Annotated in this window: 54 protein-coding genes (1 of these 54 running past the window's edge); 30 read left to right on the forward strand and 24 right to left on the reverse strand. The window is 71.9% G+C overall.

Translation table 11 applies throughout. The annotated features are described in order from the left end of the window. Positions 1–115: 115 nt before the first annotated feature. Genes J1M64_RS14410 through sdhC form a run of 4 tightly spaced genes read right to left on the reverse strand, consistent with a single transcriptional unit; the run spans position 116 to position 3587 of the window. Positions 116–907 carry a succinate dehydrogenase iron-sulfur subunit gene (locus tag J1M64_RS14410; RefSeq protein WP_067712166.1) on the reverse strand — a complete coding sequence of 264 codons (792 nt, stop codon included), beginning with the start codon at positions 905–907 and terminating at the stop codon, positions 116–118. Continuing rightward, a complete protein-coding gene (sdhA, locus tag J1M64_RS14415) occupies positions 907–2676 on the reverse strand; it encodes a succinate dehydrogenase flavoprotein subunit (RefSeq protein WP_067712170.1) in 1770 nt (589 codons plus the stop codon). Before sdhA ends, J1M64_RS14410 begins: the two co-directional genes overlap by 1 nt. A 57-nt stretch (positions 2677–2733) precedes the next feature. Beyond that, entirely contained in the window at positions 2734–3165 is a 432-nt protein-coding gene (locus tag J1M64_RS14420; protein ID WP_067712174.1) for a succinate dehydrogenase hydrophobic membrane anchor subunit, read from the reverse strand. A gap of 14 nt (positions 3166–3179) precedes the next feature. Next, a complete protein-coding gene (gene sdhC, locus J1M64_RS14425) occupies positions 3180–3587 on the reverse strand; it encodes a succinate dehydrogenase, cytochrome b556 subunit (protein ID WP_083249443.1) in 408 nt (135 codons plus the stop codon). Positions 3588–3776: 189 nt separating this feature from the next. On the opposite strand from sdhC, the gene J1M64_RS14430 reads away from it, so the two are divergent. Further along, entirely contained in the window at positions 3777–4229 is a 453-nt protein-coding gene (locus tag J1M64_RS14430; RefSeq protein ID WP_067712178.1) for a cytidine deaminase, read from the forward strand. An 11-nt stretch (positions 4230–4240) separates the two neighbouring features. Then, positions 4241–5539: a thymidine phosphorylase gene (locus J1M64_RS14435; protein WP_096905903.1), complete on the forward strand. Its 1299-nt coding sequence runs from the start codon at positions 4241–4243 to the stop codon at positions 5537–5539. A 38-nt stretch (positions 5540–5577) separates the two neighbouring features. On the opposite strand, the gene J1M64_RS14440 is transcribed toward J1M64_RS14435, so the two are convergent. The 5 genes from J1M64_RS14440 to J1M64_RS14460 are packed head-to-tail and all read right to left on the reverse strand — an operon-like array spanning position 5578 to position 9032. Beyond that, positions 5578–6798 carry a hypothetical protein gene (locus tag J1M64_RS14440; protein WP_173674777.1) on the reverse strand — a complete coding sequence of 407 codons (1221 nt, stop codon included), beginning with the start codon at positions 6796–6798 and terminating at the stop codon, positions 5578–5580. Between the two features lie 24 nt (positions 6799–6822). Further along, complete coding sequence (locus J1M64_RS14445; RefSeq protein WP_067712187.1) at positions 6823–7203, reverse strand: YbaB/EbfC family nucleoid-associated protein; 381 nt, start codon at positions 7201–7203, stop codon at positions 6823–6825. Then, complete coding sequence (locus J1M64_RS14450; protein WP_069388393.1) at positions 7200–7466, reverse strand: hypothetical protein; 267 nt, start codon at positions 7464–7466, stop codon at positions 7200–7202. The genes J1M64_RS14445 and J1M64_RS14450 overlap by 4 nt, the downstream gene beginning before the upstream one ends. Further along, positions 7466–8662, reverse strand: coding sequence for a C40 family peptidase (locus J1M64_RS14455; protein ID WP_206474542.1), 1197 nt, complete (start codon positions 8660–8662; stop codon positions 7466–7468). The genes J1M64_RS14450 and J1M64_RS14455 overlap by 1 nt, the downstream gene beginning before the upstream one ends. A gap of 4 nt (positions 8663–8666) precedes the next feature. Continuing rightward, a complete protein-coding gene (locus J1M64_RS14460; protein WP_119191958.1) occupies positions 8667–9032 on the reverse strand; it encodes a type VII secretion target in 366 nt (121 codons plus the stop codon). 112 nt (positions 9033–9144) lie between these two features. Between J1M64_RS14460 and upp the strand changes: the two genes are divergently transcribed. Next, the gene (gene upp, locus J1M64_RS14465; RefSeq protein ID WP_067712199.1) at positions 9145–9768 is read left to right on the forward strand and encodes a uracil phosphoribosyltransferase; all 624 of its coding nucleotides are present in this window, start codon (positions 9145–9147) and stop codon (positions 9766–9768) included. 38 nt (positions 9769–9806) lie between these two features. On the opposite strand, the gene J1M64_RS14470 is transcribed toward upp, so the two are convergent. The 3 genes from J1M64_RS14470 to J1M64_RS14480 are packed head-to-tail and all read right to left on the reverse strand — an operon-like array spanning position 9807 to position 12699. Further along, positions 9807–11315, reverse strand: a complete 1509-nt coding sequence (locus J1M64_RS14470) for a phospho-sugar mutase (RefSeq protein ID WP_307872451.1) — start codon at positions 11313–11315, stop codon at positions 9807–9809. A gap of 11 nt (positions 11316–11326) precedes the next feature. Beyond that, complete coding sequence (locus J1M64_RS14475; RefSeq protein ID WP_206474543.1) at positions 11327–12160, reverse strand: purine-nucleoside phosphorylase; 834 nt, start codon at positions 12158–12160, stop codon at positions 11327–11329. A gap of 5 nt (positions 12161–12165) precedes the next feature. After that, the gene (locus J1M64_RS14480) at positions 12166–12699 is read right to left on the reverse strand and encodes a gamma-glutamylcyclotransferase family protein (protein ID WP_206474544.1); all 534 of its coding nucleotides are present in this window, start codon (positions 12697–12699) and stop codon (positions 12166–12168) included. Between the two features lie 150 nt (positions 12700–12849). Between J1M64_RS14480 and J1M64_RS14485 the strand changes: the two genes are divergently transcribed. From J1M64_RS14485 to J1M64_RS14500, 4 genes are all read left to right on the forward strand, one after another. Further along, positions 12850–14256 carry an NAD(P)H-quinone dehydrogenase gene (locus J1M64_RS14485; protein WP_067712206.1) on the forward strand — a complete coding sequence of 469 codons (1407 nt, stop codon included), beginning with the start codon at positions 12850–12852 and terminating at the stop codon, positions 14254–14256. Between the two features lie 138 nt (positions 14257–14394). Beyond that, positions 14395–15414 (forward strand): iron ABC transporter substrate-binding protein, encoded by a 1020-nt coding sequence (locus tag J1M64_RS14490; RefSeq protein ID WP_069389278.1) that lies wholly within the window; start codon positions 14395–14397, stop codon positions 15412–15414. 64 nt (positions 15415–15478) lie between these two features. Continuing rightward, positions 15479–17026, forward strand: a complete 1548-nt coding sequence (locus J1M64_RS14495; protein WP_241504356.1) for an iron ABC transporter permease — start codon at positions 15479–15481, stop codon at positions 17024–17026. Then, positions 17023–18141, forward strand: a complete 1119-nt coding sequence (locus J1M64_RS14500) for an ABC transporter ATP-binding protein (protein WP_206474546.1) — start codon at positions 17023–17025, stop codon at positions 18139–18141. The genes J1M64_RS14495 and J1M64_RS14500 overlap by 4 nt, the downstream gene beginning before the upstream one ends. 70 nt (positions 18142–18211) lie before the next feature. Here the strand turns inward: J1M64_RS14500 and glpK are convergent, their stop codons facing one another. Further along, positions 18212–19771, reverse strand: coding sequence for a glycerol kinase GlpK (gene glpK, locus J1M64_RS14505; RefSeq protein ID WP_206474548.1), 1560 nt, complete (start codon positions 19769–19771; stop codon positions 18212–18214). Positions 19772–19872: 101 nt separating this feature from the next. Here glpK and J1M64_RS14510 point away from each other — a divergent pair, with 101 nt between their 5' ends. Then, positions 19873–21648, forward strand: a complete 1776-nt coding sequence (locus J1M64_RS14510) for a glycerol-3-phosphate dehydrogenase/oxidase (RefSeq protein ID WP_206474550.1) — start codon at positions 19873–19875, stop codon at positions 21646–21648. Positions 21649–21936: 288 nt separating this feature from the next. Here the strand turns inward: J1M64_RS14510 and J1M64_RS14515 are convergent, their stop codons facing one another. The 5 genes from J1M64_RS14515 to J1M64_RS14535 all read right to left on the reverse strand — a co-directional run bounded on the left by J1M64_RS14515 (position 21937) and on the right by J1M64_RS14535 (position 27163). Then, the gene (locus tag J1M64_RS14515; protein ID WP_067712221.1) at positions 21937–23724 is read right to left on the reverse strand and encodes an acetyl/propionyl/methylcrotonyl-CoA carboxylase subunit alpha; all 1788 of its coding nucleotides are present in this window, start codon (positions 23722–23724) and stop codon (positions 21937–21939) included. 208 nt (positions 23725–23932) lie between these two features. Continuing rightward, on the reverse strand, positions 23933–24613 hold the full coding sequence (locus tag J1M64_RS14520) for a nucleoside triphosphate pyrophosphatase (RefSeq protein WP_096905895.1): 681 nt from the start codon (positions 24611–24613) through the stop codon (positions 23933–23935). 22 nt (positions 24614–24635) lie between these two features. Next, positions 24636–25088, reverse strand: a complete 453-nt coding sequence (locus tag J1M64_RS14525; protein WP_241261572.1) for a cupin domain-containing protein — start codon at positions 25086–25088, stop codon at positions 24636–24638. Positions 25089–25268: 180 nt separating this feature from the next. After that, a complete protein-coding gene (locus J1M64_RS14530; RefSeq protein WP_206474552.1) occupies positions 25269–25517 on the reverse strand; it encodes an acyl-CoA carboxylase subunit epsilon in 249 nt (82 codons plus the stop codon). Next, positions 25514–27163 carry an acyl-CoA carboxylase subunit beta gene (locus J1M64_RS14535; protein WP_119191963.1) on the reverse strand — a complete coding sequence of 550 codons (1650 nt, stop codon included), beginning with the start codon at positions 27161–27163 and terminating at the stop codon, positions 25514–25516. Before J1M64_RS14535 ends, J1M64_RS14530 begins: the two co-directional genes overlap by 4 nt. Positions 27164–27240: 77 nt before the next feature. On the opposite strand from J1M64_RS14535, the gene J1M64_RS14540 reads away from it, so the two are divergent. The 5 genes from J1M64_RS14540 (at position 27241) to J1M64_RS14560 (ending at position 31954) form a co-directional block, all read left to right on the forward strand. Continuing rightward, complete coding sequence (locus J1M64_RS14540; protein ID WP_206474553.1) at positions 27241–28149, forward strand: biotin--[acetyl-CoA-carboxylase] ligase; 909 nt, start codon at positions 27241–27243, stop codon at positions 28147–28149. 3 nt (positions 28150–28152) lie between these two features. Next, the gene (locus tag J1M64_RS14545; protein ID WP_206474554.1) at positions 28153–28716 is read left to right on the forward strand and encodes a PH domain-containing protein; all 564 of its coding nucleotides are present in this window, start codon (positions 28153–28155) and stop codon (positions 28714–28716) included. Positions 28717–28738: 22 nt separating this feature from the next. Continuing rightward, entirely contained in the window at positions 28739–30025 is a 1287-nt protein-coding gene (locus J1M64_RS14550; RefSeq protein ID WP_206474555.1) for a 5-(carboxyamino)imidazole ribonucleotide synthase, read from the forward strand. Positions 30026–30073: 48 nt separating this feature from the next. Continuing rightward, entirely contained in the window at positions 30074–30586 is a 513-nt protein-coding gene (gene purE, locus J1M64_RS14555; protein WP_154830301.1) for a 5-(carboxyamino)imidazole ribonucleotide mutase, read from the forward strand. Positions 30587–30784: 198 nt separating this feature from the next. Further along, positions 30785–31954, forward strand: a complete 1170-nt coding sequence (locus J1M64_RS14560) for an acyl-CoA dehydrogenase family protein (RefSeq protein ID WP_206474556.1) — start codon at positions 30785–30787, stop codon at positions 31952–31954. A gap of 172 nt (positions 31955–32126) precedes the next feature. On the opposite strand, the gene J1M64_RS14565 is transcribed toward J1M64_RS14560, so the two are convergent. Together J1M64_RS14565 and J1M64_RS14570 are read right to left on the reverse strand one after the other, a co-directional pair. Continuing rightward, complete coding sequence (locus J1M64_RS14565) at positions 32127–32813, reverse strand: TIGR03089 family protein (protein ID WP_206474557.1); 687 nt, start codon at positions 32811–32813, stop codon at positions 32127–32129. Positions 32814–32872: 59 nt separating this feature from the next. Further along, positions 32873–34447, reverse strand: coding sequence for an LCP family protein (locus tag J1M64_RS14570; RefSeq protein ID WP_206474558.1), 1575 nt, complete (start codon positions 34445–34447; stop codon positions 32873–32875). A gap of 111 nt (positions 34448–34558) precedes the next feature. Here J1M64_RS14570 and J1M64_RS14575 point away from each other — a divergent pair, with 111 nt between their 5' ends. Together J1M64_RS14575 and J1M64_RS14580 are read left to right on the forward strand one after the other, a co-directional pair. Next, complete coding sequence (locus J1M64_RS14575) at positions 34559–35437, forward strand: glycosyltransferase family 2 protein (RefSeq protein ID WP_067712256.1); 879 nt, start codon at positions 34559–34561, stop codon at positions 35435–35437. Between the two features lie 95 nt (positions 35438–35532). Further along, positions 35533–36648, forward strand: coding sequence for an NDP-sugar synthase (locus J1M64_RS14580; RefSeq protein ID WP_307872452.1), 1116 nt, complete (start codon positions 35533–35535; stop codon positions 36646–36648). A gap of 98 nt (positions 36649–36746) precedes the next feature. Here J1M64_RS14580 and J1M64_RS14585 read toward each other — a convergent pair whose 3' ends face one another. Both J1M64_RS14585 and J1M64_RS14590 read right to left on the reverse strand, forming a co-directional pair. After that, a complete protein-coding gene (locus J1M64_RS14585) occupies positions 36747–38201 on the reverse strand; it encodes a coenzyme F420-0:L-glutamate ligase (RefSeq protein ID WP_206474559.1) in 1455 nt (484 codons plus the stop codon). Then, positions 38198–39277, reverse strand: a complete 1080-nt coding sequence (locus J1M64_RS14590) for a 2-phospho-L-lactate transferase CofD family protein (protein WP_067712261.1) — start codon at positions 39275–39277, stop codon at positions 38198–38200. The genes J1M64_RS14585 and J1M64_RS14590 overlap by 4 nt, the downstream gene beginning before the upstream one ends. Positions 39278–39612: 335 nt before the next feature. Here J1M64_RS14590 and J1M64_RS14595 point away from each other — a divergent pair, with 335 nt between their 5' ends. Beyond that, positions 39613–39924, forward strand: coding sequence for a WhiB family transcriptional regulator (locus J1M64_RS14595; protein ID WP_067712264.1), 312 nt, complete (start codon positions 39613–39615; stop codon positions 39922–39924). Between the two features lie 83 nt (positions 39925–40007). On the opposite strand, the gene J1M64_RS14600 is transcribed toward J1M64_RS14595, so the two are convergent. After that, positions 40008–40529 carry a metallopeptidase family protein gene (locus J1M64_RS14600; RefSeq protein WP_307872458.1) on the reverse strand — a complete coding sequence of 174 codons (522 nt, stop codon included), beginning with the start codon at positions 40527–40529 and terminating at the stop codon, positions 40008–40010. Between the two features lie 167 nt (positions 40530–40696). Between J1M64_RS14600 and J1M64_RS14605 the strand changes: the two genes are divergently transcribed. The 12 genes from J1M64_RS14605 to secA all read left to right on the forward strand — a co-directional run bounded on the left by J1M64_RS14605 (position 40697) and on the right by secA (position 56135). Next, positions 40697–41209, forward strand: a complete 513-nt coding sequence (locus tag J1M64_RS14605; RefSeq protein WP_206474561.1) for a DUF3499 domain-containing protein — start codon at positions 40697–40699, stop codon at positions 41207–41209. A 93-nt stretch (positions 41210–41302) separates the two neighbouring features. Further along, entirely contained in the window at positions 41303–42679 is a 1377-nt protein-coding gene (locus J1M64_RS14610; RefSeq protein WP_206474563.1) for a phosphomannomutase/phosphoglucomutase, read from the forward strand. Continuing rightward, on the forward strand, positions 42672–43766 hold the full coding sequence (locus tag J1M64_RS14615) for a hypothetical protein (RefSeq protein WP_206474565.1): 1095 nt from the start codon (positions 42672–42674) through the stop codon (positions 43764–43766). Before J1M64_RS14610 ends, J1M64_RS14615 begins: the two co-directional genes overlap by 8 nt. 4 nt (positions 43767–43770) lie before the next feature. Next, positions 43771–44991, forward strand: coding sequence for a mannose-6-phosphate isomerase, class I (gene manA, locus J1M64_RS14620; RefSeq protein WP_206474567.1), 1221 nt, complete (start codon positions 43771–43773; stop codon positions 44989–44991). An 81-nt stretch (positions 44992–45072) separates the two neighbouring features. Further along, positions 45073–46539 carry an adenosylhomocysteinase gene (gene ahcY / locus J1M64_RS14625; protein WP_206474569.1) on the forward strand — a complete coding sequence of 489 codons (1467 nt, stop codon included), beginning with the start codon at positions 45073–45075 and terminating at the stop codon, positions 46537–46539. A gap of 12 nt (positions 46540–46551) precedes the next feature. Beyond that, complete coding sequence (locus tag J1M64_RS14630) at positions 46552–47241, forward strand: dTMP kinase (protein WP_206474571.1); 690 nt, start codon at positions 46552–46554, stop codon at positions 47239–47241. Positions 47242–47326: 85 nt separating this feature from the next. Then, positions 47327–48007 carry an MtrAB system response regulator MtrA gene (mtrA, locus tag J1M64_RS14635; RefSeq protein WP_069388702.1) on the forward strand — a complete coding sequence of 227 codons (681 nt, stop codon included), beginning with the start codon at positions 47327–47329 and terminating at the stop codon, positions 48005–48007. Beyond that, positions 48004–49731 carry an MtrAB system histidine kinase MtrB gene (mtrB, locus tag J1M64_RS14640; RefSeq protein ID WP_206474573.1) on the forward strand — a complete coding sequence of 576 codons (1728 nt, stop codon included), beginning with the start codon at positions 48004–48006 and terminating at the stop codon, positions 49729–49731. The genes mtrA and mtrB overlap by 4 nt, the downstream gene beginning before the upstream one ends. Further along, positions 49728–51473 carry an LpqB family beta-propeller domain-containing protein gene (locus tag J1M64_RS14645; protein WP_067712285.1) on the forward strand — a complete coding sequence of 582 codons (1746 nt, stop codon included), beginning with the start codon at positions 49728–49730 and terminating at the stop codon, positions 51471–51473. Before mtrB ends, J1M64_RS14645 begins: the two co-directional genes overlap by 4 nt. Before the next feature lie 4 nt (positions 51474–51477). Next, entirely contained in the window at positions 51478–52248 is a 771-nt protein-coding gene (locus tag J1M64_RS14650; protein WP_067712287.1) for a ComF family protein, read from the forward strand. Between the two features lie 245 nt (positions 52249–52493). Then, positions 52494–53192 carry a ribosome hibernation-promoting factor, HPF/YfiA family gene (gene hpf, locus J1M64_RS14655; RefSeq protein ID WP_120286161.1) on the forward strand — a complete coding sequence of 233 codons (699 nt, stop codon included), beginning with the start codon at positions 52494–52496 and terminating at the stop codon, positions 53190–53192. Between the two features lie 165 nt (positions 53193–53357). Then, a complete protein-coding gene (gene secA / locus J1M64_RS14660) occupies positions 53358–56135 on the forward strand; it encodes a preprotein translocase subunit SecA (protein WP_067712293.1) in 2778 nt (925 codons plus the stop codon). Between the two features lie 31 nt (positions 56136–56166). On the opposite strand, the gene J1M64_RS14665 is transcribed toward secA, so the two are convergent. Next, entirely contained in the window at positions 56167–56514 is a 348-nt protein-coding gene (locus J1M64_RS14665; protein WP_241261573.1) for a hypothetical protein, read from the reverse strand. 368 nt (positions 56515–56882) lie between these two features. Here J1M64_RS14665 and J1M64_RS14670 point away from each other — a divergent pair, with 368 nt between their 5' ends. Continuing rightward, on the forward strand, positions 56883–57293 hold the full coding sequence (locus tag J1M64_RS14670) for an HAD family hydrolase (protein WP_067712297.1): 411 nt from the start codon (positions 56883–56885) through the stop codon (positions 57291–57293). 4 nt (positions 57294–57297) lie between these two features. Next, positions 57298–57671: the beginning of a wax ester/triacylglycerol synthase family O-acyltransferase gene (locus J1M64_RS14675; RefSeq protein ID WP_119191969.1), read on the forward strand. Its footprint extends 1024 nt past the window's final position; only the first 374 of its 1398 coding nucleotides appear in the window; its start codon is at positions 57298–57300; its stop codon lies beyond the right edge, outside the window.

The raw sequence follows: 57671 nt of genomic DNA on the forward strand, positions 1-57671 counted from the left end.
CGAGGGAAGGAAACGGCGGAGGGGCCGCACTCTCCGTCTGTGGAGAATGCGGCCCCGGCCGGTGCTGCGAGGCGACGTCGGAACGACGCGCGCCGGCGTGGTGGCTACCCGGTGATCAGCGCGCGAACAGCAGCGCGCGCTTGACCTCCGTGATCGCCTTGGTCACCTGGATTCCACGCGGGCACGCGTCGGTGCAGTTGAAGGTGGTGCGGCAACGCCACACCCCCTCGGCGTCGTTGAGGATCTCCAGCCGATCGGCGGCGCCCTCGTCACGCGAGTCGAAGATGAACCGGTGCGCGTTGACGATCGCCGCCGGCCCGAAGTACGACCCGTCGGCCCAGAACACCGGGCAGGAACTCGTGCAGCAGGCGCAGAGGATGCACTTGGTGGTGTCGTCGAAGCGGGCCCGGTCCGTCTGCGACTGGATGCGCTCGGCGGTCGGCTGGTTGCCGGAGGTGATGAGGTAGGGCATCACGTCGCGGTACGACTTGAAGAACGGCTCCATGTCGACGTACAGGTCCTTCTCCACCGGCAGCCCGCGCAGTGGGGCGATGGTGATGGTGACGGGCTTGCCGTCCTTCGGGAGCATGTCCTTCATCAGAACCTTGCACGCCAGGCGGTTCACACCGTTGACCTGCATGGCGTCCGAGCCGCAGACGCCGTGCGCGCACGATCGACGGAACGCCAGCGATCCGTCGATGTAGTTCTTGACGTACGTCAGCAGGTTGAGCAGACGGTCGGACGGCAGCGCCGGGACCTCGTACTCCTTCCAGCCGGCCGAGTCCGGATCCTCCGGGTTGAACCGGGCGATCTTCAGCGTGACCATGGTCGAGCCGGGCGGCACGGGACGGTTGGCGCCGGGGTCCTTGCCGTCGTTGGCCTTGGTGGTGTCGACTGCGGTGCTCATCAGTACTTACGCTCCATCGGCTCGTAGCGGGTCTGCACAACCGGCTTCCAATCCAGCCGGATGTCGGAGAGCAGGTCGAGACCGCCCTCCTTGAACGCCATCGTGTGTTTCATGTACGTGGCGTCGTCGCGGTCCGGGAAGTCCTCGCGGGAGTGACCGCCGCGGGACTCCTTGCGGTTGAGGGCACAGACGACCGTGACCTCCGCCAGCTCCAGCAGGAAGCCCAGTTCGACGGCCTCCAGGAGCTCGGTGTTGAAGCGCTTGCCCTTGTCCGAGACGGTGACGTCGGCGTAGCGGGCCTTGAGGGCGCGGAGCTCGTCACGGGCCTCGGTGAGCGACTGCTCGGTGCGGAAGACCGACGCCTTGTCGTCCATCATGGCCTGCATCTCGCTGCGGATGTCCGCGGCGTTCTCGCTGCCGTGCGGGGCGAGCATGCGCTCCATCCAGTCACGGACCATCTGCTCGGGCTCGGCGGGCAGCTCGACGAAGTCATGGCCCGCGGCGTACTCGGCGGCGGCGATGCCGGCGCGGCGGCCGAACACGTTGATGTCCAGCAGCGAGTTGGTGCCCAGACGGTTGGAGCCGTGGACGGACACGCAGGCGCACTCGCCCGCGGCGTAGAGGCCGGGGACGACGTCCTCGGAGTTGCGCAGCACCTCGCCCTGCACGTTGGTCGGGATACCGCCCATGACGTAGTGGCAGGTGGGGAAGACCGGTACGAGCTCGGTCACCGGGTCCACGCCGAGGTAGGTGCGCGAGAACTCGGTGATGTCGGGCAGCTTCTCCTCGAGCACGTCGGCACCGAGGTGGGTCACGTCGATGTAGACGTAGTCCTTCTCGGGGCCGGCGCCGCGGCCCTCGCGGACCTCCAGGACCATCGAGCGGGCGACGATGTCACGGGGCGCGAGGTCCTTGATGGTTGGGGCGTAGCGCTCCATGAAGCGCTCACCGTCCGCGTTGCGCAGGATGCCGCCCTCACCGCGGACGGCCTCGGAGATGAGGATGCCCAGGCCGGCGAGGCCGGTCGGGTGGAACTGGTGGAACTCCATGTCCTCCAGCGGAAGGCCCTTGCGGAAGACCACGGCCATGCCGTCACCGGTGAGGGTGTGGGCGTTGGACGTGGTCTTGTACATGCGGCCCGAGCCGCCCGTGGCGAAGACGGTGGCCTTGGAGTGGAACACGTGCAGGTCGCCGGAGGCGAGCTCGTAGGCGACGCAGCCGGTGGCGACGGGGCCCTCGGGGGTCTCGGTGAGGCACAGGTCCAGGACGTAGAACTCGTTGAAGAACTCGACGTTGTGCTTGACGCAGTTCTGGTAGAGCGTCTGCAGGATCATGTGACCGGTGCGGTCGGCCGCGTAGCAGGCGCGACGTACGGGAGCCTTGCCGTGGTCACGGGTGTGGCCGCCGAAGCGCCGCTGGTCGATCTTGCCCTCGGGCGTGCGGTTGAACGGCAGGCCCATGTTCTCCAGGTCGATGACGGCGGTGATGGCCTCCTTGGCCATGATCTCCGCGGCGTCCTGGTCGACGAGGTAGTCGCCACCCTTGACCGTGTCGAACGTGTGCCACTCCCAGTTGTCCTCCTCGACGTTCGCGAGGGCGGCGCACATGCCGCCCTGGGCGGCGCCGGTGTGGGAGCGGGTGGGGTAGAGCTTGGTGAGGACGGCGGTGCGGGTACGCGGGCCCGACTCGATGGCCGCGCGCATACCCGCGCCGCCGGCGCCGACGATCACGACGTCGTACTGATGCTGGTGGACCTGACGATCGGTCATGGGTTACTCAGTGCTCGCTTTCGGAAAGGTGAAGTCCGCAGACGAAGACGGCCGCGGTCAGAGGTCGTAGGCGAGGCCGAAGATGGCGTAGGTGCCCAGGACCAGGACGAGGCCGGTGGCGACGAACAGGATCGAGTTGAGCCAGAACCGGGTCGAGTCCTTGCGGGAGTAGTCCGCGATGACGGTGCGGACACCGTTGCCGCCGTGGAGCATGGCCAGCCAGAGCATGAGGAGGTCCCACACGGCCCAGAACGGGCTCTGCCAGCGGTCCGCCACGTACGCCCAGTCGATGCGTTGGACGCCCTCGTCGATCATCAGACCGACGGTGAGGTGACCGATCGTGAGGATGACCAGCGCGACGCCCGAGTAGCGCATGAAGATCCACGCCGAGCGTTCGAAGTTGCCGCGCGAGCGCAGGCGGGGCGAGCGCGGCTGCGCCAGGGAGGCCGGCCGGTCGTAGGACGTCTGGAGAACAGGTGCGTCTGCCATGGTGATCGTTCCCCTTAGAGGTGCTGGAAGAGAAGGAAGAGGAGGCGGGCGGTGGCCGCGGCGAACACCACGACCCAGATCGCCAGGACGGCCCACAGCATCTGACGCTGGTACTTGGCGCCCTTCGACCAGAAGTCGACGAGGACGATCCGGAGACCGTTGAGCGCGTGGAAGAGCACGAGCGCGACCAGACCGATCTCCATGAGGCCGACGATCGGGGTCTTGTACGTGTCGATGACCGCGTTGTAACTCTCCGGGCTCACCGTGACGAGCGCGGTGTCGAGCACGTGTACGAAGAGGAAGAAGAAGATCGCGACGCCCGAGATGCGGTGCGCGACCCAGGACCACATCCCCGGGTCACCCTTGTAGAGGTTGAGCTTCTTTGTGGGGGCCGGACGCGCCGGCGCCTGCGCAGTACTCATGGGCTTGTCGTGCCTCCGAATCGTCTGGGCCTGATGCCATCGGCGCGCGTTCCGGCCCGAGAGCACAGCGGGCGCCTACTAGGACTTTAGACCTGAGATCTGACTAGGCGAAAGCAGGGTGGGTACCGTGGACCGAGCGGGTTCTCCCAGTTAGGGAAGCCTAAAAGATGTTACCGAGGGGTAAGCCAGGTGTCCCAGGACGAAACCGCAGCACAACACAACGCGATCGTCGCCGGCCTCACCGACGCCGCCCTCGCCGCCGCACGGGGTGCCTACCGTCCGTACTCCGGGCTGGGGGTGGGGGCCGCCGCGCTGGCCGTTGGCCCGGACGTGGACCCGCCCGCCGGCGACCCCGACGGGCGGGTACGGATGGTCGTCGGGTGCAACGTCGAGAACGCCTCCTACGGCCTGACCCTGTGCGCCGAGTGCTCGCTCGTCTCCGACCTCTACCGCACCGGCGGCGGGAGGCTGCTCGAGCTCGTCGTCGTCTCCCACACCGGGGACCCCCTCGCGCCGTGCGGACGCTGCCGACAACTCCTGCACGAACACGGCGGCCCCGGGCTGGTGGTCCACACCGCGCGCGGCGCGGTGCGCCTCGCCGAGCTCCTCCCGGACGCCTTCGGACCGGGGGACCTGCGGTGAGTGGCTCCGGGATGAGCGCGCGACACGACGCCGTGCGGATCATCGAGGCCAAGCGGGACGGGCGGGAACTCGACGACGACGAGATCGACTGGATCGTCGACGGGTTCACCCGCGGGGTCGTCGCACCCGAGCAGATGTCCGCGCTCGCGATGGCGATCTACTTCCGCGGGATGACCGACCGGGAGATCTCCCGGTGGACCACGGCGATGGTGGGCTCCGGAACCCGGATGGACCTGTCCGATCTGACCCGCGGCGGCAGGGTGGTGCCCACCGTCGACAAGCACTCCACCGGCGGCGTGGGCGACGCGATCACCCTCGTCCTGACACCGCTGTTGGCGACGTGGGACGTGGCCGTGCCGCAACTGTCGGGCCGGGGGCTCGGCCACACCGGCGGCACGCTCGACAAACTCGAGTCCATCCCCGGGTGGCGCGCGGACCTCGACGCCGACGAGATGCGTGCCGTCCTGACGCGGACCGGGGCCGTGATCTGCGCTGCCGGGGCCGACCTCGCCCCCGCCGACCGGGCCCTCTACGCGCTGCGGGACGTCACCGGCACCGTCCCGTCCATCCCGATGATCGCCGCGTCCATCATGAGCAAGAAGATCGCCGAGGGCACCGGTGCGCTGGTGCTGGACGTGAAGTTCGGCTCCGGCGCGTTCCTGCCCGACCCCGCCGACGCCGCCGAGCTGGCGCGGGTGATGGTCGGGATCGGCGCCGCCGCCGGTGTGCGGACCAGTGCCCTGGTGACCGCCAATAACACGCCCCTCGGTCGCGCCGTGGGCAACGCGCTCGAGGTGGCCGAGGCGCGGGAGATCCTCGCCGGCGGGGGGCCTGCCGACATGGTCGACCTGACCTGCGCGCTGGCGCTCGAGGCGCTCGCCGCGGTGGGGATCCCGGACGCCGACCCGCGTGCCCGGCTGGCGGACGGGCGGGCCATGGACTCCTACCGGGCGATGATCTCCGCGCAGGGCGGGGACCCGGACGCGGTCCTACCGCGGGCGGCGCACGTCGAGGAGGTGCGGGCCCCGGCGTCGGGTCCGATCAGGTGGGACGCGCTCGGGGTCGGTCGCGCGTCGTGGTTGGCCGGGGCGGGGCGGACCCGCCCCGGCGAGGCGGTCGACCCGGGCGCGGGCGTGATGCTGCACCGCGTCGAGGGCGAACACGTCCGCGTCGGCGAGGTGGTGGCCACCGTCCACGCGGGCGACACCGCACGGTTGCCGGCCGCACTCGACGAGGTGGCGGCCGCGTTCGGGACGGGCCCGGATCGCGGTCCTGCCGGCGTGGTGACCGAGCGACTGCGCGGCTGGTGACCGTCCGGGAACGGACGCCGGGGACGACGCACCCCGGATCAGGCGAGGTCGGGCGTGGTGACGAGCTTCTCGACGTCGTCGACCAGGTCGCGCCACTCGGACGCCTCGTCGTCATACGGTGCGGTCGGCTCGAGCAGCTTGGCGTCGTCGGGGTTGAGGACGTAGTGCAGGTAGCGCCGTAGCGCCGACCCGCGCCCGGTCACCGACGCCTCGAGTTCGGCGTCGCCGACGTAGTTGGCCAGGTCGGTGACGAACTCGACCGCCAGGCCGAGCTGCTCGGAGTCCACCATCTCCGGCCCGACCTCGATGTCGCGGTCGAGCCCGGCCAGGACGTACACGTTGTCGTCTGTGACGTGCACGTCCAGGCTGCCGTCGGTCGCGGCGATCTTGACGCGCTCGTAGGTGGCCACCCGGCTCAGGGTGTCGTCGTCGTTGTCGGCCAGGTAGCGGGACAGGCCGCGCGCACTGGTGAAGACGTACGCCTGGTCGCCGTCGCCGAGGAACACCGGCCGGTCGCCCAGGTAGCAGCGCAGACTCAGGTACTCCTGGTCAGCGAACACGATCCTGACGGGGTCGATCCCGACGCTCTTCCAGAGCGAGCCGTCCGGGTACCCGGTCGGGGCGGGCTCGGGCTCCGGCTCCGGCTCGGGGAGCGCGGCCTCGGCGGTCTCCAGGTCGTGGCGCGCACGCTCGACCTCGGCGCGGTCGATCTCCGGGGTGGTCATGACGTCCTGGATGGCGTCGAGGACGTCGTCCCAGCCCTTGGCGACCGTCTTGCGGATGGATTTCCACAGCTTGAGCCCGTCGCGGCCGTAGAACTCGTCCATGCCGTGCGTGACGGACGCAAGCACCGGGTTGCCGTTGAAGAACTTGGTGACGGTGTCCAGTTCGCACACCTCGCCGATCGAGCGGGCGATCGCGAAGGACTGATCGATCTCGTCGACCGACGACTCGGTCGGATCGTCCCCGAGGAGCTCGAGGACGCCGACGAGGTCGTAGCAGTTCTCCTCGGCGGCGCGGAAGGCGAGCACGTCCGATCCGGCGAACTCCTCCCACGAGGGGTGGTCCTGCAGATCGTGCTCCGCGCCGCTGCGGACCAGGGCGAGGAGTTCGGCCGTCGAGTCAAAGGCGTAGAGGTCCTCGTCCAGCCCGAGGAACGCCTCCCAGTCGTCGTTGTCCTCCCGCCAGCTGGGTGCCCAGAGGGTCGTGACGTCTCCCTCCGGGAGACCGAGCTCGATCGGGACGATGTCCTTGGCCATGCCGGTCAGCATATCCACGGCTAGTCAGGCGGTGCCACGGCCCGCCGGGGCGGGGTCGGTGTGATGACGGGCGGCGTCCTCGGCTGCCCGCCTCCGACCGCTCACGGCGAGGGCCACCGAGCCCGAGACCAGCTCCGCGCGACGGGTGTTGGCCTGCTCCACGGCAGCCGACGTGGCCTCGAGGATCGACGCCGCGACCACCTCGGACCCGTGCCTGCGCAACCCGGGCGCCAGCACGAGGTCCACCACGCTCCCGCCGGAGTCCGCGGTCGCGGTGGCGAGTCGGTCCCGGCTGGTCGTCGAGATGCGCAAGGTCTCCAGCTGGTCGTGTGCCGACTCCCACTCGGTCGCGATCCCGCGCAGACGATCGAGGAACGCCTCGACGTCCAGTCCTCCGGCGCTCACCTGACAGACCCGCCCGGCTCGTCGCCCGGGTCCCTCTCGTCCCAGTCCCTCTCGTCCCAGTCGTCGGCGGCGAGGCGTTCCAGCAGATCGCGGGCGTCGCCCGCGGCCGCGGTGAGGCTGCGCAGGACCGCGCGCGCCACCTCCGCGGGCGGGCGGTCGAGGAGGGCCTCCGGAAGGGCCAGGCCCACCGGGACGCCGTCGGTGCCGACCTCGGCGACCACCCCGGTCATCGGGTCGGTGTGCCGGCAGCTGTCGGGTGCCATCAGCCGGTCGGACGGTAAAAGCCGTGGAACGACATGCCGATATTGTCGGTGCGGAGCCCGGACACCGCTACAGGGTCCCCGGCCTCCACGATCTGACCGTTGCCGATGTACATGGCGACGTGGCCGTCCCACACGAGCAGGTCACCGGGCAGGACGTCCTGCGGGGACACCTGGACACCCACGCCCTGTTCCTGGGCCAGGCGGGGGATCTCCACACCGGCGTCCCCGTACGCCCACTGCGTCAGGCCACTGCAGTCCAGCCCCTGGCCGGGAGAGGTGCCGCCCCACACGTACGGCACACCCTGCTGACTGAGCGCGTTGCGGACAGCGCCGGCGGCCTGCTCGTTGGGGGCGGTGACGACCGAGCCGTCGGGCAGGGTCACCTCGGTTCCGCCGCCGATCACCCCGGACCCGGCGTCACCGAACCCCGCCGTCCCGGGCACGAACCCGGACCCGGCGGCGGACTCCGCCGCGACACCCGACGAGCCACTGTCGAACGAACCGCCGTCAAACGAGCCGCCGCCCGCGCCGTCCGCGCCGCCGCCCGCAGCCAAGACCGCGCCGCCCGCGTCGCCGCCCGCAGCGAAGACCGCGTCCGGACCGGACTCGGTGTAGGCGACCATGGTGGCGTCGATCGCGCCGCCGGTGCCGGAACCGGCCCCGACCGTGCCCGGCATGCGGGGGGCCGGGGGGATACCGGCGGCGATGGCCCGCATCTCCGCGGTCGGCACCCTCAGCTCGGTCTGGACCCGCTCGGCCACCTGGATCCCACGCGCGAGGTGCTCGGCGGCCAGCCCGAGGAGGCCGGCCTGTCCCGGCGGGGTGAGGAGGGCCGGCCCCATGGCGGCCGCACGGGCGAGGAACTGCTGCACAATCCCTATCACCTCGACAGTCCCCCGGACCACGATCTCCGCGGCCACGGCGGTGACCCGCGCGATCTCCGCGGCGGACTCGCCGAGCGCGCCCATCGTCCGGCCGACCTCGGCGATCGAGTGCGCGGCCCCCAGGGAGGCCAGGGAGTCCCACGACTCCGACAGCAGACGTTCCAGCGGCGGGCCGAGTTGCTGCGCGGCCTCGAGTCCGTCACTGACCGGCCGCATGATGTCCTGCGCCTCGGCGGGGACGAACTCCTCCGCGGACAGCAGATCGAGGATCTGTTTGATGGGGCCGGCGTAGGCCAGCGCGTCGGCGATCACCGGATCACACCCACTTCCCGGTGAGATCGGCGCCGGCGGCGCCGGCGGCGCCGGCGGCACCGGCGGCGCCGATCGCCGCAGCGCCGGCGGCGTCGGACTCGTCGAAGAGCCTGGCCGTCTCCAACACGAGCTCCCCGGCGGCGTCGGTGACCCGCGTGAGCCCGGCCAACACCTCGCGGTGCCGCGCGGTCGCCGCCATGAGCGCGGACATGAAGTCGGCGCCCACGGGCCCGACCACGGGCGTCACCGCCTCGATCGGCAGCCCGTCCACCGCCTCGAGCGCACCCCCCAGCGTGTCGGCCAGGGTGGTCAGCCCCGTTCCCAGTTCGCGTAAACCGTCGACATGGACGTCGATCGCCCCGTCCGTCATGTCCTGCGTCCCCTCGTCGTTCTCTCTCGTCCCGTCACAGGGTTCGACGCGTCGAGAAGACGATCCGGTTCCAGCCGGTCCGGGATTTCCTCCGTATGGAATCCTGACGGGCATGGACATCACCGTCGTGGATCACCCGCTGGTCGGGGACCGGCTCCGTACGCTGCGCGACTCCGCCACCGACACGGCCGGGTTCCGCGCCGCGATGGACGCCCTCGGCACCATGCTCTGCTACGAGGCCTTCCGGTCGGTACCGACCACCGAGGTCACCGTGAGCACCCCGATCACGGACACGACCGCGGTCGCGGTGGACGGCGTGCCGCTCGTGGTGCCGGTGCTGCGGGCGGGCCTGGGCCTGTTGGATCCGGCCACTCGTCTGATGCCGGGCGCGCAGGTCGGGTTCATCGGCCTCGCGCGCGACGAGGAGAGCCACCAGCCGGTGTCGTACCTGTGCTCGCTGCCCGAGGACCTGGCCGGACGTCACGTCGTGGTCCTGGACCCGATGCTCGCGACGGGCGGATCGCTGGTGTCGACGCTGGAGACGCTCGCGGTGCGCGGCGCGACCGGGGTCACCGTGGTGTGCGTCCTGTGTGCGCCGGAGGGGATCGAGGCGGTGCGCGCCTCCGGGCTGGCCGCGACCCTGGTCACCGCGACGATCGACGAGCGCCTCGACGAGAACGCCTTCATCGTCCCCGGCCTCGGCGACGCGGGCGACCGCCTCTTCGGCCCCCGCTAACCGGCAACCGCCAACCGCCCACCGGTAAGCGCTGAGCGCTAGCCGCCCACCGCGCCTGCGACCGCATCACCGAGCCGCGCGAGCCGGCGTGCGGCGTCGCGGCGGTCCGACGCGGAGGGCCCGGGCGGGGTCCACGCCTCGACGTACGTCTTGAGCAGCGGCTCCGTGCCCGAGGGCCGCACCACCGCGCGCGCACCATCCGAGTCCACGCGGATGCCGGCGGTCCCCTCCAGCGGTCGGACCTCGCCGGCGGTGGTGAGAAGCCCGGCCGCCCGCCTCAGCGCCGCCGCCGGGTCCGCGTCGTCCGCCAGGGGCAGCGACACGTTGCGCCGGAGGTGCGCCCCGAACTCCGTGGCCAGTGCGTCGAGTCGCGCGCCGACCGTCGGTCCGCCTGATCCGACCATCGCGCACCACACCGCGGCCGCCGAGACCCCGTCCTTGTCGGCCACGACGTCCGGCAGGACACAGTGCCCGATGGCCTCCTCGTAGGCGTACCGCAGCGGCTCGCCGGCCCGCACGAGCCACTTGAACCCGGTCAGCGTCTCCACGTGCCGACCGCCGCGCGCCGGGACCAGCAGCGACGGCACCCGCGAGGAGACGATCGTCGATGCGACGACCGGCACACCGAGCTCGTCGCCCGCGGCCGACCCCGGAAGCGGCGCGCGCAGCAGATGGTCGGCGAGCACCGCGCCCGTCTCGTCGCCGTCGAGCATCCGCCACCGCCCGTCCGGGTCGGCGAACCCCACGGCGCACCGGTCGGCGTCCGGGTCGAGCGCGATCGCGACGTCGGCGTCGATCCGCGCCGCCAACTCCAGCAGCCGCGCGGTCGTCCCGGGCCGCTCGGGGTTCGGGGAGGCGACGGTGGGGAAGTCCGGGTCCGGGTCCGCCTGCTCGGCCACCAGCGTCACGTCGAGCACGCCGATCCCGGCCAGGACGCGGCGGCAGAGATCGCCTCCGACCCCGTGGACGGGGGTCAGTGCCACGCGGGGCGGCCGGGCGGGCCGTGGCAGGGCCGTTACGACGGAGGCCACGTAGTCGTCGACGAGCACGGGGTCCATCCGCACCGATCCGGGTACGGCCGTGGGGACGGCGACCCCCTCCCGCGCCGCGGCGTGCAGGTGCCGCTCGATCCGGGAGTCGGTCGGCGGCACGATCTGCGCGCCGCCGCGTCCGTAGACCTTGATGCCGTTGTCGCTCGCGGGGTTGTGGGAGGCGGTCACGACGAGCCCGGCCACCGCGCCGCGCGCGCGGACCGCCGCGGCCACCACCGGGGTGGGGACGGGCGCGCCGGGGACGACGACGACGAGGTCGTGCGCCGCCAGCACCGCAGCCACCACGTCGACGAATCGGGCCGACCCGTGCCGGGCGTCCCCGCCCACAATGACCGTCGACCCGGGTGGTTCATGTTCCCGCAGGTACCGGGCGACGGCGGTGGCCACGAGGGTGACCGTCTCGTCGTTCATCCGGCCGGGCCCCGGCCCCAGGGGAGCGCGGACGCCCGCGGTGCCGAAGGTCAGCGGTGCGGGATCGGGAACGGGCGCGGTCACGGGTGTGCCCCTCAGCAGCGGGCGACGGCGGGGACGAGGGCGCGCAGGGCCCCGGTGAGGCGGGCGGATCCGGCGGCTCCGGCGGCGAGCACCTCCGAATGGTCCAGCGGCTGCCCGGTGACGCCGGCGGCGAGGTTGGTCACGAGCGACACCGCGACCACGTCGAGGCCCAGCCCGCGGGCGGTGATGGTCTCGGGCACCGTCGACATGCCCACGAGGTCGGCGCCGAGGGTGCGGAGCATGTTGATCTCGGCCGGGGTCTCGTACTGGGGGCCGGGCATGGCGGCGTAGACGCCCTCGGAGGGGCGGCCCGCGTCCACCGCGGCCATCGCGTCGGCGGCCGCCGCGCGCAGGCGTGGGGAGTAGGCGTCGACCATGTCCACGAACAGCGGCCCGGTGAGCGGCGAGCGAGCGGTGAGGTTGAGGTGGTCGCGGATGAGGACGAGGTCACCGACGGCGAGGTCGTCCCGCAGCCCGCCGGCGGCGTTGGTGAGCACGAGCGCCCGCGCTCCGGCGGCGGCCGCGACGTGGGCGGGGTGCACGACGGGTCCGGTACCCCGGCCCTCGTAGAGGTGGGTGCGCCCGGCCACGGACAGCAGCGGCACCCCGTCGACCAGGCAACTGGTGACCGTCCCGCGGTGCCCGGCGACCGCGGGTGTGGCGAACCCGGGGAGGTCGGCGGGGGCGATGGTCACGGCGGAGCCCGGGTCGGCGAGTCCGGTCACGACCTCGGACCAGCCCGACCCCAGGACCAGGGCCACGTTGTGGTGCCCGCGGCCACTCAGGTCGGCGATCCGGGCGGCGGCCGCGCGGGCCTCGTCGGTGGGCGTCAGCAGGGGCGCCATCCGCGTCAGGCGCCGGGGCCGACGTTGCGCGACGGGCGGGTGCGCAATTCGTGCACGTACTTCTCGGGGGCCCCCGCGCACTCGGCGGCGTCCGCGAGCAGGCCGAGGTAGCGCGCGGACGGCAGACCTCCCTCGAAGGCGTCCATCACGTACAGCCACGCGAGCACGGTGTCGTCGGTGCCGGCCGGGGCGATGTCCACGGCGAACTCGGACTCCTGCGCGTCGACCGGGGGACCGTCGGGCACGGTGGGCCGGCGCGTGATGCGGACCCGGATCTTGCGGGCGGGCATCCGGTCCGTGCCCTCCCAGCGGTCGAGGGCGCGGACGTCCTCGTCGGGGACGTCGTAGAGCACCACGAACACCCTGGAGTCCGGGTCCTCGACGACGGTGGCGACGGCACCCTCCCACGTGGGGTCGTCCCCGGCGAAGGTCAGGCGCCAGCCCTTGAGCCAACCCGTCCCCGCGAAGGGCGAGTGCGGCGCGCGGGTGTTCATCTGATCGGGATACATGTTCGTCCCGTACGCGGCGTAGAGAGGCACGCCCACAACCCTAGCCCCTTCGGCGGTGGCGGCCAGATGTCCCGGCGTCCCCGATCGTGGCGTTCGACTACCGTGTACGGCGGACGTGACGCGATCCGCCACAGCGGGCTGCGGCGCCCGGCCCTTACCCCTGTGAGCCGTGGAGGACATGTGACGCAACGCATCATCATCATCGGCGGCGGCCCCGCCGGCTACGAGGCCGCGCTGGTCGCGGCCCAGTACGGTGCGGACGTCACGATCGTCGACTCCGACGGCATCGGCGGCAACTGTGTCCTGAGTGACTGCGTGCCGTCCAAGACGTTCATCGCCACCACCGGCGTGCGCACGGACATGCGCCGGGCCGAGGAGATGGGCGTCCAGGCGCACTTCGATCCCACCGCCTACAAGCTGGGTCAGGTCAACGGCCGGGTCAAGTCCCTGGCGCGCGCCCAGTCCGCGGACATCCGGTCGCAACTCCAGCGCGAGGGCGTGCGGCTGCTGTCCGGACGGGCCCGTCTGCACGACTCCCAGCCCGGCATGGCCTCCCACCGGGTGGCCGTGACGTTCGATGACGGCCAGGAGAAGATCTTCGACGCCGACGTGGTCCTGGTGGCCACCGGGTCCAGCCCCCGCGTGATCTCGGGCGCGGAGCCCGACGGCGAGCGGATCCTCAACTGGCGTCAGCTCTACGACCTCACCGTGCTCCCGACGCACCTCGTGGTGGTGGGATCGGGTGTGACCGGTGCCGAGTTCGTCTCGGCGTTCACGGAGATGGGTGTCAAGGTCACCATGGTCTCCAGCCGCGACCGTGTGCTGCCGCACGAGGACGCCGACGCCGCCCTGGTGCTGGAGGAGGCGCTCAGTGAGCGGGGCGTCTCGCTGGTCAAGCACGCGCGCGCCGACGCGGTCGAGCACTTCCAGGACGGCATCATCGTCCGCCTCGGGGACGGTCGCACGGTCAAGGGGTCCCACGCCCTCATCTGCGTCGGTTCCGTGCCCAACACCGAGGGCCTCGGACTGGAGAGCGCCGGTGTCGAGTTGCAGCGCAGCGGCCACATCAAGGTCGACCGCGTCTCGCGTACCACCGCGCCGGGCATCTACGCCGGCGGCGACTGCACCGACTTGTTCCCGCTCGCCTCCGTGGCCGCCATGCAGGGGCGCATCGCGATGTACCACGCGCTGGGCGAGGGCGTCAGCCCCATCAAGCTCAAGACCGTGGCCTCGGCGGTGTTCACCCGGCCGGAGATCGCTACCGTCGGCATCTCGCACGCGCAGATCGAGAGCGGCGAGGTGCCGGCGCGCGTGGAGGTCATGCCGCTGGCCGGCAACCCCCGGGCCAAGATGCGCAGCCTGCGCCGCGGGTTCGTCAAGCTCTTCTGTCGCCCGGCGTCGGGCGTGGTGGTCGGTGGCGTGGTCGTCGCCCCCACCGCCTCCGAGCTCATCCTGCCGATCTCGGTGGCGGTGCGGAACCAGCTCACGGTGGGCGATCTCGCGGGCTCGTTCTCGGTCTACCCGTCGATGACGGGCACGATCACCGAGGCGGCGCGCCAGCTCATGCGCCACGACGACCTCGACTGACAGGCATCCGGCGCCCCGGCATCCGGTGCGATGGAGACGATGTCGCGTGCCCTGCGCACTGTCCGGAAGGGCCGTTCAGGTTAGGCTAAGCTCCGTCGACGTCGACGACACGGCGTCGGGAACCGCTAAGGAGCCACAATGAAGCTGCGTCGTGTTGCAGCCCTGGCCGCCGCCGGATCCCTCGTACTCGGGCTGGCGGCCTGCACCTCGGACTCCGACGAATCGGACGCACTGGTGCTCTACTCCGGTCGCAGCGAGAGCCTCGTGGCCCCGCTGATCGAGCAGATCTCGGACTCCACCGGGGTGGACATCGAGGTGCGGTACGCCTCCACCCCGGAGATGGCGGCGCAGATCGCGGAGGAGGGGGAGGCCAGCCCCGCGGACGTGTTCTTCTCACAGGACGCCGGGGCCCTCGGTGCCCTCGACAACGCGGGCCTGCTGCAGCAGCTCGACGAGTCCGTGACCGAGGCCGTCCCCGCGGAATACCGCGCGGCGGACGGCACCTGGGTCGCGACCAGCCTGCGGGCGCGCGTCCTGATCTACGACTCCCGGACACTGGACGAGGCCGAGGTGCCCGACACCATCGACGCGGTCCTGGCCCCCGAGTGGAAGGGGCGCGTGGGCTACGCGCCCACCAACGCGTCGTTCCAGTCCTTCGTCACGGCGCTGCGGGTGGACCGGGGCGACGAGGCCGCCGAGCAGTGGCTGCGGGACTTCCTCGCCAACGACCCGCAGACCTTCGAGAACAACAACGCGCTCCTGCAGGCCGTCGACGCGGGCGCCGTCGAACTCGGTCTGACCAACCACTACTACTGGTACAACTCGGCCGCGGAGAAGGGTGCGGAGAACATGCGCGCCCGCGTGAAGTACATGGCGCAGGGCGATCCGGGTGCGCTGGTCAACGTGGCGGGCGTCGCGATCCTCGCCTCCACGGACCGCCCCGACGACGCCCGCCGCGTCGTCGAGGCGTTCCTGGCCGAGCCGGCCCAGACGTATTTCGTCGAGGAGACAAGCGAGTACCCCGTGGTCCCGGGGATCGCCACGGACGCGGCCGGCCTCCCTCCGCTGGACACGCTCGGCGGCCCGGACATCGACCTCGGTCAGCTGGACGGTCTCGAGCAGACGCAGGCGATGCTCGCCCGCGTCGGCATGATCTGACGGACCGGACATCGACCTGCTGACGCGACTGCGCGGCGGCCGGCCCCTCCTCGGGGCGGCCGCCGTGCTGGCGTGTGCGGCGACGCTCATCCCGCTGGTCTACCTGGTCATCCGGGCGGGCGAACGGGGCCCGGCGTCCGCCGCCGAGGTGCTCGGCTCCGGTCGGACGCTGACCCTCCTCGGCAACACCGTCGTGCTGGTCGTGTTGGTCACCACCGCCAGCGTGATGGTCGGGGTGGGGATGGCGTGGCTCGTGGTCCGCACCGACCTACCGGGGGCCCCGGTCATCGGTGCGCTCCTGTGCGTTCCGCTGGCCACGCCGTCGTATGTCCTCGGCTACCTCTGGGTGGCCGACTTCCCGGAGGTCCTCGGGTTGCCGGGGGCCGTCGCGGTGCTCACTATCTCCTGCTACCCGTACGTGTTCCTCCCCGCCTCCGCCGCCCTCCGGCGGGTGGACCCGGGGCTCGAGGAGGTCGCGCGCACCCTCGGGCACGGCACCACCCGTGCCGTGTTCGGGGTGACGTTCCGACAGATCCGACCGGCGGTCGCCGCGGGCGGGCTCCTGGTGGCGCTGTACACGCTGTCCGACTTCGGGGCGGTCGCGATGCTCCGCTACGAGGCGTTCACACTGGGCATCTACCACTCCTACCGGGCGGCGTTCGACCGTGTCCCGGCGGCTGTCCTGGCGTGCGTCCTCATCGTGTTGGCCCTGGTCGTGATGGTCGGGGAGCGGCGGGCCCGACGCGGCGAGGTCGCGAGGGTCGGCGCCGGGGTCGACTCGGCGCCCACCCGGCTACCGCTGGGTCGCCTGAAGGGGCTCGCCCTCGTCGTCGTCGCCGTCATCCTCGCGGGCGGGGTGTTCGGCCCGCTCGCCGGCCTCGCCCGGTGGGTGCGCGCCGCGGCGAGCGTGGACGTCTCGTGGACGCCGGTGTTCCAGGCCGCCGGCACCACCGCCGGGGTCTCGGCCGTGGCGGCGCTGGCCACCATCGTCCTGGCGCTGCCGATCGGGATCCTCGCGGCGCGCTCGGACGGGATCGTCGCGCGGTCCACCGAGACCATCGCCCAGGTCGGTTTCGCGCTCCCGGGCATCACGGTGGGCCTCGCGGTGGTGTTCGTGGGGATCCGGCTGGTGCCGGGGCTCTACCAGCAGACACCGATGCTGGTGTTCGCCTATGTGGTGCTGTTCCTGCCGCTCGCAGTGGGAGTGGTGCGCTCCTCGGTCAGCGCCATCCCGGTGAGCCTCGAGGACGTCTCGGCCGGCCTGGGCTCCGGGCGTCTGCGCACGTTCGCCCGGGTGGTCGCGCCACTGGCGATGCCGGGGATCCTCGCGGGCGCGAGCCTCGTGTTCCTCAGCGTGGCCAAGGAACTGCCCGCCACGTTGTTGTTGCGGCCCACGGGCACGGAGACCCTCGCCACCGCGATGTGGTCGCACACCGAGGTGGCGGCCTACTCGCAGGCGGCCCCGTACGCCGCCATGCTGGTCGTCGTGGCGGTCATCCCCGCGTTCGTGCTGAGTCGGTCGTTCGGCTGGGGCGCGGGCGGCCGACGCGACCCGGGCACGGCGACCGCGGCCTCGGGCCGGGCGAACGAGACCGAACGGAGCGCGACGTGACCTGGAAACCCAGCCCCGGCGGGGTACTCGAACTCGACTCCGTCTCGGGCGGATACGACGGCTCCCCGGTGGTCCGCGGCGTCGCACTCCGGGTGGAGGCGGGAGAATCGGTGGCGGTCCTGGGCGCCTCCGGATCGGGGAAGACCACGATGCTGCGCATGATCGCGGGCCTGCACCCGGTGTCGTCCGGCCGGATCCTGCTGGACGGCCGCCGCATAGACCGGCTCAGTGCCCAGCGGCGCGGGATCGGGCTGGTCCCCCAGCAGGGCGCGCTGTTCCCCCACCTGGACGTGGCGCACAACGTGGGGTTCGGACTGGTGCCGCCGGGCCCCCTGGCGAGGTGGCGCGGCCGCGCCGAGCGTGCCGAGCGCGTCCGCGAGGTGCTCGACCTGGTCAGGCTGGCGGACCGGGCGGGTGACCGGCCGTCGCAGCTGTCGGGCGGTCAGCAGCAGCGGGTGGCGCTCGCGCGGGCACTCGCCCCCGGAGCCGGGCTGATCCTGCTCGACGAGCCCTTCAGCGCGCTCGACGCGGCTCTGCGCGGAGCGGTGAGAGCGGAGGTCGCGGCGTTGCTCGCCGAGGCCGGGGCTACCTCCATCCTCGTCACGCACGACCGTTCCGAGGCGATGGCGACGGCTGACCGCGTCGCGGTCCTCATCGACGGCGAGCTCGCCCAGGTCGACACCCCCGAGCGGCTCTATCACCATCCGGTCAGCCGCGGGGTCGCCGACCTCTCCGGCGAGACCGTCGCCCTGCCGGCCACGGCGACCGGCGCGACCGCGGAGACGGTTCTCGGCACCGTGCCGCTGGACTCGCCCGCCGAGGGACGGGGGACCGTCCTGTGGCGCCCCGAGAGCCTGGAGGTGCGCGGTGTCGGGGCCGCCGGGCACGAGGTCGGGTACGACGACGGGTACGACGTCGGTTACGACGACGAGGAGATCCGGGGTCACGCCGTGTGCACCGCCGTCGAGTTCGGGGGTGCCCGGACCCTGGTGCGGATGCGATTCGACGGCACCGACCAGATCTGCGCCGTGCCGGTACCCACGGGTCAGCGCGTCGGGACGGGCTCCCGACTGGCCGTGCGTCCGCTGCGGCCGGCGGTCTTCCACGCCGTCTGACACCCCGTCGACCGCACCTGCCGATCGCACCCGCCGACCGAGCGCGCCCATCGCACCGGTCGCCGCCGGGTCAGCCCTCGACGTCCGCCCAGCCCAGCGTCCGCTCGACCGCCTCGTCCCACCGGCGGATCAACCGCTGACGTTCCTCCTCGGGCATCTGCGGCGTCCAACGGCAGTCCTCCCGCCACAGTTCACGGAGCCGGTCGGGGGAGTCCCACTGACCCACCGCCAGCCCGGCGGCGAACGCGGCACCCAGTGCGGTGGTCTCGGTGACCTCCGGCCGGATCACGTCCACCCCGAGGATGTCGGCCTGGAACTGCATGAGGAAGTCGTTGACCACCATCCCGCCGTCCACCCGTAGCGAATCGGCGGACTCCCCGGCGTCGGCGACCATCGCCGCGGCCATCTCGCGGCTCTGGAAGGCCGTGGCCTCGAGCGCGGCCCGCGCCAGGTGCGCCCGGGTGTGGAAGCGGGTCAGGCCCACCATCACGCCGCGGGCGTCCGGCCGCCAGCGCGGGGCGAGCAGCCCGGAGAAGGCCGGCACCAGGTAGCAGTCGCCGTTGTCCTCCAAGGATCTCGCGAGGTCCTCGGTCTCGTCGGCGGTCGAGATCACCCCGAGGTTGTCGCGCAGCCACTGCACCAGTGACCCCGCCACGGCCACGGATCCCTCGAGGGCGTACACGGGATCGGCGTCCCCCAGCTGGTAGCAGACGGTGGTGAGCAGACCGTTCTCGCTGAACTGCGGCGTCGTGCCCGTATTGAGCAGCAGGAACGCGCCCGTGCCGTAGGTGTTCTTGGCCTCGCCCGGCTCGAAGCAGGTCTGCCCGAACATCGCGGCCTGCTGATCGCCGAGGATCCCGGCGATGGGCGTGCCGCCGAACATCCGCCGTGTCGTCACGTGCCCCAGCACGCCGGAGGAGGGGACGATCCGCGGCAGCATCGCCCGGGGGACGCCGACCTCACGGCACAGCTCGTCACCCCACTCCAGGGACCGCAGATCCATGAGCAGGGTCCGCGACGCGTTGGTGACATCCGTGACGTGGAGGGCCGCCTCGCCGTCGTCGCCACCCCGGCGCCCACCCGTGAGGTTCCACACCAACCACGAGTCGATGGTCCCCGCCAGCAGTTCCCCGGCCTCGGCCCGCTCGGTCCCGCGTTCGCCCCGCTCGTCCAGGTGCTCGAGGATCCACCGGATCTTGGGGCCGGCGAAGTACGTCGACAGGGGCAGGCCGGTGGCGGCGCGGAACCGGTCGTCGCCGTCCGGGTGGGCCTCGGACAACCGTGCGCAGATGCCGGAGGTGCGGGTGTCCTGCCACACGATCGCGTTGTAGACCGGATCGCCGGTCTCCCGGTCCCACACCACCACCGTCTCGCGCTGGTTGGTGATGCCGATGGCGGTCACCGCCGCCGGTTCGAGGTCTACGCTGCTCGCGACCTGGGCCATGGCGGCGCGGACGTTCTGCCAGATCTCCAGCGGGTCGTGCTCGACCCAGCCCGCCCTCGGCAGGATCTGCCGGTGCTCGACCTGCGCCGTCGCCGCGGGCACCGGCATGCCCCGGTCGTCGAAGAGGATCGCCCGTGTCGAGGTGGTGCCCTGGTCGATCGCGAGGATGTAGGAGCTGCGAGTCACACGGCCAAGACTACGTCCGCGTTCGCGTGGACACGTCCGCCTCGCGCGTAGAGTCGTCGGCGACGGGCCGGAACCCGCGCACGGCCCCGGAGGGAGCGCCCATGCCCACGACCAGGTCCCGATCGGTCCTCGGCCCCGACCGCCGCGCCGAGGCCTGGCGCAGATTGTCGGAGGACACCTTCGACATCGTGATCGTGGGCGGGGGTGTGGTGGGCACCGGCAGCGCGCTCGACGCGGCCACCAGGGGGCTGAACGTGGCGCTCGTCGAGGCCCGCGACTTCGCCGCCGGCACGTCCTCCCGCAGCTCGAAGATGTTCCACGGCGGGTTGCGCTACCTCGAGCAGCTCGATTTCGGCCTGGTCGCCGAGGCCCTCCACGAGCGCGAACTCAGCATGACGCGCCTGGCCCCGCACCTGGTCACGCCGCTGAAGTTCCTCTTCCCGCTCACCCGTCGGTTCTGGGAACGCCCCTACATGGCCGCAGGATTCGTGCTCTACGACCTGATGGGCGGCTCCAAGAGCGTCCCGCCGCAGAAGCACTACAGCCGCGCGGGAGCGCGCCGGGTGGCCCCGGGGCTGCGCGAGGACGCCGTCGTGGGCGGGATCCGTTACTGGGACACCCTCGTCGACGACGCCCGCCACACTCTCACCCTGGCGCGCACCGCCGCTCACCACGGGGCGGTCGTGGCCAACTCCACCCAGGTGATCGGCTACCTGCGGGACGGCGACCGGGTCACCGGCGTACGGGTGCGTGACGCCGAGACCGGTCGCGAGACCGACGTCCGGGCCGGGGCCGTGCTCAACGCCGCCGGGGTGTGGACCGACCAGCTGCAGAAGATGCTCGGCGAGGAGGGCGGCTTCACCGTGCGGGCGTCCAAGGGCGTGCACATCGTGGTGGACCGCGACAAGGTGGACTCCGAGGCCGCGCTCATCCTGCGCACCGAGAAGTCCGTGCTGTTCGTCATCCCGTGGGGCGAGTACTGGATCATCGGCACCACCGACACCGACTGGCAGCTCGACCTCGCCCACCCGGCGGCCACCGGCGCGGACATCGACTACATCCTCGGCCACGTCAACTCGGTGCTCACCACCCCGATCCGGCGCGAGGACGTCCGCGGCGTGTACGCCGGCCTGCGCCCGCTGCTCTCCGGAGGCGCCGACTCCACCGCCAAGCTCTCCCGCGAACACGCCGTGATGACCGTGGCCCCCGGCGCGGTGGTCGTGGCGGGCGGCAAGTACACGACCTACCGCGTGATGGCCGCCGACGCGGTGGACGCCGCCGTGGCGGAACTGGGGGAGCGGGCCGCCGAGGTGCCGCCGTCGACGACCGAGCGGATCCCGCTGCTGGGCGCCGACGGTTACCCCGGGATGGTCAACCGGGCCGACCGGATCGCCGACCAGTACGAGATCCGCGACGACCAGATGCAGCACCTGCTCGGGCGGTACGGAACGCTCGCCGAGTACGTCCTCGAGCTCGCCGCCGACCGGCCCGACCTCCTCGATCCCGTCGGGGGAGCCGAGCGCTACCTGCGTGTGGAGATCGTGCACGCCGCGCTCGCGGAGGCCGCCCTGCACCTCGAGGACGTCCTCGTGCGCCGCACCCGGATCTCCATGGAGTACCAGCACGGTGGCGTCGACTGCGCCCGGGAGGTCGCCGAGTTGATGGCGGGCGTTCTCGGCTGGGACGACGACCGCATCGCGAGGGAGGTGGAGCTGTTCGAGCGGCGGGTCGCCGCCGAGGAGGCGAGCCAGGTGGCCGAATCCGACGACGAGGCGGACGGATTCCTGCGGCGTGTGCCCGAGGTCCGGGAGTTCCTCGCGGACGCGATCTTCGATCCCGCCAGCGCCCAGCCCGTGGTCGACAGCTCGACCGGCTGACCCGGCCCGACTGGGCGCACCTGCGCGCTCTCGCTTACCTGCGCGCCCGGTCTGCCCGCATTGTGTGGGGGTGCGCGCCTCGAACGGTCCATCGCGGACGCGCAAAGCGCACGGGAAGCGAACCCGGCCGGCGGAACACCGCCCGGGCCCGGCGGAACACCGCCCGCGCTCTGCCGCTGACGTCGCAGAGCCCGGGCCGCCCGGTCAGGTGCTGGCGCTGACGCCGGAGGGCCCCGGCGACCGGAGTCGGTCGCCGGGGCCCTCCGGGCTGCAGGCTCTACCCGCGGATCACTTGATCTCGCAGAGGACCGTTCCCTGGGTGACGGCGGCACCGGCGTCGACGGCGAGGTCGGTGATGACGCCGTCCTTGTGCGCGGTGACCGGGTTCTCCATCTTCATGGCCTCGAGCACGGCCACCAGGTCGCCGGCGGAGACCTCCTGGCCCTCCTCCACGGCGACCTTCACGACGGTGCCCTGCATCGGGGCCGACACGGCGTCACCGGACGCGGCCGCACCTGCGGCGCCGCCACGGGTGCGGGACTTGGCCTTGCGGCGGACGGTCCCGCCGGCATGGGAGCCGCCGAAGGCCAGGTCACCGGGCAGGGAGACCTCGACGCGACGTCCGTCCACCTCGACGACGACCTTCTTGCGCTCGACGGGCTCGTCGTCGTCGGCCGGCGCACCGGTGGGCGACCACGGCTCGATCGGGTTGTCCCACTCCTCCTCGATCCACTTGGTGTAGATGTCGAAGCTCTTGCCGTCACCGACGTATGCCGGGTTGGTGACGATGTGCTGGTGGAACGGCAGGACCGTGGCCATGCCCTCGATCTTGTACTCGGCCAGGGCGCGGGCCGAGCGGGCGAGTGCCTGGTCGCGGTCCTCGCCCCACACGATCAGCTTGGCGAGCATGGAGTCGAACTGGCCGCCGATCGTGTCACCCTGCTCGACGCCCGAGTCCATGCGCACGCCCGGGCCGGTGGGCTCGTGGTAACCGGTGATGGTGCCGGGGGCGGGCAGGAAGCCGCGACCCGCGTCCTCGCCGTTGATGCGGAACTCGAAGGCGTGGCCACGCGGGGCGGGGTCCTCGGTGAACTCGAGCACCTCGCCCTCGGCGATCTTGAACTGCTGCAGGACGAGGTCGATGCCCGCGGTCTCCTCGGTGACCGGGTGCTCCACCTGGAGGCGGGTGTTGACCTCGAGGAAGGAGATCGTGTCGCCCTGGACCATGTACTCGACGGTGCCGGCGCCGTAGTAGCCGGCCTCCTTGCAGATGGCCTTGGCGGAGTCGTGGATCCGCTTGCGCTGGTCGTCGGTGAGGAACGGCGCGGGGGCCTCCTCGACGAGCTTCTGGAAGCGGCGCTGCAGGGTGCAGTCGCGGGTGCCGGCGACGATGACGTTGCCGTGCTGGTCGGCGAGGACCTGGGCCTCGACGTGGCGGGCCTTGTCGAGGTACTGCTCGACGAAGCACTCGCCGCGACCGAACGCGGCGACGGCCTCACGGGTGGCCGACTCGAAGAGCTCGGCGACCTCCTCCATCCTGTGGGCGACCTTCATACCGCGACCGCCACCGCCGAAGGCGGCCTTGATCGCGATGGGCAGGCCGTACTGCTCGGCGAACTTCACGACCTCGTCGGCACCCGCGACGGGGTCCTTGGTGCCGGCGGCCATGGGGGCGTTGGCCCGCTCGGCGATGTGGCGGGCGGTGACCTTGTCGCCGAGGTCCCGGATCGCCTGCGGCGGGGGGCCGATCCAGATCAGGCCTGCGTCGATGACGGCCTGCGCGAAGTCGGCGTTCTCGGACAGGAAGCCGTAGCCGGGATGGATGGCGTCCGCGCCGGACTTGGCGGCGGCGTCGAGGATCTTGTCGAAGACCAGGTACGACTCCGCGGAGGTGGTGCCTCCCAGAGCGAAGGCCTCGTCGGCCAGCTTGACGAACAGTGCGTCGGCGTCGGGCTCGGCGTATACGGCCACGCTGGCCAGGCCGGCGTCCTTCGCCGCACGGATCACACGGACGGCGATCTCGCCGCGGTTGGCGACGAGGACCTTGGTGATGTGAGAGCTGGCATGACTGGGCACTCAGGGCCTCCTGGAGGTAAACGTCTCTACTGTCGATCGGCCGTGGGGCCCACCGAGTTCTTCCGCAGTCTAATGAGAGGCCCCCCTCATGTGTGGTGTTGGGGGTCCAAGGGCTGGCCCGCGGGGGCGGGCCCGCCGGGCGCCGGGCGGCCTGACCTGCGAAGTTGTTGGGCCGGTCACGTCCCCGGGTGGGGAAACCCGGGTGGATTCACGTCCGGAGCTCGGGTCGCCAGACGCGGTGGGCGTTGATTCCGGCACCCTCGAGGAGTCGTCGCAGCAGTGGCAGGCTGAGCCCGATCACGCTCGACGGGTCGCCCTCGATCCGGTCGATGAACCAGCCCCCGAGTGACTCGATCGTGAACGCGCCCGCGCACTCGAGCGGCTCCCCGGTGCGCAGGTACACGTCGAGGTCGGCGTCGGACGGTGCGCCGAAGTGCACCGTGGTGTCGGACGTGTCGGTCTCGGAGTAGGTGACGGCGAGGGGGTCGTCGCCGGTGAGATCGGCCACGATCAGCGCGTGGCCGGTGAGCAGCACCCCGTGACGCCCGCGCATCCTCCGCCAGCGCTCCATGGCGCGCTCGTAGGTGTGGGGTTTGCCCTCGAGGTGGCCGTCGACCAACAGCATCGAGTCGCACCCGACCACCACGAGTGTGTCGGCACCGGCCGACCTCGCCTCGGCCGCGAGAGACTCGCCCTCGCGCTGCAGGACGTCTTCCGCCTTGGCGCGGGCCAGTTCCTCCACGACCCGCACGTGCGGGGTTCCCGGCGGCAGGGCGGCCTGCAGGGCGTCCTCGTCGACCTGAGGGTGGCGGATGAGCGGGTCCACCCCCGCCTGCTCGAGGATCCGCAGTCGGGACGGGGAGGCGGAGGCGAGGACGAGCGCGATCATGGGCCTCAGCGTAGCCACCGGGTCAGGACCGCGGCAGCAGCATCGTGATGGTCAGCGTGGTGGGTTCGAGTGCCCGGACCCGGTGCCGGAGCTTGGCGGTGAGGTGGAGGATTTCGCCGGTGCGCAGTTCGAGTGTGCGGTCCGGCAGGCCGAACTCCACGCGTCCCCGCAGCAGCTGGATCAGGATGGGGTGGAACGCGGCGTGGTCGGGCATCTCCTGGCCCTCGTCGAACTCGAACGCGACGATCTTGGCGGTCTCGTCCTGGTGGACGACCGTGGCCCCGGGGCGGGTGGCGGACGGCGCCGCCCTCCCGATGAGGTCGGTGTGGTGCGTGGCGGTGCCCTCGTCGGTGCCGGCACGACGGCCGTGATCGCGATCCTCGGCCACGGGGTCGCGGGTGGGACCGCCGGATGCCCCGGCGTCCCGCCCGGGAGACGTGGCCTCCCGCCCGGCGGAGGTGGCTTCCTCGGACATCGACGGTCCTCCTCGAGAACTGCCCGCCGACCGGTCCGGCGGCGGTGCCACCACCCTACTGATCCGACGCAGCAGCCCTGATACGACACAGCCGCCCCCGTGCCCGTGCTCCAGCGCGTGCATCGGCACGCGTGGGGGACGGGGACGGGGGCGGCTCGTGGTGCGGCCCGTCCTCTGCGCTCAGTACTGGCGGCGGTTGAGGAACGAGCTCGGGCTGTATCCGAACGGCGGACGCAGGCGGTCCTCGTAGGATCCCCAGTCATCCCTGACGCCGGTGTCGTGCTCACTCGCGTGGGCGGCGTTCCCCTGCGCGGTCGCGAAGACCGCGGACAGGATGCCCACCTCCGTGGGAGTGGGGTTACCGCCCACGATCTCGAGGAACGGCTTCTCCGGCTGCCCGGCGGGGTCCTGCTGCTGCTCGCCGGTCACAGCGGGATGTTCCCGTGCTTCTTGGCCGGCACCTCGACGACCTTGCGGTCGAGCAGCCGCAGTGCCTGGGCGACCTGCAGGCGGGTGTGCGAGGGCGGGATGACCGCGTCGACGTAGCCACGCTCGGCGGCGACGTACGGGTTGACGAGGGTGTCCTCGTACTCGGCCTGGAGCTTGAGCCGGAGGGCGTCGACGTCCTCGCCGTTGGCCGCGGCCTGCTTGAGCTGGTCGCGGTAGACGAAGCCGACGGCTCCCGAGGCGCCCATGACGGCGATCTCGGCGGTCGGCCACGCGAGGTTGATGTCGGCGCCCATGTGCTTGGAGCCCATGACGTCGTACGCGCCACCGTAGGCCTTGCGGGTGATGACGGTGACCTTGCCGACGGTGGCCTCACCGTAGGCGTAGAGCAGCTTGGCGCCGCGGCGGATGATCCCGTCGAACTCCTGGCCGGTCCCGGGCAGGAAGCCCGGCACGTCGACCAGCGTGAGGATGGGGATGTTGAACGCGTCGCAGGTACGGACGAAGCGGGCGGCCTTCTCGGAGGCCTTGATGTCCAGGCAGCCGGCGAACTGGGTGGGCTGGTTGGCGACCACGCCCACGCTGCGGCCCTCGATACGGCCGTAACCGACGATGACGTTCATCGCGTACTGGCCCTGGATCTCCAGGAACTCGCCGTCGTCGACGATGTGCGAGATGACCTCGTGCATGTCGTACGGGCTGTTGGAGGAGTCGGGGATGATCGTGTCGAGATCGTGGTCCTCGAGCGTGAGGTTGTCCTCGATCGCACCCTCGGCGACGGGGAACGGGAACCGCGGGGCCTCGGCACGGTTGTTGCTCGGGAGGTAGGAGAGCAGGTCCTTGACGAAGTCCAGGGCGTCCTGCTCGTCACTGGCGGTGTAGTGGGACACGCCCGACTTGGTCATGTGCGTGGTGGCGCCGCCGAGTTCCTCCTGCGAGACCTCCTCGCCGGTGACGGTCTTGATGACGTCGGGGCCCGTCACGAACATCTGCGACGTCTTGTCGACCATCACGGTGAAGTCGGTCAGCGCGGGGGAGTAGACGTGGCCGCCGGCCGACGGGCCCATGATCAGGGAGACCTGCGGGATGACACCCGACGAGAGGACGTTGCGGTGGAAGATCTCGCCGTACAGGCCGAGCGAGACGACGCCCTCCTGGATCCGGGCGCCGGCGCCGTGGTTGATGCCGATCATCGGACGGCCGGTCTTGAGGGCCAGATCCATGACCTTGACGATCTTCTCGCCGTAGACCTCGCCCAGCGACCCGCCGAAGACGGTGGCGTCCTGCGAGAAGACGCAGACGCTCCGGCCGTCGATCGTGCCGTAGCCGGTGATGACACCGTCGCCCAGCGGCCGGCGCTCGGCGAGACCGAACGTCGTGGCCCGGTGGCGGGCCAGGGCGTCGATCTCGACGAACGAGCCCGGGTCGAGAAGGTTCTCGATGCGCTCGCGGGCCGTCATCAGGCCCTTGTCGTGTGTTTTGTCCACCGCGGCCTGCCCCATCGGGGCCCGGGCCTCGTCGAGGCGCCGACGCAGCTCGGACAGCTTCCCGGCGGTCGTGTGGATGTCGGGGGTCGCAGCGTCCGTCTGGACGTCGGCGCTCACGTCCGGTTCTGAGGCAGTCGTCATGTTGCAAGACTCTAACCAGTGACCCGCCTCCGTGGCGACGTGACCCGGCGTACATCCCCCGGCGGCGACCCCGCCCGATGTCCGAGCGGCGACATACGCTGGGGGTCGTGCACGCAGATCCAGGTACCGAGATCCCGCCCAGGTTGGACGCTGACGCGCTCCGTCGCGCTCTGGTGGAGGGCCCGGACGCGCCGTACTCGTCACTCGACGTCGTCGACGACATCGGGTCGACGAACGCCGAGTTGATCTCCCGCGCGGCCGGGGGTGCCCCCGACCGCAGCGTTTTGCTGGCCGAGCACCAGGCGTCCGGCCGCGGTCGCCTCGGTCGCGTGTGGACCGCCCCGCCGCGCACGCAGGTCGCCGTGAGCGTCCTGTTGCGCCCCGGAGCGATCTCGCCGACCCTCTTCGGATGGCTGCCCCTCGTCACCGGTCTCGCGGTGAGGGACGGGCTGCGCGAGGCCGGTGGCGTGGACGCGACGCTCAAATGGCCCAACGACGTCCTGGTGGACGGGCGCAAGATCGCCGGCATCCTCGCCGAGATGACCACCGTGCCGGGCGGCGGGGACTTCCCCGTCCGGCTGCCGGCCGTGGTGGTGGGGGTCGGCATCAACGTCTCACTCACCCGCGAGCAGTTGCCGGTGCCCCACGCCACCTCGCTGGCGCTGGCCGGCGGGTCCGGTGACCGGGACGGCGTGGCCCGCGCCGTCCTGGAGGCGCTGGCTCTGCGCCATCGCCAGTGGCGTGAGTGCGAGCACGGGAGCGGATCGACCGTCTCGGACCTGCTCATGACGACCTACACCGAGGCCTGCTCCACCGTCGGCGCCGAGGTGAGGGTCGAACTACCCGGGGACGTCGTGCGGACCGGGCGCGCGGACAGGGTCGACCGCGACGGCCGCCTCGTCGTCGTCGACCCCGACGGTGAGTTCGCCGTCGCCGCCGGCGACGTCACCCACGTCCGTGGCGTCGGCGGTCGGTGGGGCGGCTGAGCCGTGGGTTTCATCCGATCGGTCCTCGCGCCGGGGGAGACGCTCATCGTCCACACCCACCCGCACTGGCGCGCCCTCGTCCGCCCGGCGCTGGTCACGGTGGTCGGGGCCGGCCTCGCGGGGATCGCCGGCGGCTTCATCGAGGTGCAGGTGGTCCACGCCGGCGACCGTACGGCGACCTGGGCCATGGTCGCGGTGCTGTACGCCCTGGTCTTCCTCCGGTTCGGGCTCTGGCCCCTGACCCGGTGGGCACGGACCGACCTCGTGGTCACCGACGAGAGGGTGCTCTACCGGCCGTCCGGGTCCTCGCGGCGGTGCGTGGACGTGCCGCTGCGCAGGATCAGCGCCGTCAGGTTCCGCCACACCCTCACCGACCGCGCCCTGGGCACGGGATGCCTGATCCTCGAGCTCGGTCACCTGCCGCCGGTGGAGATCGACCACGTCCCGGAGGTCGCCCGCGTCCACGCCGCCGTCTACGACGAGCTCATGCGACTGCCACCCCCGCCCCCGCCCGCTCCGGTCGCCGCGGCGCCACGGTTCCGCTGGGGGCTCCCGGGGCGGCGGTGACGACCCCGCCCCGCGTGAGACCATGGGCGACGTGAACGACGACTCGCGCATCCGCCGCAATCCCCTCGGCACGCCCGTCGTGGCGATGATCGGCGGGGGACAACTCGCCCGCATGACCCACCAGGCGGCCGTCGCCCTCGGCCAGACGCTCCGCGTGCTCGCCGCCGACCCGCAGGACCCGGCCGCCCAGGTCACGCCGGATGTGGTGATCGGCGCGCACGATGATCCCGACGCCGTCCGCGCCGCCGCGGAGGGCGCCGACGTGATGACCTTCGACCACGAACACGTGCCCCCACAGATCCTGCTCGAGCTGGAATCCGCCGGGGTCGCCGTGCGTCCCCGTGCATCCGCGCTCATCCACGCCCAGGACAAGTTGGTCATGCGGCGCGCGCTCGCGGAGATCGGCGCCCCTGTCCCGCCGTTCACCGGCGTGGACTCGCTCGCCGACGTCCGACGTTTCCACGACGAACAGGACGGGAACATCGTCCTCAAGGCCGCGCGGGGCGGGTACGACGGTCGGGGCGTCTGGATGCCGGGCTCGCTGGAGGAAGCCGAGCGGATCGCCGACGAGCAGCTCGCCGCCGGGGTGCCGATGATGGCCGAGGCCCGCGTCCCGTGGACCCGGGAGCTGTCCGCGATGGTGGCCCGGTCCCCGTTCGGGCAGGGGGCGGTGTGGCCGGTCGTCGAGACCGTCCAGCGTGACGGGATCTGCTCGGTGGCGATCGCGCCCGCCCCCGGGCTGCCCGACGACCTGCGCTCGGCCGTGCAGGCCACCGCGTTGCGATTGGCCGAGCACCTCGACGTGACCGGCGTGATGGCCGTGGAGCTGTTCGAGGTGATCGGCTCGGACGGTCGCCCGGGAGTACTGGTCAACGAGCTCGCGATGCGACCCCACAACTCCGGCCACTGGACGATGGACGGGGCCACCACCAGCCAGTTCGAGCAGCACCTGCGGGCGGTACTCGACTACCCGCTCGGCTCCACCGTCCCGACCGCGCCCCTCACCGTGATGGCCAACGTCCTCGGCGCTCCCGAGACGCCGGAGATGAGCATGGACGAGCGCGTCCACCACCTCGCCGCGCGGTTCCCGCACGCGAAGGTGCACCTCTACGGCAAGTCGGAGCGGCACGGCCGCAAGATCGGCCACGTCAACGTCCTGGCCGACCCGGGTGTTGACCCGGACGACGCGGACCAGGTGGCATCCGTCCGCGCGGTCGCGGAACTCGCGGCCCACTGGCTCTCCCACGGGGAGTGGGCCGACGGCTGGGACCCCCACTCGGGGGCGCCGGCCGGAGACTTCGAACGCTGAGCGCACCACCGGAACGCTGAGCGCACCACACTGAGGAAAGGCGACGGGATGACCGAGCGACACGGCGGGCCGCAGGTCGGTCTGATCATGGGCAGCGACTCCGACTGGCCCACCATGGAGGCAGCGGCGGAGGCACTCGCCGAGTTCGGGATCACCTTCGAGGTCGGGGTGGTCTCGGCACACCGCACCCCGCAGAAGATGCTCGACTACGCCCACTCGGCGGCCGGCCGGGGCGTCCGCGTGGTGATCGCGGGTGCGGGCGGCGCCGCGCACCTCCCGGGGATGGTCGCCTCGGCCACGCCGCTGCCGGTCATCGGTGTCCCCGTGCCGCTCAAGCACCTGGACGGCATGGATTCCCTGCTGTCGATCGTGCAGATGCCCGCCGGTGTCCCGGTGGCCACCGTGTCGATCGGCGGGGCGCGAAACGCGGGTCTGCTCGCGGTGCGGATCCTCGCCGCCTCCGACCCCGCCCTGCGCGAGCGGATGGAGGCGTTCCAGGCCGAGCTGGAGGCGATGGTCGAGCGCAAGGACGAGGCCCTGCGCCGACAACTGCTCGGCTGATCGCCACCGCGGGGGCGCGGCGGGGCCGACGGCGCCGACGGGGGCCGACTTCCGGCTGGTAATTTGAAGGGCCGGACGCGGCCTCGCGTCTCCCGCGGCGATACTGGCGGCCGACGAACGTCAGCGGCCCCTCCGCGAGAACCTGGCCGGCGCCCGCCGCGCGATCAGCACCGACGAATCCCTTATGGAGGCCCGCATATGTCCGGTAACCCCGACTTCGACCTGTACCGCCCGGCGGAGGAGCACGAAGAGCTCCGGGCCGCGATCCGAGCCCTGTCGGAGAAGGAGATCGAGCCCCACGCCGCGGCCGTCGACGAGGACGAGCGGTTCCCCCAGGAGGCCCTCGACGCGCTCAACGCCTCGGGTTTCAACGCGGTCCACGTGCCGGAGGAGTACGGCGGGCAGGGCGCGGACTCCGTGGCGGCGTGCATCGTGATCGAGGAGGTCGCCCGCGTCTGTGGGTCGTCCTCGCTGATCCCCGCCGTCAACAAGCTCGGCACCATGGGCCTGATCCTGGCCGGTGGGGAGGAGCTCAAGCAGAAGGTCCTTCCCGAGATCGCCGAGGGCAAGATGGCCTCCTACGCGCTGTCCGAGCGCGAGGCCGGCTCCGACGCGGCAGCCATGCGCACCCGCGCTCGCCAGGACGGCGACGACTGGATCCTCAACGGCAGCAAGGCGTGGATCACCAACGGCGGCAAGTCGACCTGGTACACCGTTATGGCCGTGACGGACCCCGAGAAGGGTGCCGGCGGGATCTCCGCGTTCATGGTCCACGCCGACGACGAGGGCTTCGGCGTGTCCAAGACCGAGAAGAAGCTCGGCATCAAGGGTTCGCCCACCGCGGAGCTGTACTTCGAGAACGTCCGCATCCCGGGCGACCGGATCATCGGCGCGCCGGGCACCGGCTTCAAGACCGCCCTGCAGACCCTCGACCACACCCGCCCGACCATCGGCGCGCAGGCCGTCGGTATCGCGCAGGGCGCCCTCGACGCGGCGATCGCCTACACCAAGGAGCGCAAGCAGTTCGGCCGCGCGATCTCGGACTTCCAGAACACGCAGTTCATGCTGGCCGACATGGCGATGAAGGTGCAGGCCTCGCGTCTGATGGTCTACACGGCCGCCGCGAACGCCGAGCGCGGCTCCGCGCCCGGTGGGGAGAAGCTGGGCTTCATGGCCGCGGCGTCCAAGACCTTCGCCTCGGATGTCGCGATGGAGGTCACCACCAACGTCGTGCAGCTGTTCGGCGGTGCCGGGTACACGCGTGACTTCCCGGTCGAGCGCATGATGCGCGACGCCAAGATCACCCAGATCTACGAGGGCACCAACCAGATCAACCGCATGGTCATGGCGCGTCAGATCCTGGCCTGATGCCCGTGCCGCCGGCCCGCTGACCGGTACACCCTCCACGAATCCGCTACTCCGATTCCGGATCTGCTACCCGCATCAGGGGAGCGGATCCGGAATCGGAGTAGCGGATTTCCGCGTCGCTGGGGCGCTGGGGCGCGGCGTCGTTGGGGCGCGTGTCGCGGGCGCCGGGCGGTCAGAGGGTGAGCGTGGTGCGTTCGGTGGCCGCCACGTCGGCGACCGCGGGATCGTCCGCGTCTGCTCCCGTGACGAGCACCGCCGTGCCACCGGAAGCGAACACCCGGGCCAGCACCTGCACCACGTCGTCGCGATCGGAGCCCGCCACGAGGGCGCGGCCGGCCAGCGCGGGGTCGGCCAGTTCGGACAGTGGAGAGCCGTCGAGGGCGAGCGGGCCCCCGCCGGAGGGGGCGAACGCGTCCGGGTGGATGCGGCAGGCCTCGGCGAGGTCGGTGACGCCCGGGGGGACCTCGACGCCGGCGGCCGCCAGCGGGCGGCCCATCGGGTCGGTGGTCATGAGGAGGGTCTCGATGTCGGTGGGGTGGCTGGCGAGGCGGTCGGGGACGGTGACGACGGCGACGGCGTCGTCCGCGGCCCCTGTGCTCACCTCGGCGCCCGCCCACCAGGCGCCGAGGAGGACGCCCGCGGTGAGCCAGTGCGCGGGCAGGTCGCACACGATCACGTCGCCCGGCACCACCCCGAGTTCGTCGCGCAGGAGTCCAGCGATCTTCGCGGCCCAGTTCGCGGTGGAGGTGACAGACAGTTCCACTCGTGACGGGGCGGCCTGGTTGTAGTGGGTGACCATGGGGGTTCCCGGGTCGAGTGCGAGGAGCGGCTGCAGGACGGTGTCGGCGGCGGTGGTCACTCTGGGCCTCCCGGGTGGTGGTCGGTCAGTGGGCGCAGTCGGTCGGTGGGCGCAGTCGGTCAGTTGACGCAGGGCACGTCCGAGCCGGCGTCGAAGGTCGGGCGATCCGCGATGGACGGCGGCAGCGGCGCATAGGAGGAGGTGGTGGGGGAGTAGGACTCGGTGCCGGCGGCGTTGCCGGTGGGGCCACTGTAGTCCTCGGCCAGGACGACGCGGACGGAGCCGTCGGGCAGCGCTGGGTCGACCTGCACGGGCAGGCCGCCGAGGGCCTCCGACACGGCGAAGGCGGCGTCGTCGTCGGCGGAGGCTGCGGCGACGTGCGAGGTGTAGGCGGTGGCCGGGTCGGTGAGCAGGTCGCCTGCGGTGTAGCCGAGTTCGGTGAGGGCTCCGGAGACCTGCGCGGCCAGACCGTCGATCGCGGTGGTGTTGACCACGGAGACCGTCACCTCGGCGGGGTCCGGCCCCGGCGCGTCGGTGGGGGTCTGCTCCGGATCGGTGGTGGCGTCGGCGTCCGCTTCCCGATCCTCGGTGCTGGCGAAACCGGCCACGAACTCCGACACCTCGGCGGGGTCGGCGGTGACGATGGACTCGCCCCACTCGGTGAACGAGTCGATGCTGGTGACCGGGATGGTCTCGAATCGGACGTTGCCGCCGCTGATGTCCTGGAGCTTCATGGCGAAGTCGACGAAGTCCCAATTCTCGTCGATGACGAAGGACCGCTTGGCGGCGTCGACCAGCGCACCGAGTTTCGAGGGGTCGGCCAGGGTGCCGGCGGAGAGGATCTTCTTGACCAGCTGGGACATGAACACCTGCTGACGGACGATCCGGTCGAGGTCGCCCGCGGGCAGGTCATGGCGTTGGCGCACGAAGCTCAGGGCGTCCGATCCGGAGACCGTCTGGACGCCGGCACGGAAGTTCGCGCCCGACAGCGGCTCGTCGACCGGCTCGTTGAGGCAGACGGGGACGCCGCCGACCGCGTCGGTGAGCAGCACGAACCCCAGGAGGCCGATCTCGGCGTAGTGGTCGGCCTGGACGCCGGTGAGATCCTCGACGGCGCCGATGAGGCCGTTGCGCCCGGCCTTGACCGCGGCGCGCTGGTCCTCCTCGGTCAGTTCACCGTCCGGGTCGGACGCGACGGCACGCTCGAGATGGGCCTCCTTGTTCGCGGCGTAGACGCCGTTGATCTTGCTCCCGCCGACCGAGCTGGTCTCCACGTAGACGTCGCGGGGGATGGAGATCGCGGTGGCGGAACTGCCGTCCTCGGGGATCCTGATGAGCAGGATCGTGTCGGTGTTCTCGCCCTCCTCCTCGCCGGTCCGGATCGTGGCCAGTTCCTCTTGGCTGAGGGGGTTGCCCTGCGCGTCGGTCCGGTTGTCCGTGCCCACCAGAAGGATGTCGACGGCGCCGTCGAGGCCACCGTCACCCACGTCGAGACCGCCGGCGGAGGTCAGGTCCGAGCTGAGTCCGTTGAACAGGGTCCACCCGACGCCGGTGATCAGGAGACACAGGGCGGAGACGAGGGCGGCCACGACGCGACCGACCCGGTACGCGACCGGGCGGGCCGGGGTGGCGTGACGCCGTCTCCGTGCCCGGCCGGGGGCACGACGGGGCGTCGCTGGCAGCTCGGCGCTCATCCACCGTCCTTGTCGTCGAGTAGGGCCGCTCGAGGCCGCCGATGATGATCAACGGTACCGCGCCGCGCGCCGGGCGTCGGAATCCGTGGGGTGCGTCGTAGAGTGTTTCGCGTGACGACCCGACTACCCGTCGTGACGGTGACGTACTCGCCGGGCGACCACCTCCGCAGCTTCGTCGAGACCCTCCCCGCGGCCACGACCCGGCAGGTCGGCCTGGTGATGGCGGACAACGGGTCGACGGACGGGGTGCCGGAGGAGGTCGCGGCGGAGTACGGGTTCGCCGAGTTCTTCCCCACGGGCGACAACCTGGGGTACGGCACCGCCATCAACCGGGCGGTGACGCTGATCGCTGGCCGGCCGGAGGATTTCGACCAGGAGTTCGTCCTGGTGGTCAACCCGGACGTGACCTTCGAACCCGGGTCGGTGGACGAGCTCCTCGCCGCCGCCGCACGCTGGCCGCGGGCCGCCGCGTTCGGCCCGCGGATCTCCGAGACCGACGGGTCCGTGTACCCGTCCGCCCGGGCGGTCCCACGTCTGGGCGCGGGGATCGGCCACGCCCTGCTCGGCCAGGTGTGGCCGCGGAACCCGTGGACGGCGGGATACCTCGACGACGCGGACATGGAGACCGAGCGGGCCGCCGGGTGGCTGTCGGGTTCGTGCCTGCTGCTGCGCCGGGCGGCGTTCGATGCCCTGGGCGGGTTCGACGAGCGGTATTTCATGTACCTCGAGGACATCGACCTGGGCGACCGTCTCGGCAGGGCCGGGTGGCAGAACGTCTACGTGCCCGCCGCCGTCATCCACCACGACCAGGGTCACGCTGCGAACGCGGTGCCGGAGTTCACCCTCCGGGCGCACCACCGCAGCGCGTACCTGTTCCAGGCGGACAGGCACCCACACGCCTGGCAGGCACCGATACGCTGGGCGCTCAAAGCGGGCCTGGAGTTGCGGTGTCGCCTGGCGATCCGGTCCGCCCGGCGCGCCGCGGGCTGAGCCCGACACCCCGGAACCGAGTCCCATCCACCGGCCACCGGAGCGGCGCGAGCGCGCCCCCGCCCGCGGCCCTTTCGACAGCAGGAGCCTTCACCGTGACCTCGACGACCCCCGGGAGTGCCACCACCGACGACGACCTGATCGCGGACACCGAGGCGGTGGTGCTGGTCGGCGGCAAGGGCACCCGGCTCAGGCCCCTGACGATCTCGGCGCCCAAGCCGATGCTGCCCACCGCGGGCCTGCCCTTCCTGACCCACCTGCTCTCCCGGATCCGGGCGGCCGGCATCCGGCGCGTCGTGCTGGGGACCTCCTTCAAGGCCGAGGTCTTCGAGGAGTACTTCGGCGACGGGTCGGCCCTGGACCTGGACATCTCCTACGTCGTGGAGAGCGAACCCCTGGGCACCGGCGGCGGCATCCGCAACGTCCTGTCCGAGCTCACCGCCTCGACGGTCATGGTGTTCAACGGCGACGTCCTCGGCGGGACCGACCTGCGGGAAATCCTCGCCCTGCACCGCGAGAAGAACGCCGACCTGACGATGCACCTGGTCCGCGTCTCCGATCCGCGCGCGTTCGGCTGCGTCACCACCGACGACGACGGGCGCGTCCAGGACTTCCTGGAGAAGACCCAGGATCCGCCGACCGACCAGATCAACGCCGGCTGCTACGTGTTCCGCCGTGAGCTCATCGAGCAGATCCCCGAGGGCCAGCCGGTGTCGGTCGAGCGTGAGACCTTCCCCCAGTTGCTCAGTGAGGGCCGGCGCGTCTACGGGTTCGTCGACTCCGCCTACTGGCGGGACATGGGCACGCCGGAGGACTTCGTGCGCGGCTCGGCGGACCTGGTCCGCGGCATCGCCCCGTCGCCGGCGCTCGACGGCCACGCGGGGGAGTCCCTGGTCCACGAGGGTGCCGGGATCGGGGCGGGCGCCGTCCTGGTCGGCGGGACCGTCGTGGGGCGCGGCGCGGAGATCGGGGCCGGGGCCAGACTGGACGGCGCGGTCGTCTTCGACGGTGCCCGCATCGAGGCCGGGGCGACGGTCGAGCGTTCGATCGTCGGATTCGGCGCGAGAATTGGCCACCGGGCGCTCATCCGGGACGGCGTGATCGGTGACGGCGCCGACATCGGTGCCCGCTGCGAGCTCCTGCGCGGTGCCCGCGTGTGGCCGGGGGTGCAGATCCCCGACGGCGGGATCCGCTACTCCACCGACATGTAGGCCCGGCCGGCCTTCGCCACCCATCCGATGTCTCGCCACCCATCGGATCCGGCAGGTGGCGCGACATCGGATAGGTGGCGCTCATGGCGGCTACCGACTCACTCGACCGTCAGGTAGGCGTCGCCTGCCGGCCGCGGCTCCCGTGGCGGGACCGTCTCGGCGGGCACGCCCACCGCGACCGCACCGAGCGGCCGCCACGAGCCCGGCAACCCCAGTTCGCGGCGGGTGGTGTCGGCGGCGAAGATCGTCGACCCCACCCAGCACGAGCCCAGGCCGCGCGCGGCGAGCGCCACCAGCAGCGACTGCACCGCGGCACCTCCGGCGACGGTGAACATGGTCTCCTCGCAGGCGGCCCGGCGGGCGTCCGGGTAGTCGTGTGCTCCGGCGTCGTCGTCGACGAACGGCAGGATCAGCTCGGGGCAGGTGCGCAGCAGGTCACCGCGCCCGAGTCGACGGGCCAGGATCTCGCCGGTGTGCCCGTCGGCGCGCAGGTCGCGTTCCCAGTCCGCGCGCAGGGCGTCCAGCAGCCGCATGCGCGCGTGGCCCGCGACGCGCACGAACCGGACGGGCGTGGAGTGGTGCGGTGCGGGGGCGGTCAGCGCATCCGCCACGGCGCCGGCCAACAGGTCCGCGTCGACGGACTCGTCGGAGAACCGTCGCACCGAGCGACGGGCGGGAACGGCCTCCCGCCGCCCCAGCGCCACCGCTTCGGCGGTGCCCAACCGGAACAGGTCCGAGGACCCGTCCCTGACCAGGTCACGGGCCCGCCGGGGGAAGTCCACCTCGTCGTCGTCGTTGTTGGTGTCGTCGTCGTCGCCGTTGTCGTGACCGTCGTCCAGCAGCAGGTGCCCGATCCCGCGCACCACGGCGACCGGTCGCGCCCCGAGCTTGCCCTTGACCAGGTCCGCCGCTGACGCGATCTCGTCGGCCACGGCGACGTCGGTCACCAACAGTTCGTTGCCCTGGCGGTCCACGGCGCCGTCGTACCCCACCGACACCCGCAGTCCGGCGGCGCCGATGGCCATGTCGATCTGGCCGGTGCGCCAGGCCCGCCCCATCGTGTCGGTGACGACGACGGCGACGCGCGCGCCGGTGAGGCGTCGGAGTTCGCGAGCGAGCGCGGCGGCGGAGGCGTCAGGATCCTCGGGGAGCAGCGCGAGCTCGCGGGCCTCGACGTTGGAGCCGTCGACCCCGGCGGCGGCCTGGACGATCCCCAGCCGGTTCTCCGTGATGAGCGTGCGGTTGACGCGCGCGACCACGCGGACCGACTCGGCGTCCACGAGCCGCCGGCGCAGGGCGTCACGCTCGTCCGGGTCGGTGGGGGCGGGAACGATCCGCCCCTCGGTCTTGGACAGCACCTTGGAGGTCAGCACCACCACGTCGCCGTCGACGAGGCCGTGCCGGTCGGCGGTGAGCGCGTCGGCGAGGGCGCCCGCGAGGTCGTCACCGGGCCGGAACTCGGGCAGGCCGTCGGGTGCCCACATTACGACGTCCGCGGGCGCGGCGTGTTCGACGGTCCAGCGGCGGATCTCGGGGAGCGCGCCGTCGGTCATCGGTCGGTCCGGGCGGGGACCTCAAGGCCGGCCAGGTCGATCGCGGCGGCGACCATGTCCGCGGTGGCGTCGGGGTCGGTCATGAGCAGCGGGACCTCCCGGATCGCGACGCCGTCGACCGCGCCGGAGCCGTCGGCGGGCGCGTCGCCCGGGGCCACGAGCCAGCCGTCGAGCAGGCCGGTGCCGGAGCGGGCGCCGTAGTGGCGCGCCACGGCCGTCGCGGAGGTCTCGACTCCGATCGCCGTGAGGCACGTGTCGGCCATGCCGCGCAGCACCGCCCCGCCGATCACCGGGCTGATGCCCACCACGGGGGCGGGGGTGGACCGCAGCGCGGCGCGGATCCCGGGCACCGCGAGGATCGCGCCGACGGAGACCACGGGGTTGGAGGGGGCGACGACGACGAGGTCGGCCGTCTCGATCGCCTCGAGCGTCTCCGGGGTCGGCGTGGCGGCATCGGCGCCGACCTGCACGAAGCCGGAAGGCGTCAGTTGCGCCCGGTGCTTGACCCACCACTCCTGGAAGTGGATCGCCCGCGGGCCGGGGGCGTCCGCGTCAGGGCCGTCGCCGGGGGTCGCCGCGTCGCCCGCGCCGGTCCCGTCGTCGGCCGTGCCGCCGGTCACGACCACGTGCGTCTCGCAGCGGTCGTCGGTCACGGGCAGCAGGCGCACGCCGGGGGACCAGCGGGTCGACAGCGCCTCGGTGACGTGGGTGAGCCGGTAGCCGGCGTCGAGCATCTGCGTGCGCACCAGGTGGGTGGCCAGATCCTTGTCGCCCAGCCCGAACCAGTCGGGCTGCACGCCGTATGCCGCGAGTTCGTCCCGGCAGTTCCACGTCTCCCCGGCGTGGCCCCAGCCGCGCTCGGGGTCGATGCCGCCGCCGAGGGTGTACATGCAGGTGTCGAGGTCGGGGCAGATGCGGACCCCGTGCATCCAGGCGTCGTCGCCGACGTTGACCACCGCGTCGATACGATGCGGCGAACCCGCTCGGGCGGACTCGGCGTCCAGTCCGAGTAGTCGGCGGGCGCCGAGCAGGAAACGGGCGCCACCGACGCCGCCGGCCAGAACACAGATCTTCACACGGACGAGAGTAGTGACGGTGCGTGCGACGCTGCGCCGGTGGGCCGGACAGGCCCGGTCCGGGAGGGTGGCGGGCGCGCCGGGGACGTGTCCCACGCCACAATCGGGGCGGCGTGTCACCGGCCGCGGCGGGTGGGGAAAATGGTAGGTATCCCCGATTTCGCTTGACCTACGCGGCTTGCATGTGTGTAATCACAGGTGTGTCATTCCCTGGTGGGTGACGGTAAACATCGCACAGACATCAGACAATCCGCGATCCGGCAGGGCTCCCTCGGCCGTGTCGGCGACGGGCACTCCGACGCGGACCATCGCGCACGAACATGCAACACGAAGGGATGACCGTGGATCGACAGTCACGCACCGTCGCGGGACCCGAGCTGGCCCTGGTCGACCTCGGTGTCTCCGGCCTGTTCGTCGAGGACGAGCAGGAGAGCTGGCAGGAACGGGCTCTGTGCGCGCAGACCGATCCCGAGGCGTTCTTCCCGGAGAAGGGCGGGTCGACCCGCGAGGCCAAGAAGATCTGCACCGGCTGCGAGGTCAAGGCCGAGTGCCTCGAGTACGCGCTGGCCAATGACGAGCGCTTCGGCATCTGGGGCGGGCTGTCCGAGCGTGAGCGGCGGCGCATCAAGCGCGACGCCGTCATGTGAGCCGCGTGCGGGTCATCCCAGCCCGTCACCCGGCCCCGTCTTCCGGCGCCACCTCCCACCCCTGACCGCCCCGTACCGGGCGGTCAGTTCTCGTCGGGGCCGGCCTCGACCTCGTCGGGGGAGAGTTCCAAGTGCTGGGAGACCAGTTCGACCAGCACGGAGTAGATGAGGTCCCGCAGGTCATCGCTGTCCGGCGCGCGCCGGGACAGGGGCTTGCGGAACAACACCAGCCGCGCCCGGGTCGGCTGCCCCGAGCGGTCGACGCCCGCTGGCACCAGGCGGGCGAGCGGGACGTCGCCGTCGGCCACGACCTCCTCGGGCCACGTCTCGCCGGGACGCAGTCGCATGCGGGGCACCATGTCGACCGCGAGGTCCAGATGCACCAGTCGGGAGTGCCAGTGCTGGTCGATCTCCGCGAACGCCTCGAGCGCGGCGGCGTCGAACTCGGCCGACCGGCTGCGCCACCTCGGCACCTCCGGGGGCAGGATCGGGCCGCGGGGGCCGTGCCCGCGTCGGTCCGCCCGCCGGGAGGTGACCACACGCGGGCCGCGACGCCCCGGGTCCCCGGGGAAATCTCGGACCGAGATCCGGCTGCCGGCGCACACGTCGCTCTGGCCGGCACCGGGGATCGCGGTGCCGGTGGGCGGTCGGCCGGGTACCGGGGCGGTGGGGGTCATGGCGCGAGGATAACCCCGCTCGTGGCGGGTGCGTCGAACCGGCGTGGGCGGGTCGCGGCCCCTCCGCCCCGGGTGCGGGACTACCCTGGGGCCTCGTGAGTGAGAACCGTCGTTGCTGCCGTCCGGGATGTCCCAACCGCGCGGTTGCCACGCTCACCTACGTCTATGCGGACTCCACGGCCGTCATCGGTCCGCTGCCCGCGGTCCGCGAGCCGCACGCCTGGGATCTCTGCGCGGCCCACGCACTGCGCATCACCGCCCCCCGGGGCTGGGACCTGGTGCGCCACCCGGACATCGACACCTCGGCCGAGGACTCGGACCTCACGGCGTTGCTCGACGCGGTCACCGGCGGCCCGGTCGGCGGACGCAGGACCGGCGCCGCCCTGGTCGACGCCGATCGCCTGCGCCGTCTCGGGGTCTCCGATCCCGGGCCGGTCCTCGACGACGCACGGAGCCGCACGGAGGAAGGGTCCGGCCCCGCCACCGGTTCCCCCGGCGCGACCGGACGTCCCCACCTGCGGGTCGTGCCGGACATGGCCACCGCGCCCGACGCCGGGGCCGGCGGGTCCGGTGACGGCCGACCGGAGCCGGGCCCCGCCCCCCGCTGAGCCGCGGGCCACGAGGTCGGTCCGCCGCCAGTACGGCGCGGGTAGGGTCAGGCAGAACACCGACCGACCCGTCTCACACCCCTGGAGCAACACGTGGCACGTAGCGCCGAGTCCGTCCGAGCAGTCATCAAGGCGTACGACGTCCGTGGTGTCGTCGGCGAACAGATCGATGAGGATTTCGTCCGCGAGGTCGGGGCGTCGTTCGCCCGCCTCATGCGTTCGGAGGGTGCCGGCACCGTGGTGATCGGCCACGACATGCGGGACTCGTCTCCGGGCCTGTCCGCCGCCTTCGCCGACGGGGTGACCGCCCAGGGACTGGACGTGGTGACCATCGGCCTGGCCTCGACCGACCAGCTCTACTTCGCCTCCGGTTCACTCGACTGCCCCGGTGCCATGTTCACCGCCAGCCACAACCCCGCCGCCTACAACGGCATCAAACTGTGTCGCCCCGGCGCCAAGCCGGTCGGGCAGGAGTCCGGCCTGCGGACCATCGCGGACGAGGTCATCGAGGGGGTCCCCGCCCACGACGGCGAGGCCGGCACCGCCACCGAGCGGGACGTCCTGGACGGCTACGGCGAGTATCTGCGCGGACTGGTCGACCTGTCGGGCATCCGCCCGCTCACGGTGGCGGTGGACGCCGGCAACGGGATGGGTGGCCACACCGTGCCGGCCGTCCTGGGCGGTCTGCCGCTCGAGATCGTGCCGCTGTACTTCGAGCTCGACGGCAACTTCCCCAACCACGAGGCGAACCCGCTGGAGCCGGCCAACATCGTCGATCTGCAGGCCCTCGTCAGGGAGAGCGGGGCCGACATCGGCCTGGCGTTCGACGGCGACGCCGACCGGTGCTTCGTGGTGGACGAGCGCGGCGAGCCGGTCGCGCCGTCGGCCATCACCGCCCTCGTCGCCGAGCGTGAGCTGGCCAAGGACCCGGGCGCCTCGATCATCTACAACCTCATCACGTCCCGGGCCGTCCCGGAGCTCGTCGAGGAGAAGGGCGGCGTCGCCGTCCGTACCCGGGTCGGGCACAGCTTCATCAAGGCGCAGATGGCCGACACCGGTGCCGTCTTCGGAGGGGAGCACTCGGCGCACTACTACTTCCGCGATTTCTGGGGCGCCGACTCGGGCATGCTCGCCGCGATGCACGTCCTGGCGGCGCTGGGCGGGCAGGACGGGACCCTGTCGGCGCTCATGGCCGAGTACACCCGGTACGCCGCCTCCGGGGAGATCAACTCCACGCTGGATTCCGCCGAGGCGCAGACCGAGCGCATGGAGGCGGTCCTCGCGGCGTTCTCAGACCGGGCCGAGTCCATCGACCGGCTCGACGGTGTGACCGTGGACCTCGGTGACGGGTCGTGGTTCAACCTCCGCGCCTCGAACACCGAGCCGCTGCTGCGCCTCAACGCCGAGGCGCCGACCAGGGAGGGCGTCGCCGCGGTGGTCGACGAGGTCCTCGCGATCGTCCGTGCCTGACCTGACCAGCGACACCGGGGCGGGACGGGTCGATCTCGACGACTCCGAGTCGCTGCGCGCGGCCGACGCCACGGGGGCCCTGCTCCACGCGTCGATGGCGGGAGCCCAGCTGCGCACCGTGGCCACCGCGGTGGACGGTGGGGCGCTCGACGCCCTCGACCGGTTTCGTCCGCGCGCGGTGGTCTGGGTGTCCGGACGGTCCGACCGCGCACGCCACGCGGCCGGCGTGGTGGCCGCACTGGCGGAGATCGGCGGCGGCCCCGCCGTCCCCCCGCTGGTGCTCGCGCGCACCCTGCCCGCGTGGGTCGGCGCTCTCGACGTGGTCCTCGTCTCCGGCGACGACGCCGGCGACCCTCGACTGGTGACCGCGATCGACTCCGCCGCCGGCCGCGGCGCGACCGTCATCGTGGACGTACCCCGGGAGGGCCCGGTCGCCGAGTCCGGCCGCGGCCGCGCCACGTGGCTCGAACCACTCCCGTACGTGCCGCCCCACCGTGGTGTGCTGCGGCACCTGGCGGCCGGGATGGCCGTGCTCGCCGCGCTGGGCGCCCAGGGCCTGGACGTGGCCGCCGCCGCCGACGCCGTCGACATCGAACTCGAGGGGCTCGGCCCCGAACTGGCCACGCCGGTCAACCCGGCGAAGCTGCTCGCGACATCGGTGGCGGGCCGTGACCCGCTCGTGTGGATCCACTCGGACCCGGTGTCCGCGGCCTACTGTGACCGCGCGGTCGCCGCGTTCTGCGACGCCGGCAGGGTCACGGCCGCGTCCTCGGTCCCCGACGCGGTGCGTGCGCACGCCGAACGGGCCCAGGGGCGTCCCCCGACGGATCCGCTGGCGAGCCTGTTCCACGACGAGGAGCTGGACGGACCACGCGACGATCTGCCCGTCAGGTACGTCGGTATGGTGTTGGGCGCGGACGAGGAGATCGTCCGGCTGGCCGCGGGCCCGCTCGCGGATGTCGAGTGGATCACCGATCGCGGTCGGGACACGGCCGGCGACGCCCCGGCCCCGTTGAGCGGAAAGGTGGCAGCGCTCATGGCCCGCACGGAACTGGCCGCCGCCTACCTCCTCGTCGGAGGTCTGTAGGTCCGTGGTCGCACTCGAACCGGTGGTCCAGGCCTACGCCTGGGGCTCCCGGACCGCGCTTCCCGAGCTGTGCGGGACCACCTCGCCGGCGCCCCACCCCGTCGCCGAGCACTGGTTCGGCGCGCACGACTGCGGCTCCTCGCGGTGCTCGGACGGTCGTGGTCTCGACGCACGGATCGCCGCCGACCCCGAGCGCGAGCTGGGCCCGCGGGTGCTGGCCGAGCACGGCGGGGGACTGCCGTTCCTGGTCAAGCTGCTCTCCGCCGAACAGGCACTGTCGCTCCAGGCCCATCCGTCCCCGGAGAAGGCGCGTGAGGGTTTCGCGACGGAGGACGCGCGCGGGATCGCCGTCGACGCGCCGGACCGCAACTACCGCGACGTCAACCACAAGCCCGAGATCCTCGTCGCGCTCACCGAGTTCCACGCCCTCGTGGGCTTCCGCCCGGTGGAGCGCACGGTGGCACTGCTCGACGCGCTGGGCGTCGCGTCCCTGAAGCCCTACCGGGACATGCTCGCCGGGCAGCCCGACGCCGAGGGTCTGCGCGCGGTCTTCACCACCTTCGTCACGATGCCGCACGTCGTACTGGCCGGCGTCGTGCCCGACCTGGTGACCTGTGCGGTGTCCTACCTCACCGACCACGGGGTCGAGGGGCCGTGGTCCCCGGTGGCCGCGACGATCACCGAACTCGCCGAGCGGTACCCGACCGATCCGGGGGTCCTGGGTGCGCTGCTGCTCAACCGGGTCGTCCTCCAGCCGGGCGAGGCCGTCTACCTGGGGCCCGGGCAACTCCACGCCTACCTACGGGGCGTCGGTGTGGAGGTCATGGCCAACTCGGACAACGTCCTGCGCGGCGGCCTGACCCCCAAGCACGTCGACGTCCCCGAACTGATGCGGGTGCTCGAGTTCAGCCCGCTCGCAGACCCCACCGTCCGGGCGGTCGAGGCCGACCGCGACATCCCCGGCGAGGTCGACTACCCCACGCCCGAACCCGATTTCGCGTTGTCGCGCATCGACGTGCCGGCCGACGGCGACCCGGCCGCCTGGCGACCGGAGGGCCCCGAGGTGCTGCTGTGCACCTCCGGCGAGGCGGTCGTCGACTCCGACGGGACGAGCGAGGCCCTCGCGCCCGGGCGGGCCGTGTGGGTACCGGCCTCGACCTCCCGGGTGTGTCTGCGCAGTACCGCCGGGGCCACCGTGTTCCGGACCCGCGTCGCCGGCGGGTGACGGGGCCGACAACCCGGCGGGCCGTCCCGCTAGTGTGGGGCGGAAGTCTTTCGCGAGTCAACGAGGAGCTGGTCGAGGAACATGTCCGCTGATCTGCAGGTTCAGTCCGTCAACGGTGTCGAGTTCAAGGTGGCGGATCTGTCGCTGGCGGAGGCGGGCCGCAAGCAGATCCGTCTGGCCGAGCACGAGATGCCGGGTCTGATGGCGCTGCGCGAGGAGTACGCGGCCGAGCAGCCGCTGGCCGGCGCCCGGATCGCGGGGTCGATCCACATGACGGTGCAGACCGCGGTGCTGATCGAGACGCTGACCGCGCTGGGTGCGGAGGTCCGGTGGGCCTCGTGCAACATCTTCTCCACGCAGGACGAGGCGGCCGCGGCGGTCGTGGTGGGCCCGGAGGGGACCCCGGAGGCTCCGCGGGGCGTGCCGGTGTTCGCGTGGAAGGGCGAGACCCTCACCGAGTACTGGTGGTGCACCGAGCAGATCATGACCTGGCCGGAGACCGAGCCGAACATGATCCTCGACGACGGTGGCGACGCCACGATGCTCGTGATCAAGGGCAAGGAGTTCGAGCAGGCCGGCGCCGTGCCCTCGGACGACTCGGCCTGGTCCGCGGAGGAGAAGGTCTTCCACGCGCTGCTGCGTGAGTCCGTTCCGGCCAACCCGGGCAAGTACACGGCGATCGCCGAGTCGGTCCAGGGCGTGACCGAGGAGACCACCACCGGCGTCCACCGCCTGTACCACTTCCACAACGAGGGCGTGCTGCCGTTCCCGGCGATGAACGTCAACGACGCGGTCACCAAGAGCAAGTTCGACAACAAGTACGGCACCCGTCACTCGCTGCTGGACGGCATCAACCGCGGCACCGATGCCCTCATCGGCGGCAAGAAGGCGCTGGTGTGCGGTTACGGCGACGTGGGTAAGGGCTGCGCGGAGGCGCTGGCCGGTCAGGGTGCGCGTGTGCAGGTCACCGAGATCGACCCGATCAACGCGCTGCAGGCGATGATGGACGGGTTCGACGTGGTCACCGTGGACCAGGCGATCGCCGATGCCGACATCGTCATCACGGCCACGGGCAACAAGGACATCATCACCTTCGAGCACATGACGCGGATGAAGAACAAGGCCATCCTGGGCAACATCGGCCACTTCGACAACGAGATCGACATGGCCGGGCTCGAGTCCGCGGAGGGCGTCACCCGCATCAACATCAAGCCGCAGGTCGACGAGTTCGTCTTCGACGACGACGGCCGCTCGATCATCGTGCTCTCGGAGGGGCGCCTGCTCAACCTGGGCAACGCCACAGGGCACCCGTCGTTCGTGATGTCGAACAGCTTCTCCGACCAGGTGATCGCGCAGATCGAGCTGTTCACCAAGGCCGACCAGTACCCGATCGGGGTGCACCTGCTGCCCAAGATCCTCGACGAGAAGGTCGCCCGCCTGCACGTGGAGGCGCTCGGAGGCTCCCTGACCACGCTGGCCAAGGACCAGGCCGAGTACATCGGCGTGGACGTCGAGGGCCCCTTCAAGCCCGACCACTACCGCTACTGAGCGACGCCGGGGATGGTCGCACGGCTGGTGGTCGTCGAGGGTCTCGACGGCGCGGGGAAGAACACGCTGACGACGGCGCTCGTCGCCGAGCTCGCCTCCCGCGGTCTCTCGGTCGGCCGCCTGGCCTTCCCCCGGTACGGCACCCTGCACGCCGACCTGGCCGCCGACGCACTGCACGGTGGCCAGGCCGGCACCGCGGACTCGCCCCACGCGATGGCACTGCTGTTCGCGATGGACCGGCACGCCGCGCTGGGCGAGCTCGCGCAGCTGGGGTCCACCCACGACGTGGTGCTGCTCGACCGGTACGTGGCCTCCAACGCCGCGTACACCGCCGCCCGGCTCGGTCCGGACCGCGAGTCCGAGGTGGTCGAGTGGATCGGCACCCTCGAGTTCGACCGGCTCGGGCTGCCCGTCCCCGACCTGCAGATCCTGCTCGACACCCCGGTGGAGCTGGCGGCACGGCGCGCGGGCTCCCGGGAGGCCGCCGATCCGGCGCGCGTCCGCGACCGCTACGAACGCGACACGGAGCTGCAGGCGGCGACCGGGCGGGTCTACCGTCGGCTCGCCGCCGCAGAGTGGCGTTCGACCTGGCGCGTGATCGGGGCGGACCCCCACGTGCGGGAGTTGGCCGACCTCGTCGTCGTCCCCCCTCCGGCCGCCGCGCCGCACCCCGGTCCGTCGGGTCGGCCGGGTAAGGTCTGAGAGGGCAGGAACACGACCCGCGGTGCGTGCCCACGGGTGGTGAGCCTGACGACGCCTACACGACACGCCGACACAAGTGGTGACCATGACCCCGAAGATCCTCGTCGTCGACGACGACGCCGCACTGGCAGAGATGCTCACCATCGTCCTGCGGGGCGAGGGGTTCGAGACCGAGATCGTCGGCGACGGAGTCCGGGCCATCGAGACGTTCCGCGCGGTGCAGCCCGACCTGGTTCTGCTGGACCTCATGCTGCCGGGCAAGAGCGGGATCGACGTGTGCCGCGAGATCCGCGCCGAGTCCCGGGTGCCGATCGTCATGCTCACGGCCAAGACGGACACCGTCGACGTGGTGCTCGGCCTGGAGTCCGGCGCGGACGACTACATCATGAAGCCCTTCAAGCCGAAAGAGCTGGTGGCCCGCATCCGGGCCCGCCTGCGTCGCGGCGAGGACGAGCCCAGCGAGGTCCTGCACATCGGCGACGTGACGATCGACGTCCCCGCGCACACGGTCACCCGCGAGGGCACGCCGATCCCGCTCACCCCGCTCGAGTTCGACCTCCTGGTGGAACTGGCCCGCAAGCCCCGCCAGGTGTTCACGCGTGAGGTCCTGCTCGAACACGTGTGGGGCTACCGCCACTCGGCCGACACCCGGCTGGTCAACGTCCACGTCCAGCGCCTGCGGGCGAAGATCGAGAAGGACCCCGAGAACCCGGAGGTCGTCCTCACCGTGCGCGGCGTCGGCTACAAGGCCGGTCCGGTCTCGTGACCACCGCTCGTCCCGACGACGCGGTGGCGTCCACCGGGGACGAGCCCGACACCCGGGACGTGACCGACTCGTCACCGACCTTCCGGGAGCGACTGTCCGAACTCGACCCGGCCGCCATCGGCGGTCGGATCGCGCGGCTGTGGCGGCGGTCGCTGCAGCTGCGGGTCGTCACCTCCACGCTGGCGCTGTCGATGGGCGTGATCCTCACGATCGCGTTCATGTTGCAGAGCCAGATGGCCGCCCAGCTGCTGTCGACCAAACTCGATGCGGCCATCGAGCAGGCCAGCAGGCTCCGCCTCACGGTGCAGGCGCAGATCGCCGCCACCGACGAGGGCACGAGCGAGCAGTCCCGGATCGACCAGGCGCGGAGCGCCATCAGCGACCGCGGGCTCGCCTCCGACGGGGACTCCGTCCACGCCGGCACCTTCGACCCGATCCTCGTGGTGCCGGACCAGACCGGCCGCGGCCAGGTGGTCAGCCCCTCCGGGGCGCAGGTGCCACCGGAGCTGCAGTCCCTGGTCCAGCGGGGCAGGATCGCCTCCCAGTACGTCACCGTCGACTTCCGTGGCGAGCAGGTCAAGGCGCTCATGCTCGGCACGCCGACGGACTCCTCCATCCCCGGACTCGAGCTGTACCTCGTCTACCCGCTCACCGCGGAGGAACAGACCCTCGGGATCATGCGGGGGATCGTCGCCACGGCGGGCCTGGCGATCATCGTCCTGTCCGCGGCGATCGCGTGGATAGTGGCCCGGCAGGTCGTCCTGCCCGTGCGGCAGGCGGCCTCCATCGCCCAGCGCTTCGCCAACGGCCACCTCAAGGAACGGATGGTCATCCGCGGCGAGGACGACGTCGCGCGCCTGGCCATGGCGTTCAACGACATGGCGCAGAGCCTGTCGGACCAGATCACCCAGCTCGAGGAGTTCGGTGACCTGCAGAAGCGGTTCACCTCAGATGTCTCCCACGAGCTACGCACACCGCTGACCACCGTCCGGATGGCGGCGGACATCATCTCCGACTCCGCCGCCGACCTGGACGCCCCCGCCAAACGCGCGGTGGAGCTGCTCGAATCCGAACTCGACCGGTTCGAGAGCCTGCTCACCGACCTGCTCGAGGTCTCCCGTCACGACGCCGGCATGGCCGAGCTCGCGACGGCCGAGATGGACGTGCGCACCTCCGTCGCGGACTCGGTCGGCACCGTGGCTCACATCGCCGAGGCCGCCGGGGTGGAGGTCGAGGTCGACATGCCCGACGAGCCGGTCATGGCCGAGGTCGACTCGCGGCGCGTCGAGCGGATCCTGCGCAACCTCGTGGCGAACGCGCTCGACCACAGTGAGTCCAAGCCGGTGAAGGTCACCCTGCGGTGTTCGGACGCCGCCCTCGCCGTCTCGGTCCGCGACCACGGGGTGGGGCTCAAACCCGGGGAGGAGACCCGGGTGTTCAACCGCTTCTGGCGCGCCGACCCCTCACGGGTGCGACGTTCCGGCGGCACCGGGCTCGGCCTGGCGATCGCCCTCGAGGACGCCAAGCTCCACGGGGGCCGGCTGGACTGCTGGGGCAGCCCGGGGGAGGGGTCCTGCTTCCGTTTGACCATCCCGCGGCGCCGCGGCGGCACCCTCACCTCCAGCCCGCTGCCCCTCACCCCCGAGGACGAGGCCAGGCTCGTGCGTACCGGCTCGCCGACCCCCCTCGAGCGGGTCACCGGGGCAGGGGAGAGCCGGCCATGACCCGGCCCCGGCCCCGGTCCCTGCTCGTGTCGGTGGCGCTGGCCTGCGCGACCGGGCTGGCGGCGACCGGGTGCGCCACGCTGCCCTCGTCGTCGTCCCCCCAGGTCATCGACACCTTCTCGCCGGAGGGCAGCGAACTGTCGGTCCCCACGCCGGTACCGGACCAGGAACCGGACCTCCTGGTCCGCGACTTCCTCAAGGCCGCGGCGATCGCCGATCAGCGGCACGCCGCCGCCCGTCAGTTCCTCACCCCGGACGCCGCCGAGAACTGGGACGACCTCGCGGAGACCATCATCGTGCTGCGCGCCGACCTCAGCGCCGAGGGCGGCCGGTCGGCCGACCGCGCCGAGTACACGCTGCGTGCGGAGAAGGTCGGCACCCTTGACCCCGGCGGCATCTTCCGCGAGGACGTCGGCCAACTCGAGGTCACCATCGGCCTGACCCGCACCGACGGCCAGTGGCGCATCGACGAACTGCCGCCCGGGGTGGTGATCGAGAAGGCCGAGTTCTTGTCGACCTACGCGCAACGGGACCTGTTCTTCCTCTCCGGATCCGGTGACGCGCTCGTCCCGGACCCGCGCTGGACGGCCGCCGACCGCACCGATCTCGAGTACTCGCTCGTCAATCTGCTCGCCACCGGCCCCCGGCCCGGACTCACCGACGCGGTCCTGTCCCGCGTACCCGCCTCCGTCTCCGTCCGCCCCGACGAGGACGAGGACGGCGCCGACGCCGCGGGCACCACCATCGACTTCGCCCGATTGCCGGTCCTCAGCAGCCAGGCCACCACCCAGTTCGCCGCGCAGGTCGTGTGGACCCTCGCCCGCGCCGACGTCCCCGGCCCCTACCGCCTCGAGCGGGACGGCGCCCCCCTCGACGAGCGATACGCGACCGGGTGGACCACCGAGGACGTCCGTGACTTCGACCCCTACCCGCCGGCGGAGCCCATGCGATACGCCCTCACCGCCGCGGACGGGTTGGTGCGGCTCGAGGCCGGCGGCGCACGACCGGCCTCGGGGCCCTGGTCGGAGGTGCGCGGCGGCACCAACGCGGTGATCTCCCACGACGGACGCAACCTCGCCGTGGTGACCGGGGAGGGGGAGATCGGACCGCGCCGTGTCCTGGTGGGGCCGATCGACGGCGCGCCCGCCGAGGCCCTCACCGCCGGGACGGTGGCCGGCCCGACGTTCCACCCGGTGACCGGGCGGGCCTGGGTGCTGGTCGACGACGCGCGACTGCTCCGTATCGGGATGGGCGAGAACGCCCCCGCCGTCCAGGAGATGGACGCCGGGCCGCTGCTCGCCCTCGGGGCGAGGGTGACCGGCCTGCGTATCGACCAGTCCGGAACCCAACTGGCCGTGGTCGTCGACGGCAAGGTGTTCATCGGCGCGTTGTCCGCCGAGACCGGACAACCGCTGCCGGGCACGTTCCGCCAGGTCGGCCGCGCACTCGGGGAGACCGTCACCGCCGTGGCGTGGCGGGACCGGTCCACGATCGTCGTGGGTCGCGACACCACCGAGGCCCCCGTCGCGACCGTCTCCGTGGACGGGGCGATCGCCGAGCCGTTGTCCCAGCGAAACATCTCGGGACCGGTGACCGCGGTCGCGGCGGCCGGGCGCGAGATCTACGTGGTGGACCGGCGGTCCCTGCTGCGACTCGACACCGGTGCCGACACCGGTGACAGGTACTGGCGGGAGATCGCCGGACTGGCCGCCATCCGCGCGGACCCGGTGGTGGCGGGCTGAGCCGGTGACCGCCGGGGACGAGGGTGCGCCGGCCCGGTGGCGCGGCGGGGAGACCTGGACCGCGGCTCTCGCCGACCTGGTCGTACCCGTGGAATGCGCCGGATGCGGCCGCCCCCGTCACCGGTGGTGCCCGGACTGCGCCGCCACACTCGCGGGCGCCCCGCTGGGAGTGCGGACCCGCGCCGACCTGCGGGTGCCGGTCTGGGCGCTGTCCCGGCACGCCGGCCCGGCCGCCCGGGCGGTGTCGGCCTACAAGGACCGCGGGCGGGCCGACCTGGCACGGCCACTCGGAGCGGCCCTGGCCGCGGCCGTCGACGTGCTCCGGGCAGACGGGGAGATCGCGGAGGCGGGCGACCGCCCCACCGTGCTGGTGCCCGCGCCCGCGTCGGCGCGGGCCCGGCGGCGGCGGGGGTTCGACCACGTCCGCGGCGTGGTGGACGTCCTCGCCGCCGAGCTCGCCGGCTCGGTGCCGGGCGGGCCGGTGGTGGTGGCCCCGCTCCTCGAGGTCCGGGGACGGGTGCGGGACGCGGCCGGGCTCGGCGCGCAGGCCCGCGCGGACAATCTCTCGGGGCGGATCCGCCGCCGCCCGGTGGGCACCGGGTTGCGGGCGACCCCGGGGGCGCCGGCGACCGTGCCCGCCCTGTTGGGGACACCGTCGACCGTGCTCCTCGTCGACGACGTGGTCACCACGGGCGCCACTGCCGCGCAGTGCGTCGCGGTCCTGGACGCGGGCGGGCTGCGCGTCACGGGTGTGCTCGCCGTGACCGCCGCCTGACGGCGGACGACTCCCCGCGGGGGAGGGGTCGACGCGACCTTCGCGGTCCGCGGGTCCGCGCCCACGCGAGGGGGTAGGGTGGGTTTTGGACACGTTCACCAGCACGTTCGCCGCCTGGCGGCTCCGGTGGACAGCGTCTGCAGAGTATCCACTCAGCCATGTGGGTGGCCCCTTCGGCCGGGATTCCGGGCGGTTACCGGATCGGCCGCAGCGGTCCGCCGCAGGCCCGATGAGGAGGAGCTTCGATGGCGAAGACCCCCGCAGTCCTGCTTGATCCCGCCACCTTCGACGGTCCGTCGACGGACGACCCCGGTACGCCGGAGGCCCCGGTCACCATCCGTGGCCGCAATGTCGAGGTCCCCGAACACTTCGCGAGCCGCATCAACGCCAAGCTCGCGAAGATCGAGAAGATCTCGCCGGCCATCCAACGGTTCGACGTGATCCTGCTGCACGAGAACAACCCGCGGCTGTCCAAGGTGAGCCAGCGCATCGAGATCACCCTCAAGGGCAAGCCCGGCGTCGCTCGCGCGGAGGCGGCCGAGGACACCTTCTACGCGGCCCTCGAGTCGGCGGTCGCCAAGCTCGAGCGTCAGATGCGCAAGGCCCGCACGCGGCGCAAGATCAGTCACTCCGGCCACCGGCGCCCCCAGTCCGTCGCCGAGGCGACCGCCGAGCTGACGGCCGACGCCGCCCCGGCCGAGATGCTGGACGGGGTCGACGGCGCCGAGTACAACGACGGGGTCGACGAGCAGATGCCGGGACAGATCGTGCGGAAGAAGGAGCACGACGGCACCCCGATGTCGGTCGACGAGGCACTCGAGAAGATGGAGCTGGTGGGCCACGACTTCTATCTCTTCCGGGATACCGAGACCGGACGCGCCACCGTCGTCTACCGCCGGCACGCGTTCGACTACGGGCTCATCACCCTGAGCGACGAGGGCTGACGGCCCCGTCCCGTAACCCCCGAGGGCGGTCCGGTCCCCCCTGACCGGACCGCCCTCGGCGTGTCACGACGGCCCACAGCACCTAGGATGAGGACGGGCCGGCGTGTCGCCACGCAGGTCGCCGTATCCACGACCACTTCCCCGACCACGAGGACGTTCGAGACTGTGTCGATTCTTTCCAAGCTGCTCCGTGCCGGCGAGGGGCGAAAGCTCAAGAAGTACACCGCTCTCGCCGACTACGTGGACACACTCGCCGACGAGACGGAGAAGCTGAGCGACGACGAACTGCGGGCAAAGACCGACGAGTTCAGGCGTCGCGTCGCCGACGGGGAGACGTTGGACGAGCTCCTCCCGGAGGCCTTCGCGGTGGCCCGCGAGGCGGCCCACCGGGTCCTCGGTCAGAAGCCCTACAAGGTGCAGATCATCGGCGCCATCGTGCTGCACACCGGCTCGGTCGCCGAGATGAAGACCGGCGAGGGCAAGACCCTGACCTGTGTGTTGCCGGCCTACCTCAACGCGCTGGCCGGTAACGGCGTGCACGTGGTCACCGTCAACGACTACCTGGCCAAGCGCGACGCGGAATGGATGGGTCGCGTCCACCGCTTCCTCGGCCTGTCGGTGGGAGCGATCCTCGGCGGGATGACCCCGGCGCAGCGCCGCGAGGCCTACCACGCCGACATCACCTACGGCACCAACAACGAGTTCGGCTTCGACTACCTGCGCGACAACATGGCGCACGACACCGCCGACCTGGTCCAGCGCGGCCACAACTACGCGATCGTGGACGAGGTCGACTCGATCCTCATCGACGAGGCGCGGACCCCGCTCATCATCTCGGGACCCGCCGACGGTTCCAGCAAGTGGTACGGCGAGTTCGCACGCATCGCGCCGCTGCTGGAGGAGGGGACCCACTACGAGGTCGACCGCAAGAAGCGGACCATCGGCGTGACCGAGCAGGGCGTGGAGTTCGTCGAGGACCAGCTGGGGATCGACAACCTCTACGAGGCCGCGAACTCGCCCCTGGTGAGCTACCTGAACAACTCCATCAAAGCCAAGGAGCTGTTCACCAAGGACAAGGACTACATCGTCCGCGACGGCGACGTGATCATCGTCGACGAGTTCACCGGCCGCGTCCTCGACGGGCGTCGCTACAACGAGGGCATGCACCAGGCGATCGAGGCCAAGGAGCGGGTCGAGATCAAGGCCGAGAACCAGACGCTGGCCACCATCACCCTGCAGAACTACTTCCGGCTGTACGACAAGCTGGCTGGCATGACGGGCACGGCCGAGACCGAGGCCGCCGAGCTCTACTCGATCTACAAGCTCGAGGTCATGCCCATCCCGACCAACCGGCCGATGGCCCGCGAGGACCAGGCGGACCTCATCTACAAGACGGAGGAGGCGAAGTTCGCCGCCGTCGTGGAGGACATCGCCGAGCGGGTCGAGAAGAAGCAGCCGGTGCTCGTGGGCACCGCCTCGGTCGAGCGCAGTGAGCACCTGTCCAAGCTGCTCACGCGCAAGGGCATCAAGCACCACGTCCTCAACGCCAAGTTCCACGCCTCGGAGGCGCAGATCATCGCGCAGGCCGGACGGCCCGGTGCGGTCACGGTCGCCACGAACATGGCCGGCCGCGGCACCGACATCGTCCTCGGCGGCAACGCCGACATCATCGCCGACCTCAACCTGCGCGAGCGCGGTCTCGACCCGGTCACCACCCCGGAGGAGTACGAGCAGGCCTGGGACACCGAGATCGAGCGGATGCGCACGCTCACCAAGGAGGAGGCGGAGCGGGTCCGCCAAGCCGGTGGCCTGTACGTGCTCGGCACCGAGCGGCACGACTCGCGGCGCATCGACAACCAGCTGCGCGGGCGCTCGGGACGTCAGGGCGACCCGGGCGAGTCACGCTTCTACCTCTCGCTGGGTGACGAGCTCATGAGGCGCTTCAACGGTGCTGCCGTCGAGGCGATCATGAATCGTCTGAGCCTGCCCGACGACGTGCCGATCGAGGCCGGCATGGTCTCGCGGGCCGTGAAGAACGCGCAGACGCAGGTCGAGTCGCAGAACTTCGAGATCCGCAAGGACGTCCTCAAGTACGACGAGGTCATGAACCAGCAGCGCACGGTGATCTACCGTGAGCGCAAGCGGATCCTCGAGGGCGAGGACATCACCGACCAGGTCGAGTCGATGATCTACCAGGTCGTCAGCGCCTACGTCGACGGTGCCACCGCCGAGGGGTACGTCGAGGACTGGGACCTGGACAAGCTGTGGGACGCGCTCCACCAGCTCTACCCGGTGACGATCGCGGCGCAGGACATCATCGACGGCGACGAATACGGGTCGTCCGGCGACCTGTCCGCCAAGAACCTCAAGGACGCCGTCCTCGACGACGTCTTCGCCCGCTACGACGAGCGTGAGGCAGAGATCGAGGGCATCGGCGGGGAGGGTGCCATGCGTCAGCTCGAGCGGTCGGTCATGCTGCAGGTCCTCGACCGGAAGTGGCGCGAGCACCTCTACGAGATGGACTACCTCAAGGAGGGCATCGGCCTCCGCGCGATGGCCCAGCGTGACCCGCTCGTCGAGTACCAGCGCGAGGGCTACGACATGTTCTCGGTGATGATGGACGGCGTCCGTGAAGAGACGGTGGCGTTCCTCTTCAACGTCAAGGTCGAGGCCAACCAGCAGCAGAAGGCGATGGCCGGTCCCTCCGCGTCGCAGGCGGCGGCACTCGCCGGCGCCAACCCGATCCTCCGGGCCGCCGGTACCGGCCGGGATGTGAGTGCGGACCAGATGCAGTTCTCCGGCCCGTCGGAGAGTGGCGACCCGGAGCTGGTCGACGAGGGTGCCTCCGCGAACCGGGCGGAGCGGCGGTCTCAGGAGCGGCAGCAGCGCGCAGAGCGCCGCGAGAGGGCGGCCAAGGCCGCCACGAGGGGCCGCCGGGACTGACCCGGCACCCCCGCGCGGCCCGCGGGATGGTTCAGACCAACCTGAGGGCCACGCAGCCGGCACCGGTGGGGGTGACCCGAATGCGGGCCGCGACGGCGAACAGTCGCGGCCCGCGGGCGTACGTGGCGCAGACCTCGTAATCGACCGCCTCCGCGTCCGGCGCTCGTCCGGGGTCGGCCGTGCGGCCTTCCGACCTGCCGGACTCCGACCTGCCGGGGTCGGCGGCGTGGATGTGCAGCCGGTGGACCCTGGCCGGTCCCAGGTGCTGTCCGGGCACACCGTCACGCGCGAGCGTGCGCAGCATCTCCGCCAGATGGGGTGGGAACGCGCCCCTGGTGTGGTGCGGGGCCCGCCTGCGATCCACGACTTCCAGAGCCATGACGACCAGGGCGTGTGCGGCCCGCCGCGCGGGGACCGGCACGCCGCGTTCCGGAGCCGGCACCGGCCTGGCGGGCGGGGTGACGACGCACTCCCGATCCGCCGGCCCCGCGGCCCCCGGCACTCCCGGCGCGGGTTCGGTGGAGGGTAGGGGCCGGACGCGTCCGGCCTCCCGATCTGTTTCGGCCGACCGGGGAGGCCGCACCGTCGTGGGTGGTGAAACGGGCGTCGGTGCCATCTGGGGTCTGCTCCCTCCCGCGCCGGACCCGGGGTGGTCTGGCGTGCTCTACCCCTCATGACGCGCCGGAACGGGCGCCCGGTTCCACCTCGCCTACTGCACCGTGGCCGGGTGTTGCCTAGGCTGTCCCCATGCGTGGACTGATAGTCGACTACTTCGGGGTGCTGGACGGCACGGAGGAGGACCGTGAGAACTGGCGGTCGATCCTGACCGGTGCGAGGGCGAATGACGTCCGTCTCGCCGTGCTGAGCAATGAACCCGAGGGGCCGGGGGCGGACCGTGTCCGGGAGGACGCCCGCGATCTCGGGATCGAGCACGTGGTGCTCAGCGGTGTGACCGGGGTGGAGAAGCCCGAGCCCGAGGCGTTCCTGGAGGCGGCGCGCCGGCTCGAACTCGAGCCGCGGGAGTGCGTGATGGTCGACGACGCCATCGAGAACGTCCTCGGCGCCGTGCGGACCGGCATGATCGGCGTGTTCTACCAGGTGTTCGACCGTGCGGCCGTGGAGATCCGGGGACTCCTCGGGTTGGACGAGGTGGTCTGACACCGTGGCGACCAGGTTGGCCACCGCGGACGCGGATCTGCTCGTCGGTGACGCCGCGCGTTCCCGGAGCAGGCACTCGTGCTCGTTGGCGCTGGTCGCCAGGGACGAACCGTGGGACATCGACCGCGTCATGGAGTTCGTCGACGCCCGCCTGGCCGACGCGCCCCGGTACCGTCAACGGATCCGGCATATCCCCTTCTCCCTGGCCAGGGCCGTGTGGGTGGACGACCCGGACTTCGACCTCAGTTTCCACGTCCGGCGGTCGGCGCTCCCCGCTCCCGGCGGGATGCGCCAGCTGGCCGACCTCGTGGCGCGGCTCGTCGACAGGCCACTGGAGGCGGATCGCCCGCTGTGGGAGCTGTACCTCATCGAGGGGCT

This window comes from Dietzia sp. KRD202, assembly GCF_017168155.1.
Taxonomy (GTDB): domain Bacteria; phylum Actinomycetota; class Actinomycetes; order Mycobacteriales; family Mycobacteriaceae; genus Dietzia; species Dietzia kunjamensis.

Excerpts from the sequence above, each read along its gene's own strand:
- J1M64_RS14410 (WP_067712166.1), bottom strand. The coding sequence starts at position 907 with ATGAGCACCGCAGTCGACACCACCAAGGCCAACGACGGCAAGGACCCC.
- sdhA (WP_067712170.1), bottom strand. The coding sequence starts at position 2,676 with ATGACCGATCGTCAGGTCCACCAGCATCAGTACGACGTCGTGATCGTC.
- J1M64_RS14420 (WP_067712174.1), bottom strand. The coding sequence starts at position 3,165 with ATGGCAGACGCACCTGTTCTCCAGACGTCCTACGACCGGCCGGCCTCC.
- sdhC (WP_083249443.1), bottom strand. The coding sequence starts at position 3,587 with ATGAGTACTGCGCAGGCGCCGGCGCGTCCGGCCCCCACAAAGAAGCTC.
- J1M64_RS14435 (WP_096905903.1), top strand. The coding sequence starts at position 4,241 with ATGAGCGCGCGACACGACGCCGTGCGGATCATCGAGGCCAAGCGGGAC.
- J1M64_RS14440 (WP_173674777.1), bottom strand. The coding sequence starts at position 6,798 with ATGGCCAAGGACATCGTCCCGATCGAGCTCGGTCTCCCGGAGGGAGAC.
- J1M64_RS14450 (WP_069388393.1), bottom strand. The coding sequence starts at position 7,466 with ATGGCACCCGACAGCTGCCGGCACACCGACCCGATGACCGGGGTGGTC.
- J1M64_RS14460 (WP_119191958.1), bottom strand. The coding sequence starts at position 9,032 with ATGACGGACGGGGCGATCGACGTCCATGTCGACGGTTTACGCGAACTG.
- upp (WP_067712199.1), top strand. The coding sequence starts at position 9,145 with ATGGACATCACCGTCGTGGATCACCCGCTGGTCGGGGACCGGCTCCGT.
- J1M64_RS14475 (WP_206474543.1), bottom strand. The coding sequence starts at position 12,160 with ATGGCGCCCCTGCTGACGCCCACCGACGAGGCCCGCGCGGCCGCCGCC.
- J1M64_RS14490 (WP_069389278.1), top strand. The coding sequence starts at position 14,395 with ATGAAGCTGCGTCGTGTTGCAGCCCTGGCCGCCGCCGGATCCCTCGTA.
- J1M64_RS14510 (WP_206474550.1), top strand. The coding sequence starts at position 19,873 with ATGCCCACGACCAGGTCCCGATCGGTCCTCGGCCCCGACCGCCGCGCC.
- J1M64_RS14520 (WP_096905895.1), bottom strand. The coding sequence starts at position 24,613 with ATGATCGCGCTCGTCCTCGCCTCCGCCTCCCCGTCCCGACTGCGGATC.
- J1M64_RS14525 (WP_241261572.1), bottom strand. The coding sequence starts at position 25,088 with ATGTCCGAGGAAGCCACCTCCGCCGGGCGGGAGGCCACGTCTCCCGGG.
- J1M64_RS14535 (WP_119191963.1), bottom strand. The coding sequence starts at position 27,163 with ATGACGACTGCCTCAGAACCGGACGTGAGCGCCGACGTCCAGACGGAC.
- J1M64_RS14540 (WP_206474553.1), top strand. The coding sequence starts at position 27,241 with ATGTCCGAGCGGCGACATACGCTGGGGGTCGTGCACGCAGATCCAGGT.
- J1M64_RS14550 (WP_206474555.1), top strand. The coding sequence starts at position 28,739 with ATGGGCGACGTGAACGACGACTCGCGCATCCGCCGCAATCCCCTCGGC.
- purE (WP_154830301.1), top strand. The coding sequence starts at position 30,074 with ATGACCGAGCGACACGGCGGGCCGCAGGTCGGTCTGATCATGGGCAGC.
- J1M64_RS14560 (WP_206474556.1), top strand. The coding sequence starts at position 30,785 with ATGTCCGGTAACCCCGACTTCGACCTGTACCGCCCGGCGGAGGAGCAC.
- J1M64_RS14570 (WP_206474558.1), bottom strand. The coding sequence starts at position 34,447 with ATGAGCGCCGAGCTGCCAGCGACGCCCCGTCGTGCCCCCGGCCGGGCA.
- J1M64_RS14585 (WP_206474559.1), bottom strand. The coding sequence starts at position 38,201 with ATGACCGACGGCGCGCTCCCCGAGATCCGCCGCTGGACCGTCGAACAC.
- J1M64_RS14595 (WP_067712264.1), top strand. The coding sequence starts at position 39,613 with ATGACCGTGGATCGACAGTCACGCACCGTCGCGGGACCCGAGCTGGCC.
- ahcY (WP_206474569.1), top strand. The coding sequence starts at position 45,073 with ATGTCCGCTGATCTGCAGGTTCAGTCCGTCAACGGTGTCGAGTTCAAG.
- J1M64_RS14630 (WP_206474571.1), top strand. The coding sequence starts at position 46,552 with ATGGTCGCACGGCTGGTGGTCGTCGAGGGTCTCGACGGCGCGGGGAAG.
- mtrA (WP_069388702.1), top strand. The coding sequence starts at position 47,327 with ATGACCCCGAAGATCCTCGTCGTCGACGACGACGCCGCACTGGCAGAG.
- J1M64_RS14645 (WP_067712285.1), top strand. The coding sequence starts at position 49,728 with ATGACCCGGCCCCGGCCCCGGTCCCTGCTCGTGTCGGTGGCGCTGGCC.
- hpf (WP_120286161.1), top strand. The coding sequence starts at position 52,494 with ATGGCGAAGACCCCCGCAGTCCTGCTTGATCCCGCCACCTTCGACGGT.
- J1M64_RS14665 (WP_241261573.1), bottom strand. The coding sequence starts at position 56,514 with ATGGCTCTGGAAGTCGTGGATCGCAGGCGGGCCCCGCACCACACCAGG.
- J1M64_RS14670 (WP_067712297.1), top strand. The coding sequence starts at position 56,883 with ATGCGTGGACTGATAGTCGACTACTTCGGGGTGCTGGACGGCACGGAG.